Source organism: Leisingera sp. S232 (assembly GCF_049800895.1).
In the GTDB taxonomy this organism is placed as follows: Bacteria; Pseudomonadota; Alphaproteobacteria; order Rhodobacterales; family Rhodobacteraceae; genus Leisingera.
Genome location: NZ_JBNAFX010000008.1, coordinates 1 through 56,395, shown reverse-complemented (window position 1 = coordinate 56,395; position 56,395 = coordinate 1). Strand labels below are relative to the sequence as shown.

Here is a 56,395-nt window from a genome sequence, read left to right as displayed (position 1 = left end):
AGGGTCTGAAGTGAACGCCGCCAAGGTGATCCTGGCCAATGAGGTCACAACCCTCTGCCACGGCGCAGAGGCTGCGGCTGCGGCGGAAGCGACTGCGCGCGAAGTGTTCGAGAAGGGCGGCGTGGGCGATGATCTGCCCACGCTGTCGCTGACATCGGCCGATCTGGGCGACGGCATTTCGATCGTGCAGCTGATCGTCAAATCCGGCCTTGCCAAATCCGGCAAGGACGCCAAACGACTGATTTCCGAGAACGGTGCGCGGATCGACGACCAGCCGCTGACCGACGCAGGCCTGATGATCGACGCAGGCGCGCTGTCGTCCCCGATCAAGCTGAGCGCCGGCAAGAAGCGCCACGCGCTGGTAAAACTGGACGGCTGATCCGCCGGCCACACCGCAGCAAAGGGGAGCCGCGGCGCTCCCCTTTTTCATGCCATTTCATCCCATCAGATGCTCCCGCCCATTCCAGCCCCATCACAGATGGGGCGTCATGGTTGGGCGTGGCGCCGCGCTGACGCGCGGCGCTGTGGCGCTCCCCGGCTATCGGCTTCTGCCAGGCCGACCGCGGATCAAGGGCCACGCATACGGCCGTGGTCAAGGGCCGCGCATACGGCCGTGCGCAGCGCGGTTTGCCCTTGAGGCGGGAATGTTCGGAATATGCTGGAACAGGCGCTTTGGGGGCAGTTCTCCTCCCAAAGTGCATCACAGCACGCAATCTGCTGCGCAGCAGCGCGCCGCGCAGCGGCGCCCGGCCCAAGGCCGCCAAGGTTCAATTGGCTCTGCCAATGCACCTGCGGGCGCGGGAGCGCTGCGGCATTAGAAAAACACTGCGTCCAGCAGCGTCAGTACCAAAAACACCGGCAGCGACAGCCCGATGGCAATCAGCAAGGCCGCCGCCTTGGTCATCCTTGGCGCCGCAGCCGCCTGCCCCATGATCCGTTTTGCTGTCTTCATGGCGGAAATTAACCATGAATTAGGTTTCCAGCCCGTTAATGGATTCATGTTTGACAGCGCCCCAGCCTCTGAACCCGCCCCGATGGAAACCGCACACCCTCAGCCCCGCGCGCTTCAGCAATCGCCGGAGTTTGCCCGCGCTCTGATGGCCTGCGGACAGGATCCTGTGACCCTGGACGGCACGCTGGTACTGCAGCGCCGCCTGCCCGGCGGGCTGCGGCTGATGATGGTCAACCGTGCGGATCTATCGGACCCTGCCCCTCTGATCACTGCCCTGCGCAGCAGCGGCCTGCACCGGTCCCCGCTGATCCTGTCGCCGGAAACCCCTGCACCGCAGCTTGCCCTCTGTGGTGCGGTGCCGCTGACCACCCCTGCGCATGCCGCGCTCTGGGATCTTAGCCAGGACGCCGGACAGCGCCGTGCCGCGCTGCACCAGAAATGGCGCAACCGGCTGAAGCATGGCGAAGCGCAACCCCTGCGCCTCACCCGGCAGAACCTGCCCCATGATGTGCGCCACTGGCTGTTTCAGGCCGATGCCAAACAGCAAACGCTGCGCGGCTACCGCAGCTGGCCCATTGGCCTCACCCTCGCCTATGGGCGCGAAAACAAGGGCCAGGCCAAATTGTTCCAGGCGTTTGAGGGCAAGGAACCCGTGGCCGCCACCCTGATCCTGACCCATGGCAGCACCGCCACATACCACATTGCCCACACCACCGCCCGCGGCAAACAGCTCAGCGCCCATCCGCTGCTGTTGTGGGAAGCGGCAAACTGGCTCGCCTCCAAAGGCGTCAGCCGTCTGGATCTCGGCCTCATCAATACCGAGGATGCGCCCGGCCTTGCCCGCTTCAAACTTGGCACAGGGGCAAAACTGCACCGGCTGGGCGGCACCTGGGGATTGTGGCAGCCGCTGGGGCGCCTCTTGCGCCCGCTGTCCTGGCTGGACCGCCGACTGATGAACAGCTGACCGGATTTTGGCAGGTGCGACGCCCCGTCCCGCTGGACAGCTGCATTCTGCCCGCACTATATGAACAATTGTTCATATAACCAGGAGGCCTCCGTCCATGAAACTTGCAGACACTGCAGCCGTGATCACCGGCGGCGCCTCCGGCCTGGGGGAAGCCACCGCGCGCTACTTTGCCGAACAAGGCGCTCAGGTCACCATTCTGGACCGCGATGCCGAACGCGGCCCCCAGGTGGCGACAGAAATCGGCGGGCATTTCGCCCAGACCGATGTCACCAGCGAGGACTCCGTGTCTGCTGCCATTGCGCATGCCGTGGCTAAGATGGGCAGGATCACCGCCTGTGTGAACTGCGCAGGCATCGCAATCGGCGCCAAGACCATAGGCAAAGAGGGCGCCCATCCGCTGGATGCCTACAAACGCACAATCGACATCAACCTGGTCGGCACCTTCAACGTCGCCCGTCTCGCCGCCCTCGAAATCGCCAAGAACCAACCCGACAAAGACAACGCCCGCGGCGTGATCATCAACACCGCCTCCATCGCCGCCTTCGACGGGCAAAAAGGCCAGGCCGCCTATGCCGCCTCCAAGGGTGGGGTGGCTGGCATGTGCCTGCCGATGGCGCGGGATCTCGCCGCCTCCGGCATCCGGGTGATGACCATCGCCCCCGGCATTTTCATGACCCCTATGCTGGCCGGGCTGCCGCAGGAGGTGCAGCAGCAGCTGGCTGCCGATGTTCCAAACCCGGCACGTCTGGGCGACCCCCGCGAATACGGCCGACTGGCCGGTTTCATCGTCGAGATGGGCTATCTGAACGGCGACGTCATCCGCATCGACGGCGCCCTGCGCATGCGCTAGGCCCTTCCCGCCGAGAGCAGGCCAAGATCACCTGATGAGCGGCAGCGCTTGCCCCATCTCCCCTTGATGCGGCCTCAGCGGATCACCCAGTGGGTTCAATGCCTTCAGGGCAAACCTGCCCCTGCAGCGCGGCTCAACAGAAAACTCTGCGTTGCGCAGCAACGCACGGCCCAAGGCCGCACAAAGGCGCCTTGGCGCAGCCAGGGCACCTGCGGGCGCGGGAGCGCTGCGGCAATTGACAATCCGCTCACCCCGCCCTTCACTCCTGGCCAGGAGGCCCCGATGAGCACATCCGAACGGCAGAAAATGCAGGCGGGCGAATGGTACTGTTGCCTGGACAGCGAACTGGCGGCGTTGCGCCATCAAGCCCGTGTGGCGGTGCAGCGGCACAATGGGGCGCCCCCTGATCCGGCGGAACAGCTCAGCCCGGCGCTGGCAGCGCTCTTTGCAGATCACGGCGAAAACTGCCTGATCGAGGCACCGTTTCACTGCGCCTATGGCATCAACATCCACCTGGGCCGCAACGTCTACATGAACGCCGGCTGCACCATTCTGGACACCGCGCCCGTCACCATCGGCGATGGCACCATGCTGGGACCGAATGTGCAGATCTATTGTGCCCAGCACCACAAAGACAGAGAGTTGCGGGCAAAGGGGCTGGAGATCGCCTGTCCCGTCACCCTTGGCCGGGACGTCTGGATCGGCGGCGGCGCCATCCTGCTGCCCGGCGTCACCATCGGCGATGGTGCGATTGTGGGGGCCGGTTCAGTGGTCACACGCGACGTGGCCGCAGGCGCAACAGTCACCGGCAATCCCGCCCGCCCGCGCCAAAGGTGATCAAACTGCAAACCGGGCGCGCGCCGCATTTACGTCCCGTTATGATTCATTGAAAAATTACAAAGACTTACGGAAGGAACCTTGACCCATTGTTTCGCGCGCGAAACAATGGGTCAGCGGTACTGACGTACCCAAAGCAAGGGCGTCAGCCCTCGGCCTTTTCCACCAGCTCCAGCCATTCCTCTTCGGCAGCAGCCAGCTTTTCCTGCCGCTCCACCAGCGCCTCGGTGGCCTTCTTGAACTTGACCGGCTCGCGGGAGAATAGCTCCGGATCGCTCATCAGCTCCTGCAGCTTGCCGATCTCCGCCTCCAGCCGCTCGATCTCTGCGGGCAGCGCCTCCAGCCGGTGCTTCTCCTTGAAGCTGAGACTGTCCCTGGGCTGGCTCTCCTGCTTCACCTTCGGCTTGGCCGCCTTTACTTTCTCAGGCTTTGCTGCCGTCTCCAGGGGCCCGCGCTGCGCAAGGTAATCGCTCCAGCCGCCGGCATAGGCGGTGGCCCTGCCGCCGCCTTCCATCGCAATGGTCATGGTCGCCACCCGGTCCAGGAAATCCCGGTCGTGGCTCACCAGCAGAACAGTGCCGTCGTAATTGTCCAGAAGCTCCTGCAGCAGGTCCAGCGTCTCCACGTCCAGATCATTGGTCGGTTCATCCAAAACCAGCAGGTTCGAGGACCGCGCCATCAGCCGCGCCAAGAGCAGCCGCGCCTTTTCCCCGCCCGACAAAGACCGCACGGGTGCCCGCGCCTGGCGCTCGTCGAACAGGAATTCCTTTAGATAGCCCACCACATGTTTCGGCTGGCCGCGCACCATCACCTGATCCGCCTTGCCGGAAATCCCCAGCAAAGGATCGGCGGTCAGGTTTTCCCACAGGGTCGCATTGCCATCCAGCTGGTCGCGGGTCTGGTCGAACAGTGCGATTTCCAGATTGGTGCCCAGTTTCACACTGCCAGCATCCGGCTGCTCCAGGCCCAAAAGCATTTTCAACAGCGTGGTCTTGCCGGCGCCATTGGGGCCGACAAAGGCCACCCGGTCGCCGCGCTGCACCTTCAGAGAGAAGTTCTGCACAATCGGCTTGCCGTCGAACGCCTTGCTGAGATCCTCCGCCTCGATCACCTTGCGGCCCGACTTGGGGCCTGCGTCCAGCGCCATCTCGGCAGCGCCCTGTCGTTTGATCTGGCCCGCGCGGTCCGCCTTCAGATCCTGCAGCGCCCGCACCCGGCCCATATTGCGCTTGCGCCGGGCCGAAATGCCCTCAACCGCCCAGCGGCTCTCCGACTTGATCAGCCGGTTCAGCTTGTGGCGCTGCTGGTCTTCTTCGTCCCACAGTTTGTCGCGCCAGGCTTCAAAATGCTCAAACCCCTTTTCCTGCCGCCGCACCTCGCCGCGGTCCACCCACAGGGTGGCGCGGGTCAGTGCCCGCAGGAACGCCCGGTCGTGGGAGATCAGCACAAAACCCGCGCGCGTGGCTTTTAACTCGTTTTCCAGCCAGGTGATCGCTTCGATGTCCAGATGGTTGGTCGGCTCATCCAGCAGCATCAGGTCGGGCGCCTCGGCCATCAGCTTGGCCAGTGCCGCACGCCGCCGCTCCCCGCCCGAGGCGGTTTCCACCGGCCGCGCCGGGTCGAACTTCAGCCCTTCGCCTGCACGCTCAACCTTGTACATTTCACCGGGGTCCAGCGCGCTGGCCGCAAAATCGCCCAGCGTTGCAAACCCCGTCATCTGCGGATCCTGCTCCATATAGCCCACGGATTTGCCCGGCGGCACCACGATCGAGCCCTGATCGGCCTCGACGATCCCCGCCATCACTTTCATCAGCGTGGATTTTCCCGATCCGTTGCGGCCCACCAGCGCCACCCGGTCGCCGGGCTGCACCACCAGATCAAGATCTGCGAAAATCGGATTACCCCCGAAGGTCAGGGAAATGCCGGACATCTGTAAAAGAGGAATACGTGCCATGCCAGCCAGCTACCCCGGCGGCAAAATCGCGTCAACGCCGCATCTTCGTCTTTTTCTTCTTTGCAAGAATACTCAGGCCGTTCCGGCCACCGCCCGCAGCAGCCGTTTGCGGGACTCTGGGATGGCGCCGATTTCCAGCCCGGTGAACACATGCAGCGTATTCATCTGCCGGTCGACAACGGCATGATCGCTAACCCAGCCCCCCATCCCCAGATAGGTTCGCAGCAAGGGCGGAATCATCTGCATCGCCGACTTTGCCTCCACGGATCGCGCAGGCGCATCTGCAAAGCGGACCACCTCTGGCGCCTTCACCTTTGGACGCCACTGCCCAGGCGCCAGGTGACGCTGCCGCAGCAGTTCAAACGCATCCTGATAGGGGGCGGCAGCGGTGCCCGCAAACGAGGAGCAGCCAAACAGCATCCGCACCCCCTGCCCGTCAACAAGCCCCGTCATCGCCCCCCAGGCGATACGCAGAATGTCAGGCTCTTGCCAATCCGGATGACTGCAAAAGCGCCCCAGCTCCGCCATCCGCCCCTCAAACGCCTGCAGCGGCGACAGATCATAAAACTGGGCCGAATAGCTCTGCGCCAGCGCCGCGCCGCTGTGTATCAGCAGCAGCCGGAAGCAGCAGACCAGTGTGTTGCTGGCAGTTTCCTCTACCAGAACATGGGAACACAGGCTGTCAAAGGGGTCGCTGTCCAGGCCGCCAGTCCGGAAACACAGCGTCCGCAGGGTTTGCGCTGCGGATACATCCGCGGCACCCACGGCAAGCCGGGCGCGATAGCGCCCCTTGCTCAACAATATTTCAGATCCCGCCACGGCGGCCTCCAGCTTACAGGCCCGGCCCATACCATAGGCGCTGCGGCCTGCCAGTGAAGCCAGGTTATTCGTTGTTCAGCAGCTGGCCCGGAGCAAAGTTGCCCAGATTGCCCAAAAGCTGCCGCAGGAAGGTGTTGTCCTGCACGCCAGAGCTGGTCACGCGCCGCTCCAACGGCACCACCTTGCCGTCTTCCAGGCTGAAGCGCTCGATCGCCTGCACCACGCCTGAGGTGTCGAAACTGATTGCCACCAGATCACGCGCCACCGGCTGCGGCGCCTTGGCGCCGTAGTGGCGGAAACGGGTGGCGACATAATAATAGCCGCTTTCGTTCAACACACCGGTCGAAGACGGGATGCCGACGGTCTCGGCAACCGAATCCCTGGTGTCGATGCCCGGAACCACTTCGGCCAGCAGCGACGGCGCGGGCACATAGCCGTGCTTGCGGTAGACAGAGGTGCAGGCTGCCAGAGCCAGCCCCGCTGCCGCAAATACAGCGCCGCGCAGAACGGCCTTGAAGTGAAATGCCTTTGCAACCATGACTGACCCCCAGCGTGCCGCCATGAGCGGCGGCTTGAATACGTCTTTCAACCCGATTACCTAATGACCGCCTCCGGTTCAAGAAACGAAAGTCCCCGATTATGTCTGACAGCACCGCTTTGCGGGTGGCGGACCTTCCGCAAAACGCCCCGACTGCCTTTGAAATCACCCCGGATAAGGGCGCCCTGGCCGCTTTGGCGCAGGAAATGGGGGTGAATGCTTTGCGCAAAATGCGCTTCACTGGCGATATCAAGGCAAAGGGCAAGAAAGACTGGACACTGACCGGCCGACTGGGCGCCACAGTGGTTCAGGACTGCGTGGTGACGCTGGAACCGGTGACCACCCGCATTGATCAAGACGTCACCCTAACCTACCTGGCCCGGCTCGAAACACCCGAAGGCGCCGAGGTCGAAATGCCCGAGGATGACAACATCGAACCGCTGGGCAGCCACATCGACCCTGCCGCAGTGATGGCCGAGGCGCTGGCGCTGCATATTCCCGCATACCCGCGCAAAGACGGTGCTGAGCTCGGCGAGGCCGTTTTTGCCGAAGATGGCGTGCAGCCCATGCGTGACGAGGACACCCGCCCCTTTGCCGGCCTTGCCGCCCTGCGCAACCAGCTGAAAGATGAGGGCTGAGCACAGAATTATTGCAGCGCAGAAAATCACCTCTGGCGCCGCTGCCCTGCCTGCCCTAAAAAACAGCTTGCGCCAGCGGAGATTCGCAGTATTTTCGCGCGCTCATCGGAATTTTTGGTTGGACAATGCTTGGGCAGACGCCTAAACGCACGTCAGACTGATCGAACAGAATGCAATCGCGCCGCGGGGATGGCCCCAAGGCCCAAACAGACAAAGGTTGAGACATGGCCGTCCAACAGAACAAAGTATCCAAATCGCGCCGCAACAACCGCCGCGCGCACGATGCACTGGTTGCTGCGAACCCGAACGAATGCGGCAACTGCGGCGAGCTGAAGCGCCCGCACCACGTATGCCCCTCCTGCGGCCACTATGACGACAAAGAAATCGTCGCAGCTGCAGACGAGATCGAGATCGATGAGGACGCGGCATAAGCCACGGACAGGATCCTGATGCCAGGCAGGCTTTCGCATGACGGGTAAACCCGATCACATTCAGGCAGAAGCCGGCCGCATCACTATTTCTGTTGACGCCATGGGCGGAGACGCCGGCCCCGCTGTTGTGGTGGCCGGCATTGCTATGTCCGCAGCGCGGAACCCCGACATCAGCTTCATTCTGCACGGGCCCGCTGACCAGCTGGCCCCGCTGGTCGCCAAGAAACACGCGCTCCAGGGCCGGGTTGAGATTCGCGATGTGCATGATGTGGTCACCATGGAGGACAAACCCTCTCAGGTGATGCGCAACGGCAAGGGCACCTCAATGTGGTCGGCCCTTGACGCGGTCAAGAACGGCGAAGCGGCAGGCGCGGTCTCCTGCGGCAACACCGGTGCGTTGATGGCGCTCAGCATGCTGCGCCTGCGCAAGCTGCCGGGGGTCAACCGCCCGGCCATTGCGATCCTCTGGCCCTCGCTGAACCCGCAAGGCTTCAATGTCATGCTGGATGTCGGCGCCGACGTGAAGGCGGATGCAGAGGACCTGCTGCAATACGCCCTGATGGGCACGTCCTACGTGCGCAATTCGATGGACATCAGCCAGCCCCGCGTTGGCCTGCTGAACGTGGGCACCGAAGAACACAAGGGCCGTACGGAATTGAAAGAGGCCTTTGCGCTGATTTCGGAAAACGCGGAAAAATCCGGTTTCGAATTCGTCGGCTTTGTCGAAGGCAGCGATATTCCCGGCGATATTGCCGATGTGATCGTCACCGATGGTTTCACCGGAAATGTCGCGATCAAGACCGGCGAAGGCACCGCCAGCCTGATGCGCACCGCGCTGAAGGAAGCCTTTGAATATTCCTTCCTGTCAAAGATTGCCGCGCTGCTGGCGATGACCTCGCTCAAGCGTCTGTCCAAGCGGATGGACCCGCGGCGGGTCAACGGTGGCGTGTTCCTGGGGCTGAACGGCACCGTGGTGAAATCCCACGGCGGCGCCGACGCCATGGGCGTTTCAGCCGCAGTCAAGCTGGCCTTCCGGCTGGCAGAGCACGGGTTCGCTGAAAAACTGGCCGCGCGGGTTGCATCTGTCGGCGCGCATACCCAAGATAATACAGCTTCCCGCGACCTGCGGGCGGCCACCGAAAAAGACTAAATAGGCAGGCAGACGGATGACGCGACGCGCGGTAGTTGTTGGCACAGGACACTATCTTCCCGAACGGGTGGTTGAAAACGCGGAATTCGAAGCCATGCCGGAGCTGGAGACATCGGATGAATGGATTCGCACCCGCTCTGGCATCGAACGCCGCCATTTCGCCGCCGAAGGCGAAACCACTTCGGATATGGCAGCCAAGGCAGCGGCACGCGCCTTGGCGGACGCGGGCCTGACCACGGGTGATGTGGACGCCATCATCGTCGCAACCTCCACCCCGGATCTCACCTTCCCCTCTGCCGCCACCATGGTGCAGGCGAAACTGGGCATGACCAACGGCTTTGCCTTTGACGTGCAGGCCGTTTGCGCCGGTTTTGTCTATGCACTTGCCAACGCCAGTGCGCTGATTGCCTCTGGGCAGGCAAACCGGGTTATGGTGATCGGAGCCGAAACCTTCAGCCGGATCATGGACTGGACCGACCGCGGCACCTGTGTGCTGTTTGGCGACGGGGCCGGCGCGTTGCTGCTGGAAGCGCAGGAGCAGCCCGGCGCTAATACCGACCGCGGCATCCTGTCAACCGATCTCAATTCGGACGGCCGTTACAAGGATCTGCTCTATGTGGACGGCGGCGTCTCTGCCACCCAATCCACCGGCCATCTGCGAATGCAGGGCAACCAGGTGTTCCGCCACGCGGTCGAAAAGCTCGCCTCCACCGCCAACACCGCGCTGGACCGCGCCGGGCTCTCGGCTGCGGATGTCGATTGGATCGTGCCGCATCAGGCCAACATCCGCATTATTCAGGGCACCGCCAAGAAAATGGGGCTCAGCATGGACAATGTGGTGGTAACTGTGCAGGATCACGGCAATACCTCCGCCGCCTCCATTCCGCTGGCCCTGTCGGTCGGCAAGGAACGTGGCCAGATCAAGGACGGCGATCTGATCGTGACTGAGGCCATCGGCGGCGGCTTGGCCTGGGGCGCCGTTGTTGTGCGCTGGTAACTGCCCAACCCTATTTTTCGCCCGAATACCCCCGTGCAATTCATTGATATTGACAGGGAAATTCCCCGCGCCCTATGCTTTGGCAAACAACGGGGATTGGTATGGGCGAAAAAACACTGACACGAATGGATTTGAGTGAAGCGGTTTTCCGGGAAGTCGGCCTGTCGCGCAATGAAAGCGCACAGCTGGTGGAAAGCATGCTGCAGCATATGTCGGATGCCCTGGTGCGCGGTGAACAGGTGAAGATCTCCTCGTTCGGCACCTTCAGCGTAAGGGACAAATCAGCCAGGGTCGGGCGCAACCCGAAAACAGGCGAAGAAGTGCCGATCCAGCCGCGCCGCGTGCTGACCTTTCGGCCCTCCCATCTGATGAAGGACCGCGTGGCAGACGGCAACCGTAAGTAACGGGACCAATTAGCCATGTCGAAATCACCGGACGCTTTCCGCACCATCAGCGAGGTCGCGGGATGGTTGGACGTACAGGCGCATGTCTTGCGCTTCTGGGAAAGCAAATTCACCCAGGTCAAACCTGTGAAGCGCGCCGGCGGGCGGCGCTATTACCGGCCTGCGGACATGCAGCTTCTGGGCGGGATTCGAAAGCTGCTGCATGATGACGGCATGTCGATCAAGGAAGTGCAGGCCATGCTGCGCGAACTGGGCATCGCCCATGTCGCCAGTCTCTCGCATCCTTTGGACGGCGAAGTAGAGCAGCCTGCTGCAAAAGCCCCGCCGCCTGCGGACAAGATGGGCGAAAATTGGCAGCAGTCGCTGGAACTGGCCGCAGACGCGGTCGAGGAAGAGGCCCCCGAAGACAGCAATGTCGTGGGTTTCCCGCAGTCTGCCGGTGCAGATGCCGGGCCCCAGCCGCCTGCTGCGGCATCCTCTCGCCCCGAATCTGCCCCTGCCGCGCCCCGGACCGAAGCCGCGCCCACGCCGCAAAGTCGGATGGACCTGGCGCCCCCGCCCTTGGACGGCAACGCAGCTGATACGGCAGTGCCTTCTTTCGGCACAGAGTCAGCATCGCCTGCACCTGCCTCCGCTCCTGCCGAACCTGTGCAAAGGGCCGATCCTGCGCAAAGGGCCGAACCCGTACAAAGGGCTGACCCCGTACAAGGCGCCGAGCCCGTGCAAGGGGCCGAACCCGTGCAAGAAGTCGAACCCGTGCAAGAGGTCGAACCCGTGCAAGAGGTCGAACCCGTGCAAGGGGCCGAACCCGTGCAAGAGGCTGAACCCGCGCAAGAGGTGGAACCCCTGCTAGAAGCCGAACCCGTGCAAGAGGCAGAACCTGTGCCTGAGGCCGCCAGCCTGCCCGGCACTCTGGAAATGTCCGCGGACCCTGCAGCGGAGGCAGACGCCAGCGGACAGACTGCAGACAGCGCACTGGAAAATCACCCGACCGAGAACACACAGCTGGAAACTGAGGTGGAACAGGCCCTGGAAACCGCCGAAGCAGCACCGGCTGAGCCGGATGCCGGCTTTGTGCCCCTAGATTCGGCCGCGCCCCCCGCTTTTGCTGAAGAAGACCTCGCAGAGGAACCCGCAGAGGGGTCCAAGGATCTCTTTGCCCTGCCCTCTGCTGCAGAGATGCAACCGGCCCCGGAGGCGCAGCCCGCCGCCCATCTGACGGAACATGAAGCAGAACCAGCGCCTGAACCTGTGCCCGAGCCTGAGCTTGTGCCTGAGGCAGGACCGGATGAGCCGCTGTCCACCTTTGCCGATGCGCCGGTCGAAACGCCGGAAACCGCAGAGGCTCTTTCGGAAAGCCCAGAGCACGCTCTTGAAACCCCGGAGCACGTTCATGAGACCACAGCGGAACCAGCTGCGGATACGGAGCATGTTTTACCCTCTGCACCGCACACCGAGCCCCCTTCGCCGACCGCGGCGGCAGAAGAAACGGCCCCGCTGACGGCAGAGGAGCACCTGCCTGAGCCGGAAATCGCTGCCGCTGCCGAAATCGCAGAAGCCGCCGAAGATCTGGGCCAGACGCCAGAGCCTGCGTTTGCAGAACCTGCAGAGGATGATGTTTCCCATGCTGCTGCGGACGCTCTGGAAGAAGAATTGGCACCGGCTTCTGCTGAAACGGCTCCGGCAGTTGCGGACTCAGCCCCTCTGACAGCCTCGGAACCGTCAGAAGATACGCTGATTGCCGCTGCTGGCATGACGTCAGAAGACCCGCTGGATTTTTCCGCAGCCGCGCAGGAAACCGGTGCAGCGCCGGAACCGGTGCCCGAACCGGAGTTTTCCCCCGATCCGGCAGCAGCCTTCCCGCCCCATGACCTTGATGAAGCCGCACCGCCGGTCGACGCCCTGGAGTTTTCCAGCGGCCACAACGACGGCGGAGAAGAAGAATCGCCCCTGCCAGAGCCACCGCAGGACCAGCAGCCCGATGCCGTGGCAGAAGCCGCAGCCCTGCCGAACACAGAACCTGAAACGGTTCTCGCAGAGCCGGCGGAGGCGGCGCCCGCTGCTCTGGAGGAATTCTCTCCCCCACCTGCAGCCCCGCTTGAGGAACCAGAGCCAGTTGCCCTGGAGGAAAGCACTGCCCCTGCGGCAGCGGCCTTTGCGGAGGCAGAGCCTGCAGCCCCGGCTGCGGTGCGGCCCGGAATATTGGCGTTGCTGGCTGAAACGCGCAGCGTGCCGCCGCAGGCCCATGCAGGGCTTGCTGCCTGCGTCGAAGAGCTGCGGGCGCTGGTTCAGAGCAGACCCTGACCTTCTGCCCCTGCAGAACCGGAATTTGGCGCGCATTCCGGTTCGCAAAACAGATGCCGTCCACCGCATGTGCGGCAAAGGCTTGCAGCTGTGGAATTTCTCTGCGGGGCGGTAAAAAATCTTTCCACCCCCTCTTGCCCCTGCCGCGAAAACGGTTAGAAGGCTTTGCAACGGGCTATGGCGCAGCCTGGTAGCGCGTCCGTCTGGGGGACGGAAGGTCGCAGGTTCGAGTCCTGCTAGCCCGACCATATGAAAAACGCCCGGGTGTTCGCGCACCCGGGCGTTTTCGTATCCTGCGCAGGGCTTTGACGATTGCGCAGCGAGGCCAATTCGGCCAGCATCGCCGCACGGACGGCACCGAGGGGGACAGGACATGACAGGCGTATTGCCCAGCCAAACCATTGAAAAGATGCTGGAACGCGGCGACATCACCGTCAGCACTCCGCTGGTGGAGGGCCAGGTACAACCCGCCAGCCTTGACCTGCGTTTGGGCAATGTGGCCTACCGGGTGCGTGCCTCGTTCCTGACCGGCCAGGGTCGCAGTGTTTCCGACCGGCTGACCGAGTTCGAGATGCACCGGATCGACCTGCGCAATGGCGCGGTGCTGGAAAAGGGCTGCGTCTATGTGGTGCCGCTGATGGAAAGCCTGGCTTTGCCCGGCGATGTGTCCGCGGTTGCCAATGCCAAAAGCTCCACCGGGCGGCTGGACCTTCTGACACGCACCATCACCGACGGCGGCGAGGAGTTTGACCGTATCAAACCCGGCTACACCGGCCCGCTCTATGCGGAGATCTGCCCGCGGTCGTTTTCGGTGCTGGTGCGCCCGGGCATGCGTCTGAACCAGATCCGGTTCCGCACCGGGCAGGCGGTGCTGTCGGATGCCGAGTTGAAGATGCTGCACGCAGGCTCGCCGCTGGTTGACGGCGCGGCGGTGATTGAGGACGGGCTGGGCTTTTCCGTCGACCTCAAGCTGCCCGGCAGTGATCTGGTCGGCTATCGCGCCAAGCCGCACACCGGCGTCATCGATCTGGACCGGATCGGCGAATACGACCCGCAGGAATATTGGGAGGAGGTGCGCACCAAAGACGGCCGCATCATCCTCGATCCCGGCGCTTTTTACATTCTGGTGAGCCGCGAGGCAGTGCATATCCCGCCCGCCTATGCCGCCGAAATGGCGCCCTATCTGGCCATGGTCGGCGAATTCCGGGTGCATTATGCCGGGTTCTTCGACCCCGGTTTCGGCCATGACGCCGCGGGCGGCGCAGGCTCCCGCGGGGTGCTGGAGGTGCGCTGCCACGAGGCGCCTTTTGTGCTGGAGCATGGCCAGGTGGTTGGGCGTCTGGTCTATGAGAAGATGGCCGAGGTGCCGGAGCAGCTGTATGGCGCCGGAATTGCCTCTAACTATCAGGGCCAGGGGTTGAAACTGTCCAAGCATTTCAAGGCGCCTGCCGGATAACGCTGGAGCAGCGCCCGCCCGCCAGCAGGACCGGCGTGCCTGCCTCTTGCGCCGCAAGCGCACCCAATGTTTGACGGGGCGAACCGGCGGAGGATCGGTTAAATCACCGGGCCGCCGTCTGCCAGCTCCCCTGTTGTGCCCGCCTGCACTGGCCTGTCCAGATGGGTGGACAGCACCGTATAGGTGCGGGTGGCACGCACGCAGCCGACCGCATAGACCCGCGCAAGCACCCCTGCCAGTGCCTTGGGCGAGGCGACGCGCACCTTGAGGATCAGGTTGGTATCGCCGGCAGAGCTGTGCACCTCCTCCAGTTCCGGCATGTCCTGCAGCGCCAGAAGGTCCTTGGTCACCCCCCAGCCCTCTGTATCCACATGGATGAAAGCCAGGAGCGGCTTGCCAACCGCGGCGCCGTTCAGCCGCGCAATGGTCGCCTCAATCGCACCAGATGCACGCAGACGCTTGACCCTTTCATGCACGGCAGGGGCAGACAGCCCGACTTCCCGGCTGATGTCGGCATAAGAGCGTGTCGCGTCCTGGCTCAGCGCGCCTAATATCTTTCGGTCCAAAGCGTCCAGAACACGGGCAGCCCCGCCGTTTCTCTGAACCTCATCTGTTTTTTCCCTGCCCATTTCCGCCTGCCCTTCACAGAACTTCATTCAGCACATAGCAGGGATACCTGAATTTTATTCAAGGTAAACCCATGAGAACCCCGATTCTGATCCTGATGAGCGCCATTGGCGTGATTGGTGCGAACTCGCTGCTGCTGTCGCCTGTGGTGACTGCTGTCAGCGACACCCTGAATGCCACCACAGCAGAGGTGATGCGCGCCGCCAGCGCCTATGGGCTGGGGGTTGCTGGCGCTGCGCTGCTGCTGGCGCCGCTTGGGGACCGGATCGGCGCCGGGCGGCTGATGCGTGCGGCATTGCTGCTGTTGGCGGTGGGACTGGGTGCCAGCGCCGCTGCGCCGGATGTCTGGTGGCTGATGGCGGCGCAGGGGCTGTGCGGGCTGGCCGCCGGCGCCGCCCTGCCCTCAATCTACACGCTGGCGATGGTGATTGCCCCCAAGGGCCGCGAGGCGCGAGTGCTGGGATATGTGCTGGCGGGCTGGACGGTGTCGATGGTGCTGGGAGTCAGCGTCAGCGCCTGGGCCACCGACCTGGTCGGCTGGCGCGCGGTTTATGGCACGCTGACAGCCGTGGCCCTGCTGCTGTGCGGCGCAGCGGCACGGTTGCGCGGTGCGGACCGCCCCAGTGGCCAGGCCACCTCGCCGCTGACGGCGCTGCGGGTGCCGGGGATCGCGCGCGGACTGCTGGCGACTGCGCTGCTGATGCTTGGGTTTTACTTCAGCTATTTCTTCACCGGCGCCCATATCACCCAAGTATTGGGGCAGAGCACCACCCAGGCAGGCTTGTTGCCATTGTTCTATGGCATCGGATTTGGCCTGGCGGTGCTGCTGGATCCGCTGCTGGACCGGCTGGGGCTGGGGCGGGCAACGCCGCCGGTGTTTCTGGGCGTCACTGCCAACTATCTGCTGTTGATGGTCTGGGCGGACAGCTATCTGCTGCTTCTGGGCCTCGCGGTGCTGTGGGGGATCTTCCAGCATCTGGCCTTGAATCTGGTTGTGGCACGGGTCACGCTTTTGGACCCGCAGCAGCGCGGCGCTATTATGGGGCTGTTCAGCACCGTGACGTACCTGTGCGTCTTTGCGGCCCCCTTTTTCGGTGCCGCGACCTATGATGCAGGCTGGGGGCTGGCTGGCTGCTTTGCTGTTTCCGCCCTGCTGTCGGCCTGTGCAGTGCTGGAATCCTTGGGGCTGCAGCGCAGAAAAATCAGCCCTGACGGTGCCCCGGCTTGACCGGGGGAATGCGCGAGCGTCCGGTCTGCCGCAGCGGCGGCGGGGGAGCCTGATCCGGGCCTTGGCCCTGCGCAGGCCTGTGATCTTGCTGCTTGCTGCGTTTGGAAACAGCGTTGATGCCGGCATTCACACCGGCATTGACGGCGCGGCTCACCAGACGGCGCAGCACCATGTTGATGATCCAGTTGATATTCATGGCTTCATCCTTTTTTGCCCTGCCAGGTGTCTTATAGGTTAATTTAGGCAATTCCGGGGCGCAGAACAGCCCCGGAGCGCGCCCGGGCAGACACGATTGTGTAAGCGAGCACCGGCAGCGTCACTCCTCGAACAGTTCCGCCTGTTCCTCCGGCTCTTCGTCGCCGTCATCCCCCTGGCCCATCACAAAGGCGCCCGGCGGTGGCCGGCTCTCCAGCAAGCCCGCGGCGCGCAGCTCCTTGAGCCCCGGCAGGTCGCGGGCACTTTCGAGGCCGAAGTGGTCCAGGAAATCCGGCGTCACCACAAAGGTTACCGGGCGGCCAGGCGTCATGCGGCGGCGGCCCAGGCGAATCCAGTCCATCTCCATCAGCTGGTCAATGGTGCCGCGCGACACCGACACGCCGCGGATCTCTTCGATCTCGGTGCGGGTCACCGGCTGGTGATAGGCGACGATGGCCAGGGTTTCGATGGCGGCGCGGCTCAGCTTGCGCAGCTCTGTGGTTTCCTTTTGCATCAGAAACCCTAGATCGGGGGCTGTGCGGATTGCCCAGGCATCGCCCAGCCGCACCACCCGCACGCCGCGCCCTTCATACCGCTTGCGCAGGTGTTCCAGCGCCTCGCGCGGGTTGCAGCCGGGCGGCATGCGCCCTTCCAGATCCCGCAGCGTCACCGGCTCGGCGCTGGCAAACAGCACGGCTTCGACCATGCGCTCCTGCTCCGCCATCGGCGGCGCGTCGAACAGGGTGTCGTTTTCGGTACGGCCTGAGGCCTGCGGCCCCGATGTGTTATGGCCGTCCATGATCTGATCTTCCATCAGTGTTCCTCGTCGAGGCTGCGCAGCTGGATGGGCGCAAATGTTTCGCTTTGGCGCAGTTCGGCCTTGCCTTCCTTGACCAGCTGCAACGAGGCCGCAAAGGTCGCCGCCGTGGCTGACCGCCGTTTGACCGGGTCGCTGTGCCAGCCGTCCGGCAAATAGCTGATGAGATCAGTCCAGTCGCCGGTAAAGCCAAGCAGATGGCGCATCCGGTCCAGCGCTTCCTCCATGGTGAAGACCGAATCCCGGTCCATCACGAAGGGGCGGAAATCTTCCTTGGTGCGGATGCGGGCATAGGCCTGCATCAGGTCCAGGAGGTTGGCGGAATAGGTAACGGTCTTGATCCTGGCGACGCTCTCTTCTTCGCCGCGGGCAAAGAAGTCCCGGCCCAGCCGATCGCGCGCCATCAGCCGTGCAGACGCGTCACGCATGGCCTGCAGCCGCTCCAGCTGGAAGGCCAGATGCGCGGCCAGTTCCTCACCCGAGGGGCCTTCCTCGGTTGGGTCCGGGGGCAGCAGCAGGCGGGATTTCAGGAACGCCAGCCAGGCTGCCATCACCAGATAGTCGGCGGCCAGTTCAATGCGCAGTTCCTTGGCCTTTTCGACAAAGGCCAGATACTGCTTGGCCAGATCCAGCACGGAAATCCGGCGCAGATCGACTTTCTGGGTGCGCGACAGGGTCAGCAGCAGGTCCAGCGGGCCTTCGAACCCGTCCACATCCACGATCAGAGCTTCGGCCGCCAGCCGTTCCTCAACAGTCGTGTCTGCTTCTGAAAAGAGTGTCTGCTCAGCCATACACCTGCCCGCCCATGAGGGCGGCAAGTTCTCTTTCGGCGCCCAAAATGTCAAGGGCGACGGGCGGTTTGCGGGCGTCCAGGGCGCGGTCTGCGCGGGTCTGTGCCGCTGCATTCATGGCGCCTGCGGCTTCGGCGACTCTGATACGGTCTTCAAGCGGCGCATTGCAATAAAGCACCACATCGCAACCAGCGGCAATCGCCGCTGCGGCGTTGTCAGCAGGCGTGCCCTGCAGCGCCTTCATCGAGATGTCATCGGTCATGATCAGCCCGTCAAAGCCGATCTGCGCGCGGATCAGCTGCATCATCACCGGAGAGATCGTGGCCGGTCGGTCATCATATGCGTCATAGACAAGATGCGCAGTCATCCCCAGCGGCAGATCGTTGAGAGCTGCAAAGGCGGTAAAGTCACTCTGTTCCAGATCGTCCGGGTGGCTCGTCACATGTGGCAGATCCAAATGGCTGTCAGCGGTTGCACGGCCATGGCCGGGAATATGCTTGAGCACAGGCAGCACACCGCCGTCCAGATGCGCGGTCGCCACGGCGCGGGCAATGCGCGCCACCGTTTGGGCGTTGGTGCCATAGCAGCGGTTCTTTAGAAACTCATGCGTTTCCATAGTGGCGATATCGGCAATCGGCGCGCAGTTGCTGTCGATACCCAGTGTATTCAGCTCATGTGCTATCAGGCGGTAGCGCAGATACATTGACCGAACCGCGTCTTCGCCAGCCAGCTGGACCTGCTCCAGCGGCGGGCGCCAATTGCGCGCCAGCGGTTTGCGCAGCCGCTGCACCCGCCCGCCTTCCTGATCGATGGTAATCAGGCAATTGCGCCCCACTGCCTCGCGGAACTCGCTGCACAGCGCCTGGATCTGGCCCGGCGTGTCCAGGTTGCGGGCAAACAGGATGAAACCAAAGGGATCTGCGTCGCGGAAGAAGGCTTTTTCATCCGCTGTCAGCCGCACCCCTTCGGCGTCTAAGATAGTGGCTCCGTAGGTCACGACCGTCCCCTGCTGTTTTGTCCCTGGAACACAGCACCCACTTCAGGATGCCATCTGCCCGCCGGGGAAGAAACGGCGGGCATTGCCCGGCGCCTGCGGGCAACAGAAGTATCCCACTTGCATCCTTACCGGGTGGTTACAGGAATACAATCTGCATTCCCGGCCACCAGTGCCGAGCAGAACCGGCGGGCATCAGACAGCCCGTCAAACCCCATTGCCCGCAGCCGGTAAAAGGTCCGTCCGCCGCTTTCGGCGCGCTGAATCACCCGCTGCTTGGTGCCCAGATACTCCGGGAAGCGGGCGCTGATACGGTCCCATTCCGCCCGCGCCACCTCGGGGCTTTCATAGGCGCCAAGCTGGGCCAGACGTGTGCCTGCCTCCAGGGCTGCGGGATCCACATCCACAGTTCCCGCCCGCACAGCAGGTGCAGCCGCAGCCGGCGCCGGGCTGAACCTGGCGGGGCGGGCCGATGGCCGCAGCGAAACTTTTATTCCCGGTGCATTCAGCAGCTTCGAAGACGGCGCCGCCGCGGCAAGCGCCGACTGCAGCGGTGCTGGCTGCACGATGGCCGGGGCAGCTGCAGCGGCGGGTACTGCCGCAGGCTGCGCCTCTGCCTCGCGCGCAAGCTCTGCCACCAGCGCATTGATATCCCCGTTCTCGAAAGAGGCCACCGCTTCTGCGCTGACACCGGATTCGCTGCCGAGAACCGAAGGCGAAGCAGGTTCTGCCGGGACTTCGGGCAGCTCCGCAACCGCTGCCGCTTCTGCCGCCAGTTCCGGCAGGGGCTTGTCATCTTCGGTCAGCTCAATGGCTGAGGGCGCCAGCGTCAACCGGTCGGCGGGCGCTTCGGCGCTGCCGCTGGCCGCCACCGCATTCACAGCTAGTCCCTGATGATCGGCCTGGCTGCCGCCAGGGTTCACCGGCTGTTCACGCATCGGCCCTTCGGAAGCCCGCACCACCGGCACGCCGCTTACGTCGCGCATCACCAGCTTGTAGCCCCAGATACCAACACCGGCGACCAGCGCGACGGAAGCCACGGCGCCAAGAATGCTCAGGCTTTTGGAAAACCGAACCGGCAAAGAGGCCGGAGCCGCAGCATAGGCTGCATAAGTATCACTGTCGGCGTCCTGCTGCTCTGGCTGATAGCCATAGGCGGGATCTGCATAGCCATAATCCGGCTCGGCGCCTGGCCCGGTGTACTGCTGGCCGACATAGGGCTGATTGGAATAATGTTGTTCGGAGTACCGCGCCCCGTCAGAGCCACCAGTTGCGGTGTCCTGTTGTCGGCCACCACCCTGTGAATAGGCGCGCCCCTGGCCCGCCTGCGCAAAATACGCCATTATCCGCCTCACTGCCCGGATTGGCAGCGCGGTTCAGCGCTGCGTACCAGGTCTCTTGAACTGCCTCAGTCCGGCGGAATGTGTGATTTATACCCGCAAAGGCTGGTGCCCCAAGGGTTATCGCATCTCTTCTGCCGGTTTGACGCCAAGAATACCAAGACCAGCGGAAATGACAACGGAAACAGCCCGGGCCAGCGCCAAATTCGCATGTGTTGCCGATTGGCTGCTCTCGTTAACAAAACGTAAACTTTTGTCCGATTTGCCGAGGTGGTAGAGCCCGTGCAGCTCGGAGGCGAGGTCGTAGAGATAGAAGGCGATCCGATGCGGTTCGTTGGTACGGGCGGCGATTTCCACCTGGCGCGGCCATTCGGCCAGCTTCTTGGCCACTGCCAACTGCGCCGGATCGGCAATCAGGCTGAGGTCGGCGGCGTTCAGGGCGGCATCATCCGCAGCAATGCCCTGCTCGCCCGCTTTGCGCAGGGTCGAACAGATCCGCGCATTGGCGTATTGCACATAGAACACCGGATTGTCCTTGGACTGCTCCAGCGCCTTGTCGAGGTCGAAGTCGAAGCCCTGGTCGTTCTTGCGGGTCAGCAGCATGAAGCGGGTCACATCGGCGCCCACCGCATCCACCACGTCGCGCAGGGTGACAAAGGTCCCTGCCCGTTTGGACATCTTGAATTCCTGGCCGTCCTTGAACAGCTTCACCAGCTGGCACAGCTTGATGTCCAGCGGCACCTTGCCGTCGGACAGTGCCGACACCGCCGCCTTCATCCGCTTGACATACCCGCCATGGTCGGCGCCGAAGATGTCGATCAGCTCGTCAAAGCCGCGCTCCACCTTGTCGTAGTGATAGGCGATGTCGGGCGCGAAATAGGTCCAGGCGCCATCGGATTTCTTGACCGCCCGGTCAACGTCGTCGCCATGGTCGGTGGATTTGAACAACGTCTGCTCGCGCGGCTCCCAATCGTCGGGCTTCTTGCCCTTCGGCGGTTCCAGCACGCCCTGGTAGATCAGCCCCTTGGCTTCCAGCGCCTTCAGCGCCGCTTCGATTTTGCCAGTGCCATAGAGAGATTTTTCCGAGTAGAAGACATCCATCTGGATACCCAGCTGGGCCAGGTCCTGACGGATCAGCTCCATCATCGCATCGGTGGAGAACTCGCGCACTTCCGCCAGCCAGACGTCTTCGCCCTTGCCGACATAAGCCTCACCCACTTTGTCCTTCAGCGCCTGCCCGACTGGGACCAGATAGTCGCCCGGATAGGTACCGTCGGCAAAGGCCACTTCCTGCCCGTGCGCCTCCAGATAGCGCAGGTAGACGGAACGGGCCAGCACATCAACCTGGCCGCCACCGTCGTTGATGTAATATTCGCGGGTGACGTCATAGCCGGCATAGGCCAGCAGCGACGCCAGTGCATCGCCAAACACCGCGCCGCGGGTATGGCCCACATGCAAAGGGCCGGTCGGGTTGGCAGAGACATATTCCACATTCACGCGTTTGCCCGCGCCCATCGCTGAGCGACCGAAATCCGTGCCTGCGTCCAGGACCGATTTCAGAACCTCCTGCCAGATGCCGGATGCAAGGCGCAGGTTCAGAAAACCGGGGCCTGCGACCTCTGCGCTGGTGATCCGCCCGTCTGTAGCCAGTTTGGCCGCCAGTGCCTCGGCAATGTCGCGCGGCTTCATCTTGGCGGGCTTGGCCAGCACCATCGCCGCATTGGTTGCCATGTCGCCATGGGCCGCATCACGCGGCGGCTCCACCGCCACATTGGCGAAATCGAGCCCCTCGGGCAGCGCGCCTTCGCCGGTCATGGCGGTCAGGCTGTCAATCACAAGCGAGCGGATATCGGTAAAGAGGTTCATATCTGGCGTCCCAATGGTTCGACTTTGCGGCTTATCATGCCTAGCCAGAGGGTCAACACTTGTGTGGACTCTCCCCCTGCTCAGGCCAGTCAAAGAACCGCGGTGCGGTCTTCCAGTATCTTGCCCCAGGTAAATATTTCATAGGCGCGCAAAGCAGGTACGTAGAACGGATCGCCATGGATCAAGTGTTCCACCTCTATCCGGTCCTTCGCCTCGACAATCCACAGAGCACCGCAGAAGTCGCTGTCAACATCCGGTTTCAGCCCGCCACCGATCCTCAGTTCTGGGTGGTTCTCGACATAGGCGACATGTGCGTCGCGCCGGGCCTTGTCAGCCCGCATCTCCATCATTTCCGGCGCATCGCGGAACAGAACGGCCCAGCGTGTCAGCCCGGGGGCTGTACTGTTGGCCTGTTCTGATGCGGTCATGACAGCATCCCCTGAATCGCCGAGGCGGTGCCCCATTCAGTGATCTTGTAAGTACGCAGCGAGGCCACATAGTACGGGTCCTGCAGGATCAGCCGTTCCACATCCTGGCGGGTTTCGGCCTCCACGTTCCAGATCGCACCGGGGAAGTCCTGCATCGGGCGCATCGCCAGCGCACCGCCGATCTGCAGCTCAGGCCGCGATCGCACAAAGGCGATATGCGCCTCGCGCCGCTTCCTGTCGCTGCGCACCCGGTCCATTTCGGGCTTGTCCGTGAATGTGACGGTCCAGCGTGCCATGGCTTTCCCCTCGTTTTGCCTCCTATCGCGGATACCGTCGACGCGCCGCAGCATCATAGGGCCAGATCATAGCACGGGTTACAGCCAATTTGAGAAATCACATGGCACGCAGGGCGGGCAACCCGCCGACCCTGCGCTGTCAAACCTGGGCCGGATGCCCGTCCGACTGTTTTGCACCGTCACAGATTTCGTACCAGTCGGGTTTTTCGCCCACAAATTCATGAAAGCTGTTGCGCACCTCCAGCCCCCCGTTCAGCGCATTTGCGGCAATCGGGAAGCTCTCCTCCTCCGACAGGATCTCTCCCAGCGAGCTGCCGCACGTCCGGCAGAAGCAGCGGCCGTATTTGTAAGGTGGCGCGGGCTGATACAGCGCCACTTCCTCCCTGCCCGCAATCCAGCGCAGATCGCCCTGCTTCACAAAGACAATGGTGCTGGCTCCGGCCTTGCGGCAGCGCGCGCAATGGCAAGTGCCCATCAGGCCGGGCTGCGCCAGCAATTCAAACCTGACAGCACCACAGCAGCAGCTTCCTTCAATCATTCCGGCAGTCCTTCTGTACATCCGAATTTGGTGGGAACATTAAGTGAACATTTGACGCAAAGCAAGCCATCGCAATGCGTTGCGCACAGACCATTTGCACCGCACGCCCCGCTTTGCAGGTCTTAACCAGATTATGCCACAGCCCCCCGCTGCAGCCCAAGGCGCGGGTCTGGCACCCCGTGTCAAACAGGAGACCAGCCGCCCCCTGCCCACCCTCGCAAGAAGTGCAGAGGCGTCAGATGGCTGAAGATTTTCACCGCTCCGGGATGCGCTGGCGTTCCGGCCCTACTCTCAGCCTTTGTTGGCCACGCCGCCATCTTTCATCGCCCATTGAAAGGCATGCAGACAGGACACACGCAGGCAGAAATACAGTCAAGACGGCGGCAGCTGGAGCCGTTCAAACCTCGACCTTCACCCCGATCAGCCGCTCATGCAGCTGCAGGGCAAAGCGGTCGGTCATGCCGGCAATATAGTCCGACACGATCCGCGCCAGCGCGGTGCGGTCCTGTGCGGCCGCAATCTCGGCGTGCCAGCGCTGTGGCATGTCCTGTGGGCTGTCCAGGAAATAGGGAAACAGCGCCTCCACCACCTTGGCGACCTTGGCCCGTTTTTCCATCACCGGAGGCGCGCGGTACATGCGGGTGAACAGGAAGGCGCGGATTTCCTTCAGCCCCTCCCAGATCTGCGGCGAGAACTGCACCACTGGATGATCCAGCGCCCGCACGTCCTCAACGCTTTGCACGCCGGTCTCTGCCAGCAGGGTCCGGGCCGTGGTGATCACATCCTCCACCATCACCCCGAAAAAACGGCGCAATGCCTCATGCCGGCGGCGGTTCGGATCCAGTCCGGGGTACAGCCGGTCCACCTCGCCATAGGCCTGATCCAAAAGCGGCAGCCGCGCCAGATCATCATCCGTAAACAACCCGGCCCGCAGCGCATCATGCAAATCGTGGTTGCTATAGGCGATGTCATCCGACAACGCCGCCACCTGCGCCTCGGCGCTGGCATGGGTGTGCAGTTCGAGGTCGGTGGCCGCATTGCATTCCGCCAAGGCCCAGGGCAGCTCCCCGACCACCGGACCATTGTGTTTGGCAATGGCTTCAAGGGTTTCCCAGGTGAGGTTCAAACCATCAAACCCGGCGTAGTGGCGTTCCAGACAGGTCACAATACGGATCGCCTGGGCATTGTGGTCAAAGCCCCCAAAAGGTGCCATCAGCGCATGCAGCGCGTCTTCGCCGGTGTGGCCGAACGGCGTATGGCCCAGATCATGCGCAAGTGCCACCGCTTCGGTCAGTTCCTGGTTCAGCCCCAATGCGCCGGCAATTGTCCGCCCCACCTGCCCCACTTCGATCGAATGGGTCAGCCGGGTGCGGTAATTGTCGCCCTCATGCTCCACGAACACCTGGGTCTTGTGCTTCAGCCGCCGAAAGGCGCTGGCATGGATGATCCGGTCGCGGTCGCGCTGATAAGGGGAACGGAAGGAGCTTTCCTCCTCCGGCACCTGCCGCCCGCGGCTGCGGTCCGGCATCGTGGCATAAGGCGCATGCATATGAAATCTTTTCCCCTACCAATCTTGCCGCTTGACGTGCACCTTTCTATATAAAGCTTTGCGCTGCAACCTACGCCCGTGGAGAAAGCTGATGAACCTGCCCCCGAAAGTCACAGACCGCGCCTTTGCCCGGCTGGCCGAAATTGGCGCTGCAAATCAGGGCCAGGCGCTGCGAGTCGCAGTGGAAGGCGGCGGCTGTTCTGGTTTTCAGTACGAGATTGCTCTGGATGCGGCGAAAGATGACGATCTGGTGCTCGAGAGCCAGGGCGAGAAGGTGGTGATCGACAGCGTCTCGCTGCCGTTTCTGGAAAACGCGGTGATCGATTTCACGGAAGAGCTGATCGGCGCCCGCTTCACCATCGAGAACCCCAACGCGACCTCCAGCTGCGGCTGCGGCACCTCGTTCTCCATGTAAGCTGGATGTTTTCGGGCGCGGCGTTGCCTGGCAATTTCGCCCCCCTTTGCACGGACGGCGTTGCAGGGGTGGTGTTGCCAGGGCGGCGGATCGCAGTTGCCTACTACGGATCGGTCTGCAACCGCCCGGGACTGCGCAACCGGTTCATCGCCGGTCCGAACTGATCCCAGACCAGATAGAGACCGGAGGCGATGACGATTGCGCCGCCGATATAAGTGGAGGCCGGCGGGAACTCACCGAAAAATACCGCACCGATGACGGCCATCCAGATGAACTGCAAATTCATCAGCGGCGTCACCGCATAAGAGGCCAGCAGCCGTAGGGCCACCACCAGCAACCAGCGCGCGCCGAATAAAAGGAACGCATAGGCTGCCGCCCAGGCCACATCGGTCAGTGGCATCGGTATCCAGACAAATGGCAGCGCCACCAGCATCGCGCCGCACAGCGTGATGTTCGGATAGAACACCTGCGCCAGCGCATTGCTTTCATAGCGGCCGATAAACCGCGCCATGGTCATTGAAAACGTGCCGGAAACAACCGCCGCAAAAGCCACCAGATGCCCTGTTGCAAGATGCCCCCCGTCGCCGCCATGAGGCAGCAGGAACAGCACGCCGGCAAAACCTGCCATCAGCGCCATCCACGCCGCTGGGCGCACCGGCTCCTTAAGCACCAGTCCGGACATCGCACCAGCCAAGAGTGGCATCAGCCCGATGAACACAAACACCTCCGCAAAAGGCAGCAACCGGAAGGCGTAGAAAAAACATACAGCTGCAACAAGTGTCGCCACGGACCGCAGCGCCATTGCCCGCGGGCAACGGGTGCGAAAGCCGCTGCGCAAACGGGGCATCCGGTCGGCCAGCAGGCAAAAGCCCGCAACCATAGCCCCCGACAGCGCATAAAGCTGTGCCGCCGCATACTGGCCGGCCAGCAGCTTGGTGATCCCGTCAGCAGAGGCAATCAACCCGGAATAAGCCACCACCAAAAGCGCCCCGCCCAGTGCCTGGTTGCGTGAACAGCCCATCACGCCGCCCCCGCACTGCCCGCACGGGCAAATCCTTCAAAGAAATGCGCAAATCCGGCGCAACTGCGCTCAGCTACGCACAGCAGACCGTGCTCTTCCTCATTCAACATGGTCTCGGCCCGCGCCTTGACAGAGCCCCAGCCCGAACGGGCCATTCCGGCATCAAAAACGGCTTCTGAAAGGCTCTTCAAAATACTTCCTCCCTGCACCGCTGACACATGCACGCCCCCTGCGGGAACGGCCTGCCGGAACGCGGATCGCCCCGACAGAATCATGAGCCAGTTAGCAACAAAATACTCGTGATAAGAATCATGAAGTCTAGAAGATTCGCCTTCAGATAGAGTAAAGGCGGAAACCTGCCTATCAAGCCAGGCCTCCCAGGCGGCCGGCGGCCGCTGCCCGCCATAGCGCAACGCGATACAGATCTCTGCCAGCAAATCGGCGTTCTGATCAAGGAAGGCCACCAGGCCGGCAAATTCCAGGCTGGTCAGTGCGGCCTGCGGCAACTGCGGGTCGCGGCGGCCATATTCCGACAGGTAGAAAACGATGTGAGTCAGCTCATAAGCCGCTTTCTTGTTTGGAATGGCAAAGGTTTCCGGGCGGCTGATAAATGCACGCAGCCGGTCGTCCAGCCCATCATCGCGCAAGCAGATTTCACGCCGCGCCAGCAGCCGCCGCGCTTCGGCGCGTTGAAGATCCGACAGCTCTGCTCGTGCCAGTCCTTCAGCCTGAACCCAATCCGCCAGCTGCGCGCCGGTGTCTCCGGGCATCCCCAGATCCTCCAGATCCAGGCAAATCGACAGGATAAAGCGGTAATACTGACGGAAAAAACTGATGTGCCGCGCCGCGCCGTCGTAGAACCCCTGCAACGGCGCCAGGGCCTCAGCGGCAACATTTGCCCCGGTGCATTCCAGAATATTCAACAATTCGGCGTTTTCCTTGAGCCAGAACACGTCCTCCTGTGTGCGCCGATGCGCCGCAAAGCTGCCAATCAGCGCGGTATGCGCGGCTGACCGGGACTGGCGGGCGGCGGGCGAGAAAAACGGGATGATCTGGGCCATAAAAACCTCCTGCAGGGAATAGCGGCGCGGCGGAGGCGGCCCGGTTTCCGGGGCCGCCTTAGGTCAGGGGCCGGGCGGGATGCCGGCCCCGCCCCGGTCAGCTGCCGGAGGAAAACAGCCGGGTCGCGTCGCCTGCACTGGTGCGGGCTTCTGCTGCCGGAGCCGATCCGGAAGAGAACAGATGCGTGCCTTCGCCGGAACCGGCCTCTGCCGCGGCGGCTGGAGCGGACCCGGAGGAGAACATTTCCACGCCCTCGCCCGCACCGGTTTCTGCCCGCGCGGCGGGGGCTGAACCCGAAGAGAACATTTCCGTCAGACCACCGAAGGCTGTTTCGCTGTCCGCCGTCGGCGCTGAACCGGAAGAATACATTTCCGTCAAATCCCCTTCCGCAATCTCAGATTGCAAAACAGGTGCAGAGCCAGAAGAGAACATCTCAATCAGGTCACCAGCTGCAGTTTCACTGTGGGCCACAGGGGCTGAGCCGCTGGAGAACAGCCCGGTTTCACCGCCTGCCCAGCTGTCAGCCATCTGCGGTGCCGAGCCGGAAGAGAACAGTGAAACGCCGTCCCCTCCGGACAGATCCGAAGTGCATTCAGGTGCCGAACCAGAGGAATACATCTCTGTTGCATCTCCTGCAAACAGGCTGGCGCCTGCGGTCGGGCGGGTTGCGCGGATAGTCTGGATTTTACGCTGAGCAGTCATGTCAGAACCCCATTCATTTAGGACAAAAGGCTCCTCGACGCTGGCACGGATGCCGCGCAGCGCAAACAAAAAATGCAATTTCACATTGCATTTTGCAGATTCGATTACATTAACTTCAAGCTGTTATTTTCTGTGCAATTTCAATTAATTCAATTAACCCACAGGATATTCACCACATTATGCACACGCATATTACCGCAAAATAAATATACTCAACCTCAGGGGTACTTTTCACTTATGCAAAACGAAACGAATCGCCGCGGCACAGGCGGGGCAGGATTCGCGCCCCGGGCTTGCCTCGGGGCGCCGGTTCAGCGATAGGTCGGCTGGACGAAAGCAATCTGCGCCGGAGACACGCCATGAAAATCGCCACATTCAATATCAATGGCATCAAGGCCCGCGCACAGGCGCTTCCGGACTGGCTGGATGAGGCCGAGCCCGATGTGGTGGTGCTGCAGGAAATAAAATCGGTGGATGAGGCCTTTCCGCGCGAGATCTTCGAAGAGCGCGGCTATAACGTCGAAACCCATGGGCAAAAGAGCTTTAACGGCGTAGCGATCCTATCGAAACTGCCGCTGGAGGATGTGATGCGCGGGCTGCCCGGCGACGACAGCGACGAACAGGCGCGTTGGATCGAGGCGACTGTGGTCGGCAAGCAGGCGATCCGCATCTGCGGCCTTTACCTGCCCAATGGCAACCCGGTTGAACTGGAGGCAGACGGCAGCCCGGTGGCGGGTGGCAAATACGCATACAAACTGTCCTGGATGGAACGGCTAAGGGCCCGCGCCGCTGCGCTGATGGCTGCAGAAATGCCCGCGCTGATGGCCGGGGATTACAACATCATCCCGCAAGCCGAGGACGCCAAACGCCCGGAGGCCTGGCGCGAGGATGCTCTGCACCGCCCGGAAAGCCGTGCAGCGTATCAACGGATTGTAAACCTGGGCTTTACCGAGGCCTTCCGCGCCCGCCACGCGGGGCCGGGGCACTATTCTTTCTGGGACTACCAGGCCGGGGCCTGGAACCGGGATGACGGCATCCGCATCGATCATTTCCTGCTGACACCGCAGGCTGCCGATCTGCTGAAGGATTGCCAGATCGACAAGGATGTCCGCGGCCGAGAAAAGCCTTCCGACCATGTGCCGGTCTGGGTCGAGCTGGACATCTAGGCGCAGCCCGCGCCGCGCCCTGGCGCGGCGCCCGGCCCAACGGATGCTGCGTCATTTTTAATGGCGCAGCAGCGGGCGGGAGCCTCTTTTGCCCGGTTTTGCCTTTGGGATTGGCCCGCTTCAGGCGGTGACATCGTGGCGGTAGATCCAGTCAAACTGGCTGACCATCCGATCAGGCGCAAAACGGCCGCCCAGTTTCAGCACCTGATGCGCAGGCCAGGACAGCGGCGCGCGCAAATGGTATTTCCAGGCATTGCGGCTGGCGGCCTGCACCACATTCTGCGCCCGCTCGCGGCGGCGCGCCTGATACATTGCCAGACCAGAGCTCATCCCCGCAGCTTCCTGCAGGGAGCGCGCCAGAACCCAGGCATCCTCTAGCGCCAGATTGGCGCCCTGCGCCATAAAGGGCAACGTCGGATGGGCCGCATCGCCCAGGATGGCAATGTGTTCACCGTGCCAGCGGTCTGCCACCGGGTGACGGAACAGCCCCCACAGCAACACCTCTTCCACGGTCTCCAGCAGCGCCGCAGCGGTGCCGCCAAACCCCGCGAAAGCGGCGCGCAGATTGGCCGGGTCATCCTTGAAATTCCAGCCTTCCTCAGCCCAGGCCCGGCGCTCTTGCACTGCAACCAGGTTTACCAGGCTGCCATCGCGCAGCGGATAAGCCACCAGATGACGCCCCGGCCCCATGAAGACCTGCGCCTCTGGTGGCAGCTTCAGGTGATTGGGTACTATCGCGCGCCAGGCGACCTGGCCGGTAAAGAAGGGTTTGCGTTCGCCATTCAAGGCCACCCGGGTCTTTGAATGCAGCCCGTCAGCCCCCACCAGCAGATCGCCACCGCATTGCGCGCCATTCACCAGATGCACCAACGGCTGCGGCCCCGGCTGCACACGGTCCACCCTTTGCAGCAGCCGCACCTGCACCCCTTCGCGCCGGGCGGCACCAGCCAGAATGCCAATCAGATCAGACCGGTGCACGAAGTAATACGGCAGCCCGGCCGCATATTCATCAAGATCCAGCCGCAACACCTGATTGCCGCGGCGGTGTCCGCGCAGCACTACGGCACGGGCGCGCTGCGCGCTCCAGGCCAGATCATCCGCCAGCCCCAACGCCTTCATCACGTGCACGCCATTGGGAGTGATCTGCAGTCCTGCGCCCACCTCGGTGATCGCCTCAGCCTGTTCCAGCACCGTGACAGATGCTCCGAAACGGCGCAGCGCCAGCGCTGCTGCCAGGCCGCCAATGCCGGCGCCGATGACGGTTATTTTCAGGCCTTTGAGGTCCATGGGGCTCCCGCAGATTCTCCGCCCGCCTCAAATGGAACAAAAAACGCCGGAGCAAAAGGCCCGGCGTTTATGATTTTTGCGTTTTCGCCGCTGATCTCAGCGGTCAATCGTCACGGTGGACCTTTTCACGGCGCTCGTGACGCTCCTGCGCTTCCAGGCTCATGGTGGCGATCGGGCGCGCATCCAGACGTTTCAGCGAGATCGGATCGCCGGTCACTTCGCAGTAGCCGTATTCGCCTTCGTCGATGCGGCGCAGCGCCGAGTCTATCTTGGCGACAAGCTTGCGCTGGCGGTCGCGGGTGCGCAGTTCCAGTGCGCGGTCGGTCTCTTCGCTGGCACGGTCGGCGACATCGGGAATATTTCGGGTGCCGTCCTGCAGCCCCTCAATCGTGTCGCGGGTATCCGCCAGAAGATCTTGCTTCCATTCCAATAGCTTACGTCGAAAATACTCAGTCTGCCGATCATTCATGAACGGCTCATCTTCGGCCGGGCGGTAGTCATCCGGCAGAAACACTTCTTGCTTCATTTCGGCTCCTTCGGTCTGGCCCATCATGCTGGTCATAAACTGTACCTCAACACTTTGGCTCCCCCTCTGCCGCAGCGTTTATCCCTATAAGGCAGGAATGTCACTACACAATAGTGGCGCGGTTTGGTTAAAACTGTGATAACAAGACGGCAACCAAGGTTGATGCGGGAAAGATATGCGATTTCAGGGCACTAAGGAATATGTTGCAACCGAAGATCTAAAGGTGGCAGTGAATGCGGCGGTGACGCTGGAGCGGCCATTGCTGGTCAAAGGCGAGCCCGGCACCGGCAAAACCGAGCTGGCCAAGCAGGTGGCCGATGCCTTGGGCCTGCGGATGATCGAGTGGAACGTGAAATCCACCACCCGCGCCCAACAGGGCCTGTACGAATACGATGCCGTCAGCCGCCTGCGCGACAGCCAGCTGGGCGAGGAGCGCGTGCATGATGTGAAGAACTACATCAAGAAGGGCAAACTGTGGGAAGCATTCGAGGCTGGCGAAAAAGTCGTGTTGCTGATCGATGAGATCGACAAGGCGGATATCGAGTTCCCGAATGACCTGCTGCAGGAGCTCGACAAGATGGAGTTCCATGTCTACGAGACCGGAGAGACCATCCGGGCCCGGCACCGGCCAGTGATGATCATTACCTCCAACAACGAAAAAGAACTGCCGGACGCATTCCTGCGCCGCTGCTTTTTCCACTACATTCGCTTTCCGGATGCGGAGACGATGAAAAAGATCGTCGAAGTGCACCATCCAGGCATCAAGGAGGCGCTGCTGACTGCGGCGCTGACGCAGTTCTATGAAATCCGCGAAACGCAGGGGCTGAAGAAAAAGCCCTCCACCTCTGAGGTGATCGACTGGCTGAAACTGCTGCTGGCCGAGGACCTGAGCCCGGAGGACATCGCACGCGACGGTGCAAACGCTTTGCCCAAGCTGCATGGGGCGCTGCTGAAGAATGAGCAGGACGTGCATCTGTTTGAGCGGCTCGCCTTTATGGCGCGCGGGCGGCGCTGACCTGCGACCTGACAGCACCGGCGGCAGAAGCCTTGCAAGCCGCTGGTCTGTTTCGCTTCAAATTGCCACCGCATTCCCCTATCAGAGGGAACAGGGCCGGGCTGACGCAGCCGGGCCGCTAGGGAGACGCCTGAGTGCCCGCGAAAACCGCATCTGATCCAAAACAGCCCCCCCGCCGCAGCGGGCGGCGACGGCTGACGGCGGCCGCAGGCCTTGCGGCTGCGCTGGTCCTGAGCGCCTGCACCGCCGCCTCGCCGCGTGCAGAAGCTCCCAGCCGGGCGGCGGCCGCACCGCTGACCCTGCCGCCGGTCAAGGTGTTCACCACGCCCCAGCCGCAAGCCCCCCGGCGGTCCAATTCCGAAATCACCCGCGACTTTCTGGACCTGCATTTCCAGCTCGAGGGCGGCAGCACCCTGCCCCAATTCACCCGGTTTGAAACCCCGATCACTGTGCGGGTCGCCGGCGCGCCGCCGCCCGGCTTCAGCCGTGAGTTGAACGCGCTGTTTGTGCGCCTGCGGTCAGAGGCCGGGATCCCTATCCGCCAGACTGCCAAAGAAGAGGCCGGCGTCACCATCCAGCTGGTGCCACGCAGTGACATCCGCCGGGCCCTGCCCAAGGCGGCCTGTTTCGTGGTCCCCAATGTTTCCTCGCTGGCGGAATACCGGCGCAACCGGCGCAGCCCGCGCACCAATTGGGCGCTGCTGCGCAAACGGGAACGGCTGGCGGTGTTCATCCCCAACGATACCAGCCCGCAGGAGGTGCGCGACTGTCTGCACGAGGAGCTGGCACAGGCAATCGGGCCGCTGAATGATCTGTACCGGCTGCCGGATTCGATCTTCAACGATGACAATATGCATGCTGTTCTGACCGGCTTTGATATGCTGATCCTGCAGGCAACCTATGCACCAGAGCTGCAAACCGGCATGACGCGGGAGCAGGTCGCGGCCCGCCTGCCTGCCATTCTGACCCGGCTGAACCCGCGCGGCGCCCGGGGCACGGCCTCTGGCCTGCCCCAGACGCCACGGGCCTGGGCAGCGGCTTATGAAAAGGCACTGGGGCCGCAAACCTCCCTGCGGGAGCGGCTGCGCGCAGCAAACAGGGCCGCCGAAATCGCCCGCGATCTGGGCTGGCGCGACCATCGCCGCGCGCTGAGCCATTACACCCTGGGCCGGATGCTGCATATCCGTGAGCCAGAACTGGCGCTGCAGCATTTCCTGACCGCGCAAACATTTCTGCGGGCAATTCCCGGCACCGAAATTCATCAGGCCAAGCTGACAATCCACCTGGCTGCCTATGACGTGGCCACCGGCAATGGCGACTCGGCGCTGGCGCGGCTGAAGCCCGCGGTTGCGGCCGCCGCCACGCATGAGAATGCAGCCCTGCTGTCGACGCTGCTGATGCTGCAAGCAGAGGCGCTGGAGCTGACAGGCAGAATGGTCGAAGCGCGGCGGGTCAGGCTGGACAGCCTGGGTTGGGCGCGCTACGGCTTTGGCCCGGATTGGGTGGTCGAGGCCCGGATGGAGGAAGTCGCCGCATTGCGCCCTTCCTCCGGCTCCTGACGCTGCCCGCAAGAAACTGATCCTGCAAGACAACAGACGGATAGAACCATGATCGTAATCATCGGCGTTCTGCTAGGCGGCCTGATTGGCGCCCTGAAGGCCCGCAAACGTGGCGGCAACACCCTGGACATGCTGCAATACGGGGCTGTTTATGCCATCGTTTTTGGTATTCTCGGCCTGCTGGCAACCATTTTGGCACACCGGGTGCTGGCGTAACTGCTGACCGAGGCCCGCAATGTTCCAGCCTTTCTTTGAAAACCTGCGCAAAGCGGCCATTCCGGTTTCCCTGCGCGAGTATCTGACCTTTCTCGAGGCGATGAAGGCAGGGCTGGCCACCTATGACATCGAGGCCTTCTATTTCCTCGCCCGCGCCGCGATGGTGAAGGATGAGCGCAATATCGACAAGTTCGACCGCGCCTTTGCCGCCACCTTTGAAGGGCTGGAGGCGATCCCGGCAGAGGCGGTGATGGAGGCCGTGGACCTTCCCGAAGACTGGCTGCGCAAGATGGCCGAAAAACATCTGAGCGCCGAGGAGAAAGCCGAGATCGAGGCGCTTGGCGGCTTTGAGGCGCTGATGGAGACGCTGAAGGAGCGGCTGAAGGAACAACAGGGCCGCCATCAGGGTGGCAACAAGTGGATCGGGACAGCGGGCACGTCGCCATTTGGCGCCTATGGCTATAACCCTGAGGGCGTGCGCATCGGACAAGACCAAAGCCGCCACCAGCGCGCGGTCAAGGTCTGGGACAAGCGCGAGTTCAAAAACCTCGACGGCGATGTGGAGCTTGGCACCCGCAACATCAAAGTCGCCCTGAAACGCCTGCGCCGCTGGGTGCGCGAGGGGGCGCAGGACGAACTGGATCTGGACGGCACCATCCGCTCCACCGCCGAACACGGCTATCTGGACGTGAAAACCCGGCCCCAACGGCACAATGCGGTAAAGGTGCTGCTGTTCCTGGATGTTGGCGGCTCTATGGACCCTCATATCCAGGTGGTGCAGGAGCTGTTTTCAGCTGCCCGCACTGAATTCAAGCATCTGGAATACTACTACTTCCACAATTGCCTGTACGAAGGTGTCTGGCGCGACAACCGGCGGCGCTGGAACGAGAAGACCCCCACCCATGAGGTGCTGCGCACCTACGGGCCGGATTACAAATGTATCTTTGTGGGCGATGCGTCGATGTCGCCCTATGAAATCGCCTATCCCGGCGGCGCCAATGAGCATTGGAACGAGGAAACAGGCCAGGTCTGGCTACAGCGCGCGCGCGAAGCCTGGGCATCGAACCTTTGGATCAACCCGGTGCCGGAGAAATATTGGGACTACACCCATTCCATCGGCATGATCCGCGAGATCTTTGAAAACCGGATGGTTCCGATGACCCTAGACGGCCTGGAACGCGGCATGCGCGAGCTGACACGCTAGACATCCTATAGAGGACGCAGGGAAACTCTCCCGCGTCCGCAGGCGCGCCGGCTGTCGCCGCCGCTCCTTGGCAGCCTTGGGCATGGCCTTCTGCCTGCCCGACAGGCAGAAGGCGCGCCGGACCGCAGGTCCGGCGCCGGGCCCAACTGCAAGGACGGCATTTTCAATGCAGGCCGCGCGGACGGGAGAGCCGAAGGCTGCGCCAGGGCTGCCCCTTCAGCCGCCCCACAGTCCCCAGGCCCCCAGCGCAGCAACCGGCACGAACAGCCAGCCTTGCGGCAGCAGGCCGTAGGTTACCCGCCGCAAAGGCGGCAGCAGCAGCCCGACCGCTGCTGCCGCTGCGGCCATCGCGGTGCCTGCCAGCGCCATCCCCTCAACGCCACGGGCACCAAGGAGCAGGAACAGGGCCATCAGGCCAAGAAATCCTGTGACCATATGCCAGCACAGGAGCATGGTCTCACGCAGCGCGTCCGGTAGCTGCCGGTCCTGCGCCAAGGGCCGCGCACACTCACGCCCGCCGATGAATGCGTGAACAATCATCCACAAACCCGCCAGCGCCGAAGCACCAAGAAAACTCCATTGCATCGCAAATCTCCTGATTGAAAAATCACTGTTTCCAAGCCACCCGGGCGCGCCAAGAGCAGCCCTCCCAGTCGGACCAAAAAAGCTGCAGGAACGCCACCGGTTACTCTGCCGCAGGCGATGGCGGCGCTGCGTACGCAATTCTTTTCCATGCAACCCTTGATAGTTTTCCCGCGGAAATCCGCCGCTCCAGATCGGCACAGGCGCATGTTCGCCGAACCCGTCCAGAGCCAGTTGAACTGCAACCCTGCCGGAGGCTACCCAAGTAGAAAAGGCGCGGCAAACAAAGCCGCCATCCCCGAGCAGGAGCATCGCGTGAGCGTGCGTCAACAAAACAACACCCCCCGTGGCAGCGCGCCTGCTGCCAGCGTGAAACCGTTCCAAATACGAGGACGCTATTTCACCGCTGTCGCCCTGCGCCCTGAAGACGGGCCGCTGGATCAGGCGTTTTACACAGCCCTGGATGCGCAGCTGCGCTGGAGCCCGCATTTCTTTGACGGTGCGCCGCTGATCCTGGATCTCGGCTGCGCGCCGGGTCTGCACCGCCCAGCCGAGATCCGAGCGCTGGCGGACAGTCTGCGCAGCCGGGATCTTGCGGTGTTCGGGGTTCAGAATGTCACTCCCGCACAGGCCGCTGCAGCTGAGGACGCTGGGCTGATCGTGCTTGCCAGCGGCAAGGACGCCCCTTTGAACACAGAGCCAGGCCCCCGCCGGGAAATCCCCCACAAACTGCAGCCGCCGGAAAATGTGGTGATTGCCCAGCCAGTGCGCTCTGGCCAGACGGTGGTCGCCGAGGGCGGTGATCTGGTGGTGATTGGCCCTGTCAGTTCCGGCGCAGAGCTGATCGCACGGGGCAGTATCCATGTCTACGGGCTGCTCCGGGGGCGCGCCATGGCCGGCGCCGAAGGTGACGAACGCGCGCGCATCTTCTGCCAGCGGTTGGATGCGGAATTGCTGGCGGTGGCGGGGCTCTACCGGACAAACGAGAATTTGGAGCCGGCGCTTTTGAACCGCGCAACACAGGTTTTCCTGCGCGACGGCCAGCTGTGTGTGGAGGCACTGTGATGAGCAAAAATCTGACATTGGAAGACCCGCTGGGCAAGGTGATCGTTGTCACCTCAGGCAAGGGCGGCGTTGGCAAGACCACAACTTCTGCGGCAATCAGCGCCGAGCTGGCACGGCGCGGCCACAAGACAGTGGTAATCGATTTCGACGTGGGACTGCGCAACCTGGACATGATCATGGGATGCGAGCGCCGGGTGGTTTTCGACTTTATCAACGTCATTCAGGGCGACGCCAAACTGAAACAGGCGCTGATCCGCGACCGGCGACTGGAGAAGCTGGCGGTGCTGCCGACCTCGCAGACCCGCGACAAGGACGCGCTGACCAAGGCAGGTGTCGAGACCGTGCTGGAAGAGCTGCGGCAGGAGTTCGATTACATCATCTGCGACAGCCCGGCAGGGATCGAACGCGGCGCCCAGATGGCGATGCATTTTGCCGATGAGGCGATTGTCGTCACCAACCCCGAAGTGTCCTCGGTGCGCGACAGCGACCGGGTGCTGGGATTGCTGAACAGCATTACTGACCGTGCCGGTAAAGCCGACGCAGACCCCATAAGGGCGCAGGTGCTGATTACCCGCCATGACAAGGCCCGCGTCAACAGCGGCGAGATGATGACAGTAGAGGATGTGCTTGAAGTTCTGGCGGTGCCGCTGTTGGGGATCATCCCCGAAAGCAAAGCCGTGCTGCGCGCCTCGAACCTGGGTGTGCCGGTGGTGCTGGATGCCCCCTCGGCGGCAGCGACGGCCTATGAGGATGCAGCAGGTCGGCTGATCGGCGATCAGATCGAAATGCGGATTGCTGCAGACCCGCGCCGCGGGCTGCTGCAGCGGCTGTTCCGGCGGGCGGTGTAAGCGGATGTTCGGTTTTTCTCTCCGCCCCCGCAAAGCCTCGGCCAGCACCGCGAAGGAACGGTTGCAGATCCTTCTGGCGCATGAGCGCAGCGGCTGCGGCGGCGCCCGCCCCGACTGCCTGCCGCAGCTGCAGCGCGAGATCCTGAACGTGATCCGCCGCCATATGCAGATCGGTGACGAGGCGATCGACATCCGCATGGAGCGCGGCGACGAGCTGTCGAGTCTGGAGATCAACATCGAGTTTCCCGGGAAGCTGGGATTGAATTAGGCCCCGGGGGCCCTGGGGTGGTTCTGCCTGCCCTGGACCTTTGCCTGAGCGGCGCATCAGTGGCTCAGGACAGAATTTGGAATTCCGGCGCGGCATCCCCACCCCTATACCGTGCCGGATCAGGGCAGGATTATCCTGCCCGTGCTGTCATGGGTCTTCCGCACTTGCCCTGCGGGAGGCCCATGGCACGCCTTACGGCCAACCTTGCCGCCCGCTTCAATTCTACGCTGCGGTGTTCATTGCGGTTGGCGCGTTTGAGGTGTTTCTGCGCCCAAAGCCTCGGCGCTGCCGACGCCCGGGCACAGCGGCCCCTGCGTGCCCAGCATGCTAAGGGGCTGCCCCCAGGGCGCAGTATCTATGCTGACCCAGGCGGGACTGTGCGAACCGGGCCATGTAGCGAAAGCTGTTGTTTTCAGGAACTTTTGCAGCATTAACGGCTGAAAGATGCGGCGGCGGCTGCGGATTTTGCGCGGTGGCCTGCGCAGGCTGCAAGGCTGGCTCTTGCTGCCGCCGGCATTTGCACCCATATCTGTGCCATGCTGCGCCTGTTGCCCATACTTCTGGCTGTCGCCTATGGCCTGATGATGTACCGGATTTCTGTCTGGCGCACCCATAGGGAGCTTGACCAGCGCTCAACCGAACTGGCCGACCCGAAACTGAAAGCACTGACGGACCGGCTGGCAGCGGCACTGAATGTGGCGCGTATTCCCGTGCATATTTATGAAACCGACCCGGTTAATGGTCTGGCGGCACCCGACGGGCGGATTTTCATCACCCGCGGCTTCTACCGGAAGTATCAGAACGGCGAGGTCAGCGCCGAGGAGATTGTCACTGTCATTGCCCATGAGCTGGGCCATGTCGCGCTGGGGCATGCGAAGAAACGGATGATTGATTTCTCTGGCCAGAATGCGCTGCGCACCGCGCTGATGATGATCCTGGGGCGGTATATCCCGTTTATCGGACCATGGATTGCCGGGGTGCTGACGGGGCTGCTGGCAGCGCGGCTGTCACGCGGGGACGAATATGAAGCGGATGAATATGCTGCAGCGCTGCTGACAAAGGCAGGCATTGGCCTGGCGCCGCAGAAGAGCCTGTTTGCCAAGTTGGAAGAGCTGACGCAAGCCCGCGCGGGCATGGCGCCGGCCTGGCTGATGAGCCATCCCAAGACCGAAGAGCGCATCGCCGCGCTGGACCGGCTGGAAGCCAAATGGGCCAAAGGCTGAACCAGCGGCGAGGCCAGGATTGAGGGGCCGGCCCCTCAAACTCCCCGGAGTATTTTCAGAAAGATGAAACAACAGGCAGCCCCACCGTTTCCGCAGGTTTTGCTGCGGGGCCGCGGCTGCCTGAACTGTGACGTTACTGAACGTCGTACTCCTGTTTGAAACCCGCCAGCGTGCCGCCTGTGACCAGATGATCCAGGAAGATCTGCCGCTGGTAGCCATATAGCGCGTTCAGGAACTTGATTTCCTCTGGCGTCATTTCACGGCGGGTATAGCCCTGTTCCTCCAGGCATTTGTCGATGGCGCGACGTTCGCCATTGGCCCGGATATGGTGTTCGTTGGCCGCAATGATCGCCGGGCCGATGATCAGCCCGCCCCAGAGCACACCGCCGATGTAGCTGCCGGTGACCGCGTTCTTGCCGCCCGCAGGCGCGCGCGGGCCACAGATCCGCACCGCCTCATGCGCCTCGGAGATCGACTTGCCGGGCTGAGCCGGGACCGAAGGCACCGGTGTCTTGGCGCAGGCTGACAGCCCTAACACTGCCGCAAAAGCCAACCCGCTCAGGGTGCGGGCGGGAAAACGGTTTGGCACTACGGCGCGGCAAGGTTTTGTCGGCATATTTGATCCCTGGCAAATGCAGTTAATTCAAGCTTTTCAGCTTGATAAACGCGGCTGACCCGAACAGCCAAGCGAAAATCCGGCAGACTGCCGAGCAATTTTTCCGGCTGTGGTTCTGTTACCGCGCCAGCGCCTTGGCGAGCCGCGGCAGGCGGGCTTTCTTCAGCAGAGGGCGGATGTCCCAAATGCCGCCTGAAAGCCGATTCGCCTCGGCCAGCACCCTGGCGCCAAGTGCCTCCATACCAGCGCTGTCCTGCAGCCAGAACCCATAGAGCAGCTCATCCGGGCCCAGGCGCTCCAGCCCTTCTTCCGCCAGGGTGTGGCGGGGAAAGTCCTTGTTGTTCAGCGTCACGATCGCGTCGGCATGACTCGCGATGGCGGCAGCCAGAACATGCACGTCGGCGCTGTCAGGCAGCCAAAGGCGCGCCGCTATGCCAGGTGCTGGGGCGGTTTCCGCCTTGGGCCAATGGGCGCGGAGCAATGCCGTTTCTGCTGCTGCCTGTGCGGCACCTTCCGGGCCGAGTTTCAGCGCTGCGCGTTCCCATTCCTCCAGAATGCGGGCGGACCACAGGGGGGTGAAATGCCCCAGCCGTGCTGCCCCCAGCAGCATTTCCCGCATCACCGTCGGATAGAGAACACATGTGTCCAGGAGCAGCTTCACCGCGCGTCAGTCCAGCCGGAAGAACACGGCTTTCAGATAGCCGCTTTCGGCCAGCTGCGGCAGCTGCGGATGGTCAGGGCCTGCGTATCCGGTGTGAATAAGGGCAGCTCGGCGCCCGCCCTTGCCGATACCGCGGGCCGAAGCATTGCGGAACCTGGAAAGATCCGCGGCGTGAGAGCAGGAGCAGAGGCCGAGATAGCCGCCGGGCTTGACCAGCGGGGCTGCCAGTTTGGCAATGCGTTCATAGGCGCGCAGTCCTGCCTCCAGGGCCTGTTTGGAGGGCGCAAAAGCAGGCGGGTCGCAGATCACCACATCGAACGTCTCCCCTTCTGCTGCCAGAGCAGCCAGCACATCAAAGGCGTCGCCCTGGCGGGCGGTGAACCTGTCCTGATGGCCGTGGGACGCGGCGCCCTGAGACGCCAGCTCCAGCGCGGCGGCTGAGCCGTCAACGCAGGTGGCATGCCCTGCCCCGCCCGCCAGCATCGCCAGGCCAAAGCCGCCGACATGGGAGAACACATCCAGCACCTTGGCGCCGGGTGCCGTGAGGCGGGCGGCAAAAGCGTGGTTTTCGCGCTGATCAAAGAACAGTCCGGTTTTCTGGCCACCGGTGAGATCCGCCATATAGGTGGCACCGTTCATCTGAACCGGAAGCGGCGCTGTGGGCGCTTGGCCCAGCAGGGGCAGGCTGATGTCATCCAGGCCTTCCAGCCCGCGGGTGCGGCCGGAAGCATTTTTCAGGATCACTTCCGCGCCGGTGACCTCTGCCAGAGCAGCAGTCAGCATGTCCAGATGGGTCTCAGCCCAGGCAGCATTCGGCTGTACTGCGCAGACCGTGCCGAAGCGGTCGATTACCACACCGGGCAGACCGTCGGATTCCGCATGCACCAGCCGGTAGAAAGGCGCATCATAAAGCCGTTCACGCATTTCCAGCGCGCGGGACAGGCGGGCGGCGAACCAAGCCTGGTCAATCACCGCCTCCGGGTCGCGGTCCAGCATCCGGGCAATGATCTTGCTTTCAGGATTGACCGAAACCAACCCCAGCGGCGTGTGCGCCTCATCCTCCAGCACCGCAAGGGTTCCAGGCGCCAGATTGCGGGTGCGGCGGTCGGTGACCAGTTCATTGGCATAAACCCAGGGAAACCCGTGCCGGATGGCGCGGGCGTTCGACTTGGGCTTCATTTTCACGCGGGGGCGCCGGAGCGCGTCAGGAGAGGCTGTCATGCGGCTCTCTTAGCCTTAAGAACCGCGCAGGGAAAGAGGCCCCCGCAGTTCCCCCTTGAGGGCGGGCGGCGCCACGGAAGTCGACCATGCGCCGAACGCCGCATTCCCGGCGGCATAGAAACCCGTGGTCTCATATCAGCTGGAGGCACCTATGACTGCAGTCGCAAAGCGGCGCCCCGGCACCGCCCTGCATGTCTGTCACCGCTCGCGTGAACGCCAGCCGCCACGGCGGCGGGGTTTTTCAGCGCCTTGCAGCCCGTCGCCCAGCACCACGGTCATCGGATGGTCCGGGTTTGCAGCACCGTAAAGGTCCAGCAATGCCTGGATGTCAGCGCGGCTGTCGCGGGCCGCATCCATTCCCAAGGCCCAGTCAAAGAAAATGCTGCGACATTGGGCATCTGTGATGCCTTCGATCCGGTAGGATTCGTAGATCAGACCGCGCGGGTCCTGTTCAGTGCTGCCCGTCTTCATCCGCTGCTTCCCTTTCCAAGGTTTCGCCAATCAACGCAGCACAGCGGCTGTAACGGGCCTGCAGCTCCTGCTCCAGCGCCTCCAGCGTGTCAAAGCCGGTGGCACGGCAGAGGAACCGCGCCCCGACCTCGCCCAGGGTTTCAGCCTCGATGGCCTTGCCCGAGAGCAGCCGGGCCGCGCATTGCACGGACCAGAATAAACGGTAACCAGCGGCAAGATATTCCGCATCCGCGTCATTTAGCCATCCGGCAGCGACAGCGCCGCGCAGACCGGAAGGAACATCGCGGGCAACCGACGGTGAGGTCAGTGTTCCCGCCTGTGACATCAGCTCGATATCCATCATCCGGCCCGCACCGTTCTTGGCATCCCACACGCCCGTCGGCGACTTGGCTGCGGCCAGACGGCTGCGCATCTGCGCAACCTCCGTCAGAACCTTTGCCCGGTCCCGGGGCTGGCTGAGAAACCGGGCGCGAAATCCTTCGATCTCGGTGGCCAGACCGCTGTCACCCGCAATGACGCGGGCGCGGGTGAGCGCCAGATGCTCCCAGGTCCAGGCTTCATTTTCCTGGTAGTGGGTGAACCCCGGCAGGCTGACCGCAACCGGCCCCTGGGTACCGGAGGGACGCAGGCGCATGTCGACCTCATACAGGCGACCCTGCGCCATAGGCGCCGACAGCGCGGTGACAAAGGCCTGCGTGAGGCGTGCGAAATAGGGCCGCGTTGCAAGCGGACGCTTGCCCTCCGACATCTCCGCTCCGGCCGAGTCGTAGATCACGATCAGGTCGAGGTCGGACTGCGAATTGATTTGCCCGGCCCCCATTGAGCCCATCGCCAGTACAGCCGCACCGCGGCCTGGCGGAGGACCGTGTTTCCTTGAGAAATGCGCCACCACCTCAGGCGAGATCCCAGCGATAACCACCTCTGCCAGCTCAGCATATTGGCTGCCGGCCTGATGGCCGCCGATCAGCCCGCGCAAATGATGCACGCCGATGCGGAAATGCCATTCCTTGCACCAGCGGCGGGTGGCATCAAGCCGAGCCTCATAGTCGTTCTCCAGTTTCAGCCGCGCCTTCAGCTCTGCCCGCAGCTTGGCCTGCCCGGGCCAGGGATCAAAGAAAGAGCCACCGATCACCGCATCAAACACACCCGAATTGCGCGACAAAAACGCGGCCAGATCGCGAGAAGTGCCGGCCACATCGATCAGAAGATCAATGAGCTGCGGGTTTGCACCGAACAGCGAAAACAGCTGCACGCCCGCAGGCAGCCCGGCCAGGAAACCGTCCAGCGCAAGCAAGGTTTCCGCCGGTTTGGCAGTCTTGGCAACGCGCGACAACAGCTCTGGCTTCAGCCCCTCGAAGATATGCGCCCCGCGTGACGAACGCAGTGCCGGATAGGTTGGCCAGCGGGCGATGATGGCGCCGTCCAGCTCTGCCGTATCTTCTGCCAGCGCCGCGGGCGGCGGTGCCGCACCGGGAGAGAAGAACCCCTCTGTCAGCTCGTGGACCTGTTCAAGCCGGGTCCTGATTTCCGCCTGCAGCTCAGCCGGATCCCGGTCCATCAGACAGGCGATGCGGGCGATCCCGTCTTCGGATTTCGGCACCCGGTGAGTCTGGGCGTCATGCACCATCTGGATACGGTGTTCGACCTCGCGGTGGGCGCGGTAATGGGCTGTAAGAGTTTCCGCTACGTCCTGCGGCACCCAGCCCTTGGCCGCCAGCGCCGCCAGCCCTTCGACGGTGCCGCGCAGACGCAGGCCTTCATCGCGCCCGCCCGCAATCAGCTGCCGCGTCTGGGTGAAGAATTCAATCTCGCGGATGCCGCCGCGGCCCAGTTTCATGTCGTGGCCCGGCACGTTCAGAGCGCCGCCGGTCCCTTTGTTTTCGCGGATCCGCAGACGGATGTCATGGGCGTCCTGAATCGCCGCGAAATCCAGATGCCGACGCCAGACAAAGGGCCGCAGAGTGTTCAGGAACCGCTCGCCTGCCGCAAGATCCCCGGCGCAGGCGCGCGCCTTGATATAGGCGGCGCGCTCCCAGGTGCGCCCCAGGCTTTCGTAATAGCGCTCTGCAGCCTCCGTCGCCAGACAGACAGGTGTGACTGCCGGATCCGGGCGCAGCCGCAGGTCGGTGCGGAACACATACCCATCGCCGGTCCGGTCGCTGAGGGTGGCGCACATGTTCTTGGTTGCGCGCACCATGCCCTGGCGTGCCTCATAGAAATCATCCGGATCGAAGCGGGTTTCGTCAAACAGGCAAATCAAATCGATGTCGGAGCTGTAGTTCAGCTCATGCGCGCCCATCTTGCCCATCGCCAGAATGGTAAGCCCGCCCGCAGTCGCGACGTCGTCTTCCGTGAGGCCCGGCAGTTTCTTGCGCCGGATCAGATTGGCGATCTCCGCCTTGATGGCCACATCCGCGCATAACGCTCCGAAGTCGGTGAGCGCGGCGGTCACCTGCTCCAGGCTCCAGCCACCTGAGAGATCACACAGCGCCGTCAGCAGTGCCAGTCGCCGTTTGGCCTGGCGCAGGCCCGGTTTCAGGGCCGCTGCTTCCAATGCGCGGCACTCCGCAAAGACCTGCTCTACAGCGGCCTGAGGATTGTGCAGCGCCTCTGGCAGCCAGTCTGCCTCGCGCGCCGTCAGCTCCTTCAAATAGGGACTGGAGCCGCAAGCCCCCGCCACCAGTTCGGCAAGATCACCGGACAGAGACGGCACCAGCGACCGCGCCTCGGCGCCAAGCAGTGGGTCAAAGGGGCGGGGAATGCGGGACATTGTCAAACCAGTCGTCATGACCTGAAGACTGAGCTGCAGGCCGGGGCGCGTCAATGGCCGAATTGCCGCGCTGCCGCATAGGTTTACTTTGGGTCAGGAAAACCCGAATAGGTGACGGTCAACAGTTAAGATATTACTAACGATACGGTTATGCTCCCGTTGCGAATCCATTTCGAAGTAGAGAGTGTTTTTGTTTCCGGCGGCTGTCCGGATTGGCTTGTGTTTTCAAACAGGTTCAGGCGGCGGCAGTTTCAGCACTGCCTCTCAGGCAGTCGCGCAGCCGGAGCATAACCGCGCATCTTCCCGGCATTCAGACAAACCGCCGCAATTTGCGTGTTTGGAGACAGTTGATTGTGCCGTGGGCACAAGACCCCGGGGGGCGCCAAACCAAAAGTTCCTCAGGACGATTTAAGGTTGGAAACCGCCCCCCCCCAAGAACCTGAAAAACTCGCCATACCCGCCCCCCTGCTCAGCGCGAGAGGACAAGTTGGCTGCTGCCCGCGCCCGCAGGGTCCGATTAGGGTAATCACCCCATGTCCCGCTTCTGCGCCTCTGGTTAACGTTACGGCAAGAGATCGGCAATTTTGGCAACCTACGGACATATCATGGGCCAGGCAGTTTATTCTTCCGGAACCGATAGAAACATTGGTCAGGGAACATACAATTTCTACTTCAACCCAACCGGAGACACCCTCTTTGCGACGGTGACCAATGTCGCCTACAAATTCAAGATTGACTACAATGGCGGGGCCAAGGTCGATCTGGGCAAGGTGGATATCTATTTGTACTCGCCAAATGGCGAACGACATACGATCTATTACAATTTCGATCATTTCGGGAATGATACGGACGCGGGCAAAGACAGCGACAGCGCCTATGATCATGACATCTACTATGACGGCAGCGGCGGCGAGAGCACCTTCTCTCGGGGTTTTGATGGCAATCAGGTGAACGGCAACTGGCGTCTGAGGGTCGACAACGACACCGGCAAAACGCTGACAATGTATTACGTCGACACCCGGGTCGATTTCCTGACAGCGCCGGATATGATCGTCGAGGACATCGAAATCACCGGTGACCGGGCGCTGGGGGAAAAGGTCAGGATCGAAGCCACGCTCAAGAACATCGGCGAGTCCGACTATTTCGGGATCGGCAAGAATTTTGACGTCGAATATCTGGTCAACGGCAAGGTTGTCGGCACGGACTCGGTGACATACGGGCTGAATGCGGGGCAATCCAACAAGGAAAGCCTTACCTACACGGTTGAAACCGCAGGCCAGCAGAACGTCGAGGTCCGCGTCAGCGGCATCAGCGGCGAAGGCGTGACCAGCAACAATTCAAAACCCGCCGGCTTCTTTGCTGCAGCCCCCGATCTGGTGGTTCAGGACATTCAGGTCTTTGGCGAGCTTAAGACCGGGGAAGAGATCAAATTGAAGGCGACGCTGGCCAATATCGGCGGCGCCGATTACGGCGGGCTGCTCGCGGGCGGGTTCGAGCTGGAATATTTTGTTGAAACGACCAGTGGCGGCGACCGTTATATCGGCAAGGACAGCGTCAGTTTTGGACTGACCGCCGGGCAAACCAACACCGAGACCATCAGATACACGCTGCAAAGCGGAGATACCGGGACCTTCAAGGTCAAGATCGTCGATACCGCCAATGAATCCGACACCACCAACAACACCCGCACCGAGCTGGTCGGCGAAATGCATGACGAAAAGCAGTCGGTGGCGGAGTCGCTGGAGCATGTGGAGTTGGGCACTCTTTTTGCCCGGTCGGTCTATGGCGAACGCAACATCGGCTCTGACTACCGCGGATCCGCCGACAATGGTTTGGGCGACCGTTACGACAATTACTTTGACACGCTGGGCTGGCAGGTTCTGACCGACACCGAGCTGGGCAACCATTTCGTGCCCAATGAGGACGCGCGGTTCAATGGCGGCGGGCTGTTCGAAGGCAAGGCGGAGGCTTTGGTGCCCGGTTGGGATGCGCAATCGCTGCTGGCGCTGGGTGAAACCGCAGACGGCAGCAAAACTCTGGTGCTGACCTTCCGGGGCACCGACGGCAGTTTCGCCGCCTTTGCAAACGGCCAGGCGTTTTCCGGCGACGGGCTGTTTCACCATTACAACGCCCATAAACCTCTGGTCGAGGCGGCGCTCGCCTACGCCAATGACCCGGCCAATGGCATCGATAAGCTGATCGTCTCGGGTCACAGCCTGGGCGGGTCCATGGCCGACATCTTTGCCGCGATCGACGCGCAGCGCCTGGACGAGGCTGTCGAGCTGACAGTGGTCTCTTTGGCCCCGGCCGGGATCGACAAGACGCTATACTCCCACACAGAGGCCTTCGACGGGTTCGAAAACCAGCATGATCCGAATGTCGTAGATGTGGAAGGCGGGTCGGTCGATCTGATTGAGCCGTCATATTACATCGGCCTGTCGCACAATATGGACGCGGTGACCTTTGCCGAAACGGTCGATCTGGACAGCATTGATGGCTATGTGGGCAACAACATCCTGCGCAACAACAAGAACTTTGATGACGCGATCACTTCGCTGTTCATGCCCAATCTGGACAATTCCGAAACGGATTCCGGTGGTTTCTGGTTCCCCAAGGGCTTTGGCGCGCATCACAACATCGGCGTTTACTGGGCCAATATCTCAGCGCTCGCCACCGATACGCTGGCGAAACGTTATGACAACAGCCAGAAGATCAGCTTTGGCCTAACCGATTACAGCCAGGTGAAAGACATTGATGGCAATGCGCTGCCCGTCTTCCCGGCGTTCACCGGCAGCGACATGTCAGCCTATGACAATGACGCCGGGGCAAACACCCTGCGGGGCGGAGCCACTGCGGATTACATTCTGGGCCTCTCTGGAGATGACAACATCCTGGGCGGCCTGGGCGATGACCTGCTGTCCGGCGGTGACGGCAGGGACGCGGTTTCCGGCGGCAGCGGCCAGGATGCTCTTTCGGGCGGCAAAAATGCGGACAGGCTGACGGGCAATGGCGGCAACGACCAGTTGTTTGGCGACGCCGGGCGCGATAATTTGCGGGGCGGCAACGGCCAGGACCAGCTGACTGGCGGGTCGGGGAATGACAAACTGCGCGGAGGCGCTGGCGCTGACCAGCTCATCGGCGGCAAGGGCAAGGACACAATGACCGGCGGCGGCGGCAACGACCACTTTATCTTTAAATCCGTTCCGGAAATCCGCGCCGATAAAATCCGCGATTTCAAGACCGGCGACAAAGTGGATCTCTCCCGCATCGACGCCTCGGGCACGGATGCCGGCAATCAGGCCTTCAGCTTTGTCGGTGATACAGACTTCAGCGGCACCGCGGGTGAGCTGCGGTACGAAACGCTCAGCGACCGGCTGCTGCTGCAGGGCGATGTGGACGGCGACGAGCTGGCGGATTTCTCGATCACCATGATGGGGCTGACCGATCTGCAGGCCAGTGACCTGATCCTTTGAGAGGTCGCGCAGCGGGCTGGCTATCAGCCGCAAACAGGCTAAGCTGTCACGGAATGATTGTTGAAATTTGGCTCTTCCTGTTCAGACTGACCTGTGCACTGCTCCTGGTGAGCGGTGCCGCATTCAGCGGGCTGGCGGGCTCAGCCCAATCTGCCGCAGCCTGCCCGCCTGTGGCTCTGTCACAGGCTCCGGATCAGCGGCTGGACCTTGCGCCCTATGCCTGCACCTTTGTTGACACCGGCGGCACCCTGAATTTGGACGCCCTCGCCGCGCCAGAGCGGGCGCAGGCGTTTCGGCCTGTGCACGGCGCGCTGGTCGACTTCGGCTTTGGCGACGGGTTGGCCCGGTACTGGGTTCGCCTGCGGCTGGAAAACCCGGGGACCACCGAGGGTATCTGGTGGCTGACCCACGACATTCCGGTCGCGCAGGGCATTGATGTCTACTTGCTGCCCGATGAAGGGGACACCAGACGGCTTCTTTCTCTCACCGCCGCCGACCCGTTTGATGCGCGCCCGATCGCACACCGCCATCTGGTGTCGGAGATCGCACTCGACGCGGGGCATGGGGCCAATGTGTTCATCACCTATCACACTGACCAAGCCACTGAGATGCCGCTGTTTATCGAAACCGTCCCCGGTTTCCTGAAACGCGCCCAGGGCGAGGCCGGGCAAATCCTGGCTCTGACCGCGCTGATCTTTGGCATGGGGCTGATCTCGACCGTCTACCTCTACAGTCTCGACGGGCAACGTGCCTTTGCCTATGGCGGCTACATGCTCTGCAGCGTTGTGTTTCTGGTGCATATGGACGGCTTTGCCTTCCAGTTTCTCTGGCCAGGGTTGCCGGGTTTCAATCAGGTGGCCCTGGCGATCCTGTCGGCACTGTCGGTGGCTTTGGGCATCAATTTCATCGCCCAGATCACCGACGCCCGGCAGCACGCCCGGCGGATGCATCAGCTTGCCATTGTGACCATGGCCCTGCTGCTGGCCACGATCATCCTCGCGGTTCCACTGATTTCAACCCTGATCTACAAAAACACGACGCTGCTGATCGTGGGCTTTGCAACCTTGTTGCAGGTGGCCCTGGCGCTGTCCGCCGTGCGCCGAAAGATGCCGGGCGCAATCTTTCTGGTGATCGGGTTCGGCGCGCTGGCGCTGTCCTTTCTTTTCGGCATCTTCGGCTATTTCAGTGAAGGCCTGTTTGCGCAGGAACTGGTCGGCATCGCGCTGCGCACCGGCTTTCTGGCCGAGGCTCTCGCCTTTTCCACCGCCATCGCCCTGCGCATCACTGCCGCCCGGCGCGAACGCGACCGCTATCTGCGCGAACAGCTGCGCCTGTCCGAGGAACGCCTGCACCTGAGCGAGGCCCTGCGCCGCGCCGAGGACGACCGCCAGCGCACTGCCGCCGCCATGCAACGCAGTCACGACGCGCTGGAAACCACGGCCCATGACATCCGCCAGCCGCTGGTGGTGCTGCGTATGGCGCTGGCCGGGAAAGAGGATCAACACCCCGGCCTGCGCGACAGTCTGAATTACCTTGATGACATTCTGCGCACGGGGCTTGAAGTTTCCGCCCGCCCCCTCGGCAGCGGCGACAATGATCCGCCCCAGGCCGGCGCGCAGGAACACTTCAGCCTCGACATCATCCTGCAGAACCTCCAAGCCATGTTCGCAACCGAGGCCACCCGTCAGAAGATCGCATTGCGCGTGGTGCCATCGGGCACATATATTCACGCCGACCCGCTCTCGGTGATGCGCAGCCTCGGCAATCTGGTGTCCAACGCCCTGCAGCATTCCGGCGCGCAGCACATCCTGGTGGGGTGTCGCCGCAACGGCCAGACCATCGCGGTCGAGGTACACGATGATGGCTCAGGCATGAGCCGCACGGACCGCGCCCGCGTTTTGGAACGTGGCGTCAGGGGACAGCAATCCGCAGGCTCGGGCCTTGGGCTGGCCATCGTGGCAGAGCTTGCCGAGCAAAATGGCGCTGTCTTTGATCTGCAATCCCACCCCGGCCGGGGCACCATCGCCCGACTCAGTTTCCCGCGCGCCCAGCAGGCCAGTACCGGCTCTGACCGCCTACATAGGGAGATCCCATGACCGCCCCAACTGCAGTTATCGCAGATGATCACGCCATGATCCGCCAGGGCATCGCCCAGATCCTGACCTCAGCCGGGGTGCAGGTGGCAGCCGAGGCGACCAACGGGCTCGAAGCTATCGCACTTGTGCGCAGCCATCAGCCCACATTGCTGACACTGGACATCGCCATGCCCTATTCGCGCGGGATTGAGGTGTTCGGAGAGGTCCGCCGCTGGTCGCCCGACACCCGTATTATCGTGTTCTCCGGCATGACATCCGAGGGGCTGCTTTCCGAACTGGCAACGGCCGGTGCCGACGCGATCTTTCTCAAACGTGAGGAAATCAGCGCCTTTACCGCCGCCATTCCCGAAATCCTGGCCGGGCGCAGCCTGCTGGGTCCCGGGGTCGCTGAAATCCTAGCTGCGGCCGCCGGGCGCGAACAGCTGACCGCGCGGGAGAAGCAGATTCTAAGCTTGATTGCCCAGGGTCTCAGCAACCGTGAAATCGCAGAACGGCTGGGGGTCAGCGCCAAGACCGTGGACAATCACCGCACCAATCTGATGCGCAAGGTCCAGGCTCATTCGGTCGCCGAACTGATCGCCTATGCCCTGCGCGAAGGGCTGATGGAGGCCAATCTTGAAACTTGATCACCTCAGTGGGCTGCAACCTGCTGACGACTGACGACTGACGACTGACGCTGCCACATAATTTCAGATGAAAGCCCCCGCCTGCGGCCTTGGGCCGAAATCACTGCCGCTGCACCGCCAGTATGTTTCCGCGCAGGCCTGTGGACAATCGGCGAGACTGAAAACGCTGGACCCAACACAGGCTGTTGCGTTTGAAAAAGAGAACGCAAGCCAGGACGCGCCGCTGATCCATACAGGGCTTGCGGTGCGGTTTGGGAAGTCCGGTTTTGAGGCGAACCATCTTCCCATCTGCCAGCTGGAAGTTACCATTCATATCACCGCTCGTTTCTGCGGCCGTCAAACATGCGACTTGGTGGAGGTCAATTGGCCCTGAGCCGAACCATGGCTCCGCAGGAAAAGATGCGGCACCAGATTTTGTGACAGTTTCTTGCACCGCTTGGTATTTTACCCCGCCAAGTCAACTTTCTAGCTTGGAGCCGGGTGGAAAATTACGTTAAGGTTTCCAGGTTACCCGGCCGTGGCCGCCGGGTATCGGCACTGTCCCTCTTTGTTCCCGATGATAGCGGGTTCTTTGGATCGCGTGAATTTGACACCGCATGCACTTTGGCGAGGCCCGAATGGCGACGATTACCTTTTTTGAACCGTTTGAAATTGGCACCGAAATCGAGGCGCAGTTTGATGTTACCAGTCAAAGCATCCGTTTTGCTGGCCCAAACGGGTTCTTTGCGGAGTATACCGCTGCACCAGGTTCCAGCTTCAGGCTGGTAACCAGCCATGATGGCGCGTTCTCAGTGGCCGGAGTGATTGAATCCTACCGGCAGTTTAAGCCATTCAGCGGGACGGAACTGACCTTCGCTGTGACCGGGTTGTCTCTGGATGCAGGCTCTGTGGTTGCAGACTCGGACATCACTGGGGACATGTTTCTGGATCTCTTTTACGGCGGCGCAGACATTTTTTATGGATCAAGCCTGGACGATACGATCCGCGGTCTTTCCGGAGCAGACTTGATCCAAGGCAGCAGCGGCTTCGATCTGCTGCATGGAAACGAGGGACAGGATACGCTGCGCGGCGGTGCGGGCGAAGACAGTCTGTTTGGCGGTCGGGGGTCGGATGTTCTGCGCGGCGGGGCCGACAGCGATACATTGGACGGCGGCCGCGGCAGCGATCTTCTTGACGGTGGCAATGGAGATGACCTGCTGATCGGCGGCGAGGGCAATGATACTTATTATGTCAACTCAGACGGCGATGCGGTGACAGAGGAAACAGGCGGCGGGCACGATCTGGTTTATAGCAGGCTGGAGAGCTACCGCCTTGCTGACAACACCGAAGATCTGAGATTGCTGTCCAGCAGCGGCCTGCCCAGAGAACGCACCGGAACAGGAAACCAGCTGGACAATACAATTTTCGGTGCATCGCAGGCCGACAACAATTTGTCAGGCGGAGCTGGCGCCGATTTCCTGCACGGCAGGTCCGGCAGTGACACAGTGTTCGGAAACGCCGGTTCAGATTGGCTGGGTGGACGAGGAGGCCATGACGAACTGTCCGGTGGCCGTGGAGCCGACACGCTAAACGGCGGCAGTGGGGCCGATACGCTGAAGGGCGGCGCTGGCAGCGATGTGCTGTCCGGGGCTGCAGGGCGTGACGAGTTATCCGGCGGCAGAGGGGCAGACACGCTGAACGGCGGCAATGGGACCGATACGCTGGACGGCGGTACTGGCAACGACGTTCTGTCCGGGGGTGCAGGGAGTGACGAACTGTCCGGCAATGCCGGTGCAGACATGCTGAGCGGTGGGGGCGGGAATGATGTTCTGCGTGGAGGAGCCGGTGCCGATACGCTTGAGGGCGAACGCGGCAACGACGTGCTCGCAGGCAATGACGGCAACGATGTGCTGAGAGGCAACGAAGGCGCAGATTCCCTTGATGGCAATGCCGGTGCGGACATGCTGAACGGCGGTGACGGCGACGACACGCTCACCGGCGGGTTGGGAAGCGATGTAATTGAGGGTGGAAATGGGAACGACCTGATTGTTGCCATATCTGCCAGTGCTGGTGCTGGCGATATCATCGCTGGCGGCGGCGGACCCACCGAGGAGACCGACACGGATGTGCTGGACCTGCGCGGTGCAGGGGCCATTGCAGTAGCATCAGAGGACGACCTGGAAGATGCCGGAGGGCAGCGGGGCACCGTGACCTTTGAAGATGGATCAACCCTTGAGTTTCAAGGAATTGAGACCATCCTCGCGGATGAGCTGCTCGTTACGCCAGAAGTTACAGGCGAAACCGCTGAAGTGGACGAAGACAGTTCTGTCACGCTGGATGTTCTGGCCAATGACAGCGATCCGAATGGCGACCCGCTTGAGGTCGTGGCGGTGTCTGCTTCCACCGGGGATGTCAGCATCAACCCGGATGGCACACTGACCTATGCTCCGCCGCCGGACTTCAATGGCGATGTGACGATTTCCTACACCGTATCCGATGACGCAGGAAACACCGCAAATGGTCTTGTAATGGTGGCGGTCCTTCCGGTTGCGGATGCGCCTGTGGCCGAAGATGACAATGCAAACACCGACGAAAATACCGCCGTTACGGTGTCGGTTCTGGACAATGACAGCGATGCCGATGGCGATGCACTGATAGTGCAGTCGGCTTTTGCTGAAAATGGGGATGTTGCGATTAACTCTGGCGGCACAATTACCTATACGCCAGCCAACGGTTTTTTTGGCAATGATACCATTTTCTATACAGTTACAGACCCCTCTGGGCTTACCGCATCAGCCCAGGTCGCGGTGAGGGTGGATGAGGACGTGGTGATAACACCCACTGAGTTTGAGCCCATGAGGCCTGGCGCTGTCTCGCCGGACGGCACTGTAGATGGCGAGAACACCGGTGAAACCATGGGCGTCGGCTATAACGACAGCTCCGGGGCGAATAATGGCGGTGGCGATGAGATTACTGATGGCGCCGACAACATCCAGGGCAATGAAGGCGATGACATAATCAATGGCGGCGGCGGTGCCGACACTCTGACGGGCGGATTGGGGTCAGATACCCTGACTGGCGGGGCTGAGGCAGATGAATTTGTTTTCAACAGCTTTTCGCAAAGCCGTTCCGGTGACACAAACCGCGATGTCATAACAGATTTTGACGACGCGCTGGATCAAATTGATATCAGTTCAATCGCTGTAGAGGACGCCCATATCGTGCTGTCCCTTGATGAGGGCAACTTTGACATCACTGCGCAAAATGCGGATTTACCGCCTGACATTATTATCTTTCTGGATGAGCACGCGGACGGCGTGTTGCTTACGGCCGAGAATGTCAGCGAGGATCCGGTCAGAGCGTTGCTGGATGCTGACTTTGAAGTGTTGCTGCTGGGAGGACACGCTTTGACCTCTGGCAATTTCACCGATATTGGCGGCGATGCTATGGGCATATGACAAACAATCGGAAACGACCAAGCGGCAATGTCACGCCAGCCTTTGCTTCACGCAAGGCGGCAAAATTACAAAATGAAACGCGCGGCGGAAAGGGCTCCCAATGAACGACAATGCAAGCACGGCGTGTTTGTCCTGCGTGATTTCCGCGGCGCTTTTGCTGCTTCCGGCGCAGGCGTCAGCCGCAGCGTTGCCTTCGACCGGAATGCCCGGGGGGATGATCTTTGGGTATGTGCACCAGGCGCAAGTGCGTGGTGAGCCAGCGGCCTCGGCCTTCGGCAACGATCCAGTCGGCGGAGGCGGCACAGCAGATAGCCAGCATGCCGCAAACGCCGCTTCGTCCGGCCCGGCATCCGTTAGCACAGCTTTCACCAACAGCATCGTCACACAGATAGGTGTCGCCTCTGCCGCCTGCGAGGCCGTTGGGACGGCTTACCGGACCGACTGTCTGGCCAAAGAGCTGCAGGAACTGGTGAAAGAGCTGCCGGCCCATGGCGAGTATGCGGCTGCCCGCGAGGTGCTTGCCAAGGCTTCATCCGAGCTGGCAGACCTGTCTCGCCAGAACCGTGACAATTCGCAACCACGGCTGCGGGTGACCGTGCAGGACGACAAAAAAACAATCCGCCGCCCGGTGGCAGCCGTAAAACCGGAAACAGCCGCGGCAACCAACGCTAAGGCGCTGGCCGTTCTCGATGAGGCAACAACCGTGTTGCTGCGCTCCGCAGAGGGTTCCAGCAATGCTGCGCTTCACTATCAACAAATCGCCCAGGCGCTGAATTCCAGCAAGGTACTGCTGCGCTCGTAACAGCTGTTGCAGAGCCTCATAAAGCCGCCGCTGGCAAGCTGGGAGGCCCCAGAACTGCATTCTGGTTCTTATGGCGAACCTAGGTGTTCAGTCCCGGCATCTGGTGGATCGGATCGATGATGAAACGATCTGGCTCTGAAGTCCAGATTTTGCAGATGTATTCGTAGGGCGTGAGGCCGCTGAGAGTTTTGAGTCTGCGGGCAAAGTTGTAGGCAGCCATGAAGTCGCCGAGATGTGTTCGTAACTGATCGTGGCTTTCGTAGTGGTATCGCTTCACTGTCGCCTCTTTGATCGTGCGGTTCATCCGCTCGACTTGGCCATTGGTCCACGGATGGTTCGGTTTGGTCAGGCGATGCTCGATCCCGTTGGCCTCACAGATCATGTCGAAGCGCATCTGCCGGGAGTATACTCTGTTCCGGTTTCGTGGCTGTTCGGCGAACTGGATACCGTTATCGGTCAGGATCGTATGGATGCGATAAGGGACCGCCTTGAGCAAATGTTCGAGGAATTCCCAGGCGGTCTTGCGATCTGCCTTGTCGACGAGGTGGGTGACTGCAAACTTGCTGGTCCGGTCAATGCCAACGAAAAGATACAGCTTGCCCTCCGCAGTCTGCACCTCGGCAATATCGATATGAAAAAAGCCGATGGGGTAGCGCTTGAACCTCTGCCGCTTAGGCTTGTCGCCCCCGACATCCGGCAAGCGCGAGATGCCATGCCGCTGAAGGCACCGATGCAGCGCTGACCGCGTCAGATGCGGGATCGAGGGCTGGAGCGCATAGAGGCAATCATCCAACGGCAGTAGCGTATGCCGCCGAAATGCGACGATCATGGCCTCCTCGGCTTGACTGAGAATGGTTGAGCGAGGCTCTTTCGGCCCTGTTTTGCGATCCTCAACGGTCTCGCGCTTTCGCCACTTGGCAACAGTCTTCGGGTTGATCCCGAGTTCCTTGCTCAGCGCCGCGATCGAAGCTTGCGATCGCTGTATTGCTGCTCTGACAGCGTGCGTGGTCGTGGCGCTCCCGTGACGAACTTGTCCCATAGTGCTTCCTTCCATTCCAAAGAACAGATCGCACCATCAAACCATGGGATCAAACACC

At 62.2% G+C, this 56,395-nt stretch carries 55 protein-coding genes and 1 tRNA gene (1 of these 56 cut by a window edge); 29 read left to right on the top strand and 27 right to left on the bottom strand.

Annotated elements, in window-relative coordinates:
* Positions 1-379, top strand: partial view of a tyrosine--tRNA ligase gene (gene tyrS / locus ACP151_RS07935; RefSeq protein WP_424978344.1) — the end only. 878 nt of this gene lie to the left of the window's left edge; the window shows 379 of its 1,257 coding nt (coding positions 879-1,257); the start codon falls outside the window, past its left edge; its stop codon occupies positions 377-379.
* A 435-nt stretch (positions 380-814) separates the two neighbouring features.
* Here the strand turns inward: tyrS and ACP151_RS07930 are convergent, their stop codons facing one another.
* Positions 815-952, bottom strand: a complete 138-nt coding sequence (locus tag ACP151_RS07930) for a hypothetical protein (RefSeq protein WP_424978343.1) — start codon at positions 950-952, stop codon at positions 815-817.
* Between the two features lie 46 nt (positions 953-998).
* Between ACP151_RS07930 and ACP151_RS07925 the strand changes: the two genes are divergently transcribed.
* From ACP151_RS07925 to ACP151_RS07915, 3 genes are all read left to right on the top strand, one after another.
* Positions 999-1,916: a GNAT family N-acetyltransferase gene (locus tag ACP151_RS07925; protein WP_424978341.1), complete on the top strand. Its 918-nt coding sequence runs from the start codon at positions 999-1,001 to the stop codon at positions 1,914-1,916.
* 97 nt (positions 1,917-2,013) lie between these two features.
* Entirely contained in the window at positions 2,014-2,769 is a 756-nt protein-coding gene (locus ACP151_RS07920) for an SDR family NAD(P)-dependent oxidoreductase (protein ID WP_424978340.1), read from the top strand.
* Between the two features lie 282 nt (positions 2,770-3,051).
* A complete protein-coding gene (locus ACP151_RS07915) occupies positions 3,052-3,606 on the top strand; it encodes a sugar O-acetyltransferase (RefSeq protein WP_424978339.1) in 555 nt (184 codons plus the stop codon).
* A 145-nt stretch (positions 3,607-3,751) separates the two neighbouring features.
* Here ACP151_RS07915 and ACP151_RS07910 read toward each other — a convergent pair whose 3' ends face one another.
* From ACP151_RS07910 to ACP151_RS07900, 3 genes are all read right to left on the bottom strand, one after another.
* On the bottom strand, positions 3,752-5,560 hold the full coding sequence (locus ACP151_RS07910) for an ABC-F family ATP-binding cassette domain-containing protein (protein WP_424978338.1): 1,809 nt from the start codon (positions 5,558-5,560) through the stop codon (positions 3,752-3,754).
* Positions 5,561-5,632: 72 nt separating this feature from the next.
* The gene (locus ACP151_RS07905) at positions 5,633-6,409 is read right to left on the bottom strand and encodes a GNAT family N-acetyltransferase (RefSeq protein ID WP_424978337.1); all 777 of its coding nucleotides are present in this window, start codon (positions 6,407-6,409) and stop codon (positions 5,633-5,635) included.
* Positions 6,410-6,443: 34 nt separating this feature from the next.
* Complete coding sequence (locus tag ACP151_RS07900; protein ID WP_424978394.1) at positions 6,444-6,917, bottom strand: outer membrane protein assembly factor BamE; 474 nt, start codon at positions 6,915-6,917, stop codon at positions 6,444-6,446.
* 101 nt (positions 6,918-7,018) lie between these two features.
* Here ACP151_RS07900 and ACP151_RS07895 point away from each other — a divergent pair, with 101 nt between their 5' ends.
* The 8 genes from ACP151_RS07895 (at position 7,019) to ACP151_RS07860 (ending at position 14,297) form a co-directional block, all read left to right on the top strand.
* Positions 7,019-7,555, top strand: a complete 537-nt coding sequence (locus ACP151_RS07895) for a YceD family protein (RefSeq protein WP_424978336.1) — start codon at positions 7,019-7,021, stop codon at positions 7,553-7,555.
* A gap of 224 nt (positions 7,556-7,779) precedes the next feature.
* On the top strand, positions 7,780-7,986 hold the full coding sequence (gene rpmF / locus ACP151_RS07890; RefSeq protein WP_008558107.1) for a 50S ribosomal protein L32: 207 nt from the start codon (positions 7,780-7,782) through the stop codon (positions 7,984-7,986).
* A gap of 37 nt (positions 7,987-8,023) precedes the next feature.
* A complete protein-coding gene (gene plsX, locus ACP151_RS07885; protein ID WP_424978335.1) occupies positions 8,024-9,136 on the top strand; it encodes a phosphate acyltransferase PlsX in 1,113 nt (370 codons plus the stop codon).
* A gap of 16 nt (positions 9,137-9,152) precedes the next feature.
* Positions 9,153-10,133 carry a beta-ketoacyl-ACP synthase III gene (locus tag ACP151_RS07880; RefSeq protein WP_424978334.1) on the top strand — a complete coding sequence of 327 codons (981 nt, stop codon included), beginning with the start codon at positions 9,153-9,155 and terminating at the stop codon, positions 10,131-10,133.
* Between the two features lie 101 nt (positions 10,134-10,234).
* Complete coding sequence (gene ihfA, locus ACP151_RS07875) at positions 10,235-10,537, top strand: integration host factor subunit alpha (protein ID WP_008207184.1); 303 nt, start codon at positions 10,235-10,237, stop codon at positions 10,535-10,537.
* Between the two features lie 15 nt (positions 10,538-10,552).
* Positions 10,553-12,841: a MerR family transcriptional regulator gene (locus ACP151_RS07870; RefSeq protein WP_424978332.1), complete on the top strand. Its 2,289-nt coding sequence runs from the start codon at positions 10,553-10,555 to the stop codon at positions 12,839-12,841.
* Positions 12,842-13,012: 171 nt separating this feature from the next.
* A tRNA-Pro gene (locus tag ACP151_RS07865) sits at positions 13,013-13,089 on the top strand.
* Between the two features lie 125 nt (positions 13,090-13,214).
* Entirely contained in the window at positions 13,215-14,297 is a 1,083-nt protein-coding gene (locus ACP151_RS07860; RefSeq protein ID WP_424978330.1) for a 2'-deoxycytidine 5'-triphosphate deaminase, read from the top strand.
* 98 nt (positions 14,298-14,395) lie between these two features.
* Here ACP151_RS07860 and ACP151_RS07855 read toward each other — a convergent pair whose 3' ends face one another.
* Positions 14,396-14,953, bottom strand: coding sequence for an Lrp/AsnC family transcriptional regulator (locus ACP151_RS07855; protein ID WP_424978329.1), 558 nt, complete (start codon positions 14,951-14,953; stop codon positions 14,396-14,398).
* 44 nt (positions 14,954-14,997) lie between these two features.
* On the opposite strand from ACP151_RS07855, the gene ACP151_RS07850 reads away from it, so the two are divergent.
* Entirely contained in the window at positions 14,998-16,152 is a 1,155-nt protein-coding gene (locus ACP151_RS07850) for an MFS transporter (RefSeq protein ID WP_424978328.1), read from the top strand.
* Here the strand turns inward: ACP151_RS07850 and ACP151_RS07845 are convergent.
* The 10 genes from ACP151_RS07845 to ACP151_RS07800 all read right to left on the bottom strand — a co-directional run bounded on the left by ACP151_RS07845 (position 16,127) and on the right by ACP151_RS07800 (position 24,966).
* Complete coding sequence (locus ACP151_RS07845) at positions 16,127-16,348, bottom strand: hypothetical protein (RefSeq protein ID WP_424978327.1); 222 nt, start codon at positions 16,346-16,348, stop codon at positions 16,127-16,129. The genes ACP151_RS07850 and ACP151_RS07845 overlap by 26 nt on opposite strands.
* 120 nt (positions 16,349-16,468) lie before the next feature.
* Positions 16,469-17,161, bottom strand: coding sequence for an SMC-Scp complex subunit ScpB (gene scpB, locus ACP151_RS07840; RefSeq protein WP_424978326.1), 693 nt, complete (start codon positions 17,159-17,161; stop codon positions 16,469-16,471).
* Entirely contained in the window at positions 17,161-17,955 is a 795-nt protein-coding gene (locus ACP151_RS07835) for a segregation and condensation protein A (protein WP_424978325.1), read from the bottom strand. The genes scpB and ACP151_RS07835 overlap by 1 nt, the downstream gene beginning before the upstream one ends.
* Positions 17,948-18,952, bottom strand: a complete 1,005-nt coding sequence (gene nagZ / locus ACP151_RS07830; RefSeq protein WP_424978324.1) for a beta-N-acetylhexosaminidase — start codon at positions 18,950-18,952, stop codon at positions 17,948-17,950. Before nagZ ends, ACP151_RS07835 begins: the two co-directional genes overlap by 8 nt.
* Positions 18,953-19,077: 125 nt before the next feature.
* A complete protein-coding gene (locus ACP151_RS07825) occupies positions 19,078-20,292 on the bottom strand; it encodes an SPOR domain-containing protein (protein WP_424978323.1) in 1,215 nt (404 codons plus the stop codon).
* 117 nt (positions 20,293-20,409) lie between these two features.
* Positions 20,410-22,155, bottom strand: a complete 1,746-nt coding sequence (gene argS, locus ACP151_RS07820) for an arginine--tRNA ligase (protein WP_424978322.1) — start codon at positions 22,153-22,155, stop codon at positions 20,410-20,412.
* 89 nt (positions 22,156-22,244) lie between these two features.
* On the bottom strand, positions 22,245-22,583 hold the full coding sequence (locus tag ACP151_RS07815) for a YciI family protein (RefSeq protein WP_424978321.1): 339 nt from the start codon (positions 22,581-22,583) through the stop codon (positions 22,245-22,247).
* Positions 22,580-22,879: a YciI family protein gene (locus ACP151_RS07810; protein WP_424978320.1), complete on the bottom strand. Its 300-nt coding sequence runs from the start codon at positions 22,877-22,879 to the stop codon at positions 22,580-22,582. The genes ACP151_RS07815 and ACP151_RS07810 overlap by 4 nt, the downstream gene beginning before the upstream one ends.
* A 139-nt stretch (positions 22,880-23,018) precedes the next feature.
* The gene (locus tag ACP151_RS07805; protein WP_424978318.1) at positions 23,019-23,417 is read right to left on the bottom strand and encodes a GFA family protein; all 399 of its coding nucleotides are present in this window, start codon (positions 23,415-23,417) and stop codon (positions 23,019-23,021) included.
* Between the two features lie 397 nt (positions 23,418-23,814).
* On the bottom strand, positions 23,815-24,966 hold the full coding sequence (locus tag ACP151_RS07800; protein WP_424978317.1) for a deoxyguanosinetriphosphate triphosphohydrolase: 1,152 nt from the start codon (positions 24,964-24,966) through the stop codon (positions 23,815-23,817).
* A gap of 91 nt (positions 24,967-25,057) precedes the next feature.
* Here ACP151_RS07800 and ACP151_RS07795 point away from each other — a divergent pair, with 91 nt between their 5' ends.
* The gene (locus ACP151_RS07795) at positions 25,058-25,381 is read left to right on the top strand and encodes a HesB/IscA family protein (RefSeq protein WP_424978316.1); all 324 of its coding nucleotides are present in this window, start codon (positions 25,058-25,060) and stop codon (positions 25,379-25,381) included.
* Positions 25,382-25,484: 103 nt separating this feature from the next.
* Here ACP151_RS07795 and ACP151_RS07790 read toward each other — a convergent pair whose 3' ends face one another.
* The 3 genes from ACP151_RS07790 to ACP151_RS07780 form a co-directional block, all read right to left on the bottom strand.
* On the bottom strand, positions 25,485-26,402 hold the full coding sequence (locus tag ACP151_RS07790; RefSeq protein ID WP_424978315.1) for a DMT family transporter: 918 nt from the start codon (positions 26,400-26,402) through the stop codon (positions 25,485-25,487).
* The gene (locus tag ACP151_RS07785) at positions 26,402-27,463 is read right to left on the bottom strand and encodes a DUF6902 family protein (RefSeq protein ID WP_424978314.1); all 1,062 of its coding nucleotides are present in this window, start codon (positions 27,461-27,463) and stop codon (positions 26,402-26,404) included. Before ACP151_RS07785 ends, ACP151_RS07790 begins: the two co-directional genes overlap by 1 nt.
* A gap of 97 nt (positions 27,464-27,560) precedes the next feature.
* Positions 27,561-28,250 carry a hypothetical protein gene (locus tag ACP151_RS07780; protein WP_424978313.1) on the bottom strand — a complete coding sequence of 230 codons (690 nt, stop codon included), beginning with the start codon at positions 28,248-28,250 and terminating at the stop codon, positions 27,561-27,563.
* Positions 28,251-28,525: 275 nt separating this feature from the next.
* Here ACP151_RS07780 and xth point away from each other — a divergent pair, with 275 nt between their 5' ends.
* Complete coding sequence (gene xth, locus ACP151_RS07775; RefSeq protein WP_424978312.1) at positions 28,526-29,332, top strand: exodeoxyribonuclease III; 807 nt, start codon at positions 28,526-28,528, stop codon at positions 29,330-29,332.
* Positions 29,333-29,452: 120 nt separating this feature from the next.
* Here the strand turns inward: xth and ACP151_RS07770 are convergent, their stop codons facing one another.
* Together ACP151_RS07770 and dksA are read right to left on the bottom strand one after the other, a co-directional pair.
* Complete coding sequence (locus ACP151_RS07770; protein ID WP_424978311.1) at positions 29,453-30,619, bottom strand: FAD-dependent monooxygenase; 1,167 nt, start codon at positions 30,617-30,619, stop codon at positions 29,453-29,455.
* A 103-nt stretch (positions 30,620-30,722) separates the two neighbouring features.
* Positions 30,723-31,145 carry an RNA polymerase-binding protein DksA gene (dksA, locus tag ACP151_RS07765; RefSeq protein WP_424978393.1) on the bottom strand — a complete coding sequence of 141 codons (423 nt, stop codon included), beginning with the start codon at positions 31,143-31,145 and terminating at the stop codon, positions 30,723-30,725.
* A gap of 175 nt (positions 31,146-31,320) precedes the next feature.
* On the opposite strand from dksA, the gene ACP151_RS07760 reads away from it, so the two are divergent.
* The 4 genes from ACP151_RS07760 to ACP151_RS07745 all read left to right on the top strand — a co-directional run bounded on the left by ACP151_RS07760 (position 31,321) and on the right by ACP151_RS07745 (position 35,139).
* The gene (locus ACP151_RS07760) at positions 31,321-32,160 is read left to right on the top strand and encodes an AAA family ATPase (RefSeq protein ID WP_424978310.1); all 840 of its coding nucleotides are present in this window, start codon (positions 31,321-31,323) and stop codon (positions 32,158-32,160) included.
* Positions 32,161-32,354: 194 nt separating this feature from the next.
* Positions 32,355-33,719: a DUF2927 domain-containing protein gene (locus ACP151_RS07755; protein ID WP_424978392.1), complete on the top strand. Its 1,365-nt coding sequence runs from the start codon at positions 32,355-32,357 to the stop codon at positions 33,717-33,719.
* A 48-nt stretch (positions 33,720-33,767) separates the two neighbouring features.
* Positions 33,768-33,935 (top strand): hypothetical protein, encoded by a 168-nt coding sequence (locus ACP151_RS07750; protein WP_424978309.1) that lies wholly within the window; start codon positions 33,768-33,770, stop codon positions 33,933-33,935.
* 19 nt (positions 33,936-33,954) lie between these two features.
* The gene (locus ACP151_RS07745) at positions 33,955-35,139 is read left to right on the top strand and encodes a vWA domain-containing protein (RefSeq protein ID WP_424978308.1); all 1,185 of its coding nucleotides are present in this window, start codon (positions 33,955-33,957) and stop codon (positions 35,137-35,139) included.
* A gap of 216 nt (positions 35,140-35,355) precedes the next feature.
* Here ACP151_RS07745 and ACP151_RS07740 read toward each other — a convergent pair whose 3' ends face one another.
* Positions 35,356-35,724 carry a hypothetical protein gene (locus ACP151_RS07740; protein ID WP_424978307.1) on the bottom strand — a complete coding sequence of 123 codons (369 nt, stop codon included), beginning with the start codon at positions 35,722-35,724 and terminating at the stop codon, positions 35,356-35,358.
* A 312-nt stretch (positions 35,725-36,036) separates the two neighbouring features.
* Between ACP151_RS07740 and minC the strand changes: the two genes are divergently transcribed.
* The 4 genes from minC to ACP151_RS07720 all read left to right on the top strand — a co-directional run bounded on the left by minC (position 36,037) and on the right by ACP151_RS07720 (position 39,125).
* A complete protein-coding gene (minC, locus tag ACP151_RS07735) occupies positions 36,037-36,786 on the top strand; it encodes a septum site-determining protein MinC (RefSeq protein WP_424978306.1) in 750 nt (249 codons plus the stop codon).
* Positions 36,787-36,815: 29 nt separating this feature from the next.
* Positions 36,816-37,634 (top strand): septum site-determining protein MinD, encoded by an 819-nt coding sequence (gene minD, locus ACP151_RS07730; RefSeq protein ID WP_424978390.1) that lies wholly within the window; start codon positions 36,816-36,818, stop codon positions 37,632-37,634.
* A gap of 4 nt (positions 37,635-37,638) precedes the next feature.
* A complete protein-coding gene (gene minE / locus ACP151_RS07725; RefSeq protein ID WP_424978305.1) occupies positions 37,639-37,902 on the top strand; it encodes a cell division topological specificity factor MinE in 264 nt (87 codons plus the stop codon).
* Between the two features lie 536 nt (positions 37,903-38,438).
* Complete coding sequence (locus ACP151_RS07720) at positions 38,439-39,125, top strand: M48 family metallopeptidase (protein ID WP_424978304.1); 687 nt, start codon at positions 38,439-38,441, stop codon at positions 39,123-39,125.
* A 133-nt stretch (positions 39,126-39,258) separates the two neighbouring features.
* Here the strand turns inward: ACP151_RS07720 and ACP151_RS07715 are convergent, their stop codons facing one another.
* From ACP151_RS07715 to ACP151_RS07695, 5 genes are all read right to left on the bottom strand, one after another.
* Positions 39,259-39,714 carry a hypothetical protein gene (locus ACP151_RS07715; protein WP_424978303.1) on the bottom strand — a complete coding sequence of 152 codons (456 nt, stop codon included), beginning with the start codon at positions 39,712-39,714 and terminating at the stop codon, positions 39,259-39,261.
* 145 nt (positions 39,715-39,859) lie between these two features.
* The gene (locus tag ACP151_RS07710; RefSeq protein WP_424978302.1) at positions 39,860-40,402 is read right to left on the bottom strand and encodes an RSP_2648 family PIN domain-containing protein; all 543 of its coding nucleotides are present in this window, start codon (positions 40,400-40,402) and stop codon (positions 39,860-39,862) included.
* A 6-nt stretch (positions 40,403-40,408) separates the two neighbouring features.
* Entirely contained in the window at positions 40,409-41,623 is a 1,215-nt protein-coding gene (locus ACP151_RS07705; protein WP_424978301.1) for an RSP_2647 family RNA methyltransferase, read from the bottom strand.
* Between the two features lie 198 nt (positions 41,624-41,821).
* Positions 41,822-42,094, bottom strand: a complete 273-nt coding sequence (locus ACP151_RS07700) for a hypothetical protein (RefSeq protein WP_424978300.1) — start codon at positions 42,092-42,094, stop codon at positions 41,822-41,824.
* Positions 42,075-44,882, bottom strand: a complete 2,808-nt coding sequence (locus ACP151_RS07695; protein WP_424978298.1) for a glutamine-synthetase adenylyltransferase — start codon at positions 44,880-44,882, stop codon at positions 42,075-42,077. Before ACP151_RS07695 ends, ACP151_RS07700 begins: the two co-directional genes overlap by 20 nt.
* 587 nt (positions 44,883-45,469) lie before the next feature.
* On the opposite strand from ACP151_RS07695, the gene ACP151_RS07690 reads away from it, so the two are divergent.
* The 6 genes from ACP151_RS07690 (at position 45,470) to ACP151_RS07665 (ending at position 55,298) form a co-directional block, all read left to right on the top strand.
* Entirely contained in the window at positions 45,470-48,337 is a 2,868-nt protein-coding gene (locus ACP151_RS07690) for a CARDB domain-containing protein (protein ID WP_424978297.1), read from the top strand.
* A 170-nt stretch (positions 48,338-48,507) separates the two neighbouring features.
* On the top strand, positions 48,508-50,433 hold the full coding sequence (locus ACP151_RS07685; RefSeq protein WP_424978296.1) for a sensor histidine kinase: 1,926 nt from the start codon (positions 48,508-48,510) through the stop codon (positions 50,431-50,433).
* Positions 50,430-51,059, top strand: coding sequence for a response regulator (locus tag ACP151_RS07680; RefSeq protein WP_424978295.1), 630 nt, complete (start codon positions 50,430-50,432; stop codon positions 51,057-51,059). The genes ACP151_RS07685 and ACP151_RS07680 overlap by 4 nt, the downstream gene beginning before the upstream one ends.
* Positions 51,060-51,126: 67 nt before the next feature.
* On the top strand, positions 51,127-51,432 hold the full coding sequence (locus ACP151_RS07675) for a hypothetical protein (RefSeq protein ID WP_424978294.1): 306 nt from the start codon (positions 51,127-51,129) through the stop codon (positions 51,430-51,432).
* Positions 51,433-51,676: 244 nt separating this feature from the next.
* A complete protein-coding gene (locus ACP151_RS07670) occupies positions 51,677-54,496 on the top strand; it encodes an Ig-like domain-containing protein (RefSeq protein WP_424978293.1) in 2,820 nt (939 codons plus the stop codon).
* Positions 54,497-54,596: 100 nt separating this feature from the next.
* Positions 54,597-55,298 (top strand): hypothetical protein, encoded by a 702-nt coding sequence (locus ACP151_RS07665; RefSeq protein ID WP_424978292.1) that lies wholly within the window; start codon positions 54,597-54,599, stop codon positions 55,296-55,298.
* 79 nt (positions 55,299-55,377) lie between these two features.
* Here the strand turns inward: ACP151_RS07665 and ACP151_RS07660 are convergent, their stop codons facing one another.
* Complete coding sequence (locus ACP151_RS07660; protein WP_424978291.1) at positions 55,378-56,337, bottom strand: IS481 family transposase; 960 nt, start codon at positions 56,335-56,337, stop codon at positions 55,378-55,380.
* Positions 56,338-56,395: the final 58 nt, after the last annotated feature.

Bases quoted from the DNA above. Each gene is read 5' to 3' on its own strand.
- ACP151_RS07750 (WP_424978309.1), top strand. From the start codon at position 33,768: ATGATCGTAATCATCGGCGTTCTGCTAGGCGGCCTGATTGGCGCCCTG.
- ACP151_RS07910 (WP_424978338.1), bottom strand. From the start codon at position 5,560: ATGGCACGTATTCCTCTTTTACAGATGTCCGGCATTTCCCTGACCTTC.
- ACP151_RS07930 (WP_424978343.1), bottom strand. From the start codon at position 952: ATGAAGACAGCAAAACGGATCATGGGGCAGGCGGCTGCGGCGCCAAGG.
- plsX (WP_424978335.1), top strand. From the start codon at position 8,024: ATGACGGGTAAACCCGATCACATTCAGGCAGAAGCCGGCCGCATCACT.
- ACP151_RS07700 (WP_424978300.1), bottom strand. From the start codon at position 42,094: ATGAAGACGGGCAGCACTGAACAGGACCCGCGCGGTCTGATCTACGAA.
- ACP151_RS07870 (WP_424978332.1), top strand. From the start codon at position 10,553: ATGTCGAAATCACCGGACGCTTTCCGCACCATCAGCGAGGTCGCGGGA.
- ACP151_RS07825 (WP_424978323.1), bottom strand. From the start codon at position 20,292: ATGGCGTATTTTGCGCAGGCGGGCCAGGGGCGCGCCTATTCACAGGGT.
- ACP151_RS07795 (WP_424978316.1), top strand. From the start codon at position 25,058: ATGAACCTGCCCCCGAAAGTCACAGACCGCGCCTTTGCCCGGCTGGCC.
- ACP151_RS07855 (WP_424978329.1), bottom strand. From the start codon at position 14,953: ATGAAGTTCTGTGAAGGGCAGGCGGAAATGGGCAGGGAAAAAACAGAT.
- ACP151_RS07860 (WP_424978330.1), top strand. From the start codon at position 13,215: ATGACAGGCGTATTGCCCAGCCAAACCATTGAAAAGATGCTGGAACGC.
- ACP151_RS07850 (WP_424978328.1), top strand. From the start codon at position 14,998: ATGAGAACCCCGATTCTGATCCTGATGAGCGCCATTGGCGTGATTGGT.
- ihfA (WP_008207184.1), top strand. From the start codon at position 10,235: ATGGGCGAAAAAACACTGACACGAATGGATTTGAGTGAAGCGGTTTTC.
- ACP151_RS07920 (WP_424978340.1), top strand. From the start codon at position 2,014: ATGAAACTTGCAGACACTGCAGCCGTGATCACCGGCGGCGCCTCCGGC.
- ACP151_RS07805 (WP_424978318.1), bottom strand. From the start codon at position 23,417: ATGATTGAAGGAAGCTGCTGCTGTGGTGCTGTCAGGTTTGAATTGCTG.
- xth (WP_424978312.1), top strand. From the start codon at position 28,526: ATGAAAATCGCCACATTCAATATCAATGGCATCAAGGCCCGCGCACAG.
- ACP151_RS07660 (WP_424978291.1), bottom strand. From the start codon at position 56,337: ATGGGACAAGTTCGTCACGGGAGCGCCACGACCACGCACGCTGTCAGA.
- ACP151_RS07905 (WP_424978337.1), bottom strand. From the start codon at position 6,409: ATGGGCCGGGCCTGTAAGCTGGAGGCCGCCGTGGCGGGATCTGAAATA.
- ACP151_RS07845 (WP_424978327.1), bottom strand. From the start codon at position 16,348: ATGAATATCAACTGGATCATCAACATGGTGCTGCGCCGTCTGGTGAGC.
- argS (WP_424978322.1), bottom strand. From the start codon at position 22,155: ATGAACCTCTTTACCGATATCCGCTCGCTTGTGATTGACAGCCTGACC.
- ACP151_RS07835 (WP_424978325.1), bottom strand. From the start codon at position 17,955: ATGGCTGAGCAGACACTCTTTTCAGAAGCAGACACGACTGTTGAGGAA.
- ACP151_RS07895 (WP_424978336.1), top strand. From the start codon at position 7,019: ATGTCTGACAGCACCGCTTTGCGGGTGGCGGACCTTCCGCAAAACGCC.
- scpB (WP_424978326.1), bottom strand. From the start codon at position 17,161: ATGGAAGATCAGATCATGGACGGCCATAACACATCGGGGCCGCAGGCC.
- ACP151_RS07675 (WP_424978294.1), top strand. From the start codon at position 51,127: ATGAAAGCCCCCGCCTGCGGCCTTGGGCCGAAATCACTGCCGCTGCAC.
- ACP151_RS07815 (WP_424978321.1), bottom strand. From the start codon at position 22,583: ATGACCGCATCAGAACAGGCCAACAGTACAGCCCCCGGGCTGACACGC.
- ACP151_RS07695 (WP_424978298.1), bottom strand. From the start codon at position 44,882: ATGACGACTGGTTTGACAATGTCCCGCATTCCCCGCCCCTTTGACCCA.
- ACP151_RS07680 (WP_424978295.1), top strand. From the start codon at position 50,430: ATGACCGCCCCAACTGCAGTTATCGCAGATGATCACGCCATGATCCGC.
- ACP151_RS07810 (WP_424978320.1), bottom strand. From the start codon at position 22,879: ATGGCACGCTGGACCGTCACATTCACGGACAAGCCCGAAATGGACCGG.
- ACP151_RS07790 (WP_424978315.1), bottom strand. From the start codon at position 26,402: ATGGGCTGTTCACGCAACCAGGCACTGGGCGGGGCGCTTTTGGTGGTG.
- ACP151_RS07705 (WP_424978301.1), bottom strand. From the start codon at position 41,623: ATGACAGCCTCTCCTGACGCGCTCCGGCGCCCCCGCGTGAAAATGAAG.
- ACP151_RS07785 (WP_424978314.1), bottom strand. From the start codon at position 27,463: ATGGCCCAGATCATCCCGTTTTTCTCGCCCGCCGCCCGCCAGTCCCGG.
- ACP151_RS07925 (WP_424978341.1), top strand. From the start codon at position 999: ATGTTTGACAGCGCCCCAGCCTCTGAACCCGCCCCGATGGAAACCGCA.
- dksA (WP_424978393.1), bottom strand. From the start codon at position 31,145: ATGAAGCAAGAAGTGTTTCTGCCGGATGACTACCGCCCGGCCGAAGAT.
- ACP151_RS07665 (WP_424978292.1), top strand. From the start codon at position 54,597: ATGAACGACAATGCAAGCACGGCGTGTTTGTCCTGCGTGATTTCCGCG.
- ACP151_RS07900 (WP_424978394.1), bottom strand. From the start codon at position 6,917: ATGGTTGCAAAGGCATTTCACTTCAAGGCCGTTCTGCGCGGCGCTGTA.
- ACP151_RS07760 (WP_424978310.1), top strand. From the start codon at position 31,321: ATGCGATTTCAGGGCACTAAGGAATATGTTGCAACCGAAGATCTAAAG.
- ACP151_RS07745 (WP_424978308.1), top strand. From the start codon at position 33,955: ATGTTCCAGCCTTTCTTTGAAAACCTGCGCAAAGCGGCCATTCCGGTT.
- rpmF (WP_008558107.1), top strand. From the start codon at position 7,780: ATGGCCGTCCAACAGAACAAAGTATCCAAATCGCGCCGCAACAACCGC.
- ACP151_RS07690 (WP_424978297.1), top strand. From the start codon at position 45,470: ATGGGCCAGGCAGTTTATTCTTCCGGAACCGATAGAAACATTGGTCAG.
- ACP151_RS07670 (WP_424978293.1), top strand. From the start codon at position 51,677: ATGGCGACGATTACCTTTTTTGAACCGTTTGAAATTGGCACCGAAATC.
- ACP151_RS07800 (WP_424978317.1), bottom strand. From the start codon at position 24,966: ATGCATGCGCCTTATGCCACGATGCCGGACCGCAGCCGCGGGCGGCAG.
- ACP151_RS07915 (WP_424978339.1), top strand. From the start codon at position 3,052: ATGAGCACATCCGAACGGCAGAAAATGCAGGCGGGCGAATGGTACTGT.
- minE (WP_424978305.1), top strand. From the start codon at position 37,639: ATGTTCGGTTTTTCTCTCCGCCCCCGCAAAGCCTCGGCCAGCACCGCG.
- ACP151_RS07880 (WP_424978334.1), top strand. From the start codon at position 9,153: ATGACGCGACGCGCGGTAGTTGTTGGCACAGGACACTATCTTCCCGAA.
- ACP151_RS07770 (WP_424978311.1), bottom strand. From the start codon at position 30,619: ATGGACCTCAAAGGCCTGAAAATAACCGTCATCGGCGCCGGCATTGGC.
- ACP151_RS07720 (WP_424978304.1), top strand. From the start codon at position 38,439: ATGCTGCGCCTGTTGCCCATACTTCTGGCTGTCGCCTATGGCCTGATG.
- ACP151_RS07740 (WP_424978307.1), bottom strand. From the start codon at position 35,724: ATGCAATGGAGTTTTCTTGGTGCTTCGGCGCTGGCGGGTTTGTGGATG.